The organism is Variovorax sp. J22R115 (assembly GCF_030317005.1).
Lineage (GTDB): Bacteria > Pseudomonadota > Gammaproteobacteria > Burkholderiales > Burkholderiaceae_C > Variovorax.
In genome coordinates this window covers 111,302-167,642 of sequence record NZ_JASZYM010000015.1, presented here as the reverse complement: position 1 = coordinate 167,642, position 56,341 = coordinate 111,302, and the positions used below count along the sequence as shown (strand labels likewise).

Annotated in this window: 56 protein-coding genes, 1 tRNA gene and 1 pseudogene (2 of these 58 cut by a window edge); 32 read left to right on the top strand and 26 right to left on the bottom strand. The window is 66.0% G+C overall.

The genetic code is table 11. The annotated features are described in order from the left end of the window. From fliP to fliF, 11 genes are all read right to left on the bottom strand, one after another. Positions 1–532, bottom strand: the 5' portion of a protein-coding gene (fliP, locus tag QTI04_RS25670) for a flagellar type III secretion system pore protein FliP (protein WP_336621904.1). 161 nt of this gene lie to the left of the window's left edge; the window shows 532 of its 693 coding nt (coding positions 1–532); the start codon lies at positions 530–532; its stop codon lies off the left edge, out of view. A gap of 62 nt (positions 533–594) precedes the next feature. After that, complete coding sequence (gene fliO, locus QTI04_RS25665; RefSeq protein ID WP_286618009.1) at positions 595–1,035, bottom strand: flagellar biosynthetic protein FliO; 441 nt, start codon at positions 1,033–1,035, stop codon at positions 595–597. Positions 1,036–1,160: 125 nt separating this feature from the next. Further along, positions 1,161–1,595: a flagellar motor switch protein FliN gene (gene fliN / locus QTI04_RS25660; RefSeq protein WP_286618008.1), complete on the bottom strand. Its 435-nt coding sequence runs from the start codon at positions 1,593–1,595 to the stop codon at positions 1,161–1,163. Next, entirely contained in the window at positions 1,588–2,589 is a 1,002-nt protein-coding gene (gene fliM, locus QTI04_RS25655) for a flagellar motor switch protein FliM (RefSeq protein ID WP_286604370.1), read from the bottom strand. The genes fliN and fliM overlap by 8 nt, the downstream gene beginning before the upstream one ends. 21 nt (positions 2,590–2,610) lie before the next feature. After that, on the bottom strand, positions 2,611–3,123 hold the full coding sequence (locus QTI04_RS25650) for a flagellar basal body-associated FliL family protein (protein WP_286618007.1): 513 nt from the start codon (positions 3,121–3,123) through the stop codon (positions 2,611–2,613). Between the two features lie 139 nt (positions 3,124–3,262). Further along, positions 3,263–4,579 carry a flagellar hook-length control protein FliK gene (locus tag QTI04_RS25645; protein ID WP_286618006.1) on the bottom strand — a complete coding sequence of 439 codons (1,317 nt, stop codon included), beginning with the start codon at positions 4,577–4,579 and terminating at the stop codon, positions 3,263–3,265. 16 nt (positions 4,580–4,595) lie between these two features. Then, positions 4,596–5,051 carry a flagellar export protein FliJ gene (gene fliJ / locus QTI04_RS25640; RefSeq protein ID WP_286618005.1) on the bottom strand — a complete coding sequence of 152 codons (456 nt, stop codon included), beginning with the start codon at positions 5,049–5,051 and terminating at the stop codon, positions 4,596–4,598. Positions 5,052–5,056: 5 nt separating this feature from the next. Then, positions 5,057–6,478, bottom strand: a complete 1,422-nt coding sequence (gene fliI / locus QTI04_RS25635) for a flagellar protein export ATPase FliI (RefSeq protein ID WP_286604374.1) — start codon at positions 6,476–6,478, stop codon at positions 5,057–5,059. 4 nt (positions 6,479–6,482) lie between these two features. Then, positions 6,483–7,271 (bottom strand): flagellar assembly protein FliH, encoded by a 789-nt coding sequence (gene fliH / locus QTI04_RS25630; protein WP_286618004.1) that lies wholly within the window; start codon positions 7,269–7,271, stop codon positions 6,483–6,485. Then, the gene (gene fliG, locus QTI04_RS25625; RefSeq protein WP_286618003.1) at positions 7,258–8,256 is read right to left on the bottom strand and encodes a flagellar motor switch protein FliG; all 999 of its coding nucleotides are present in this window, start codon (positions 8,254–8,256) and stop codon (positions 7,258–7,260) included. Before fliG ends, fliH begins: the two co-directional genes overlap by 14 nt. Next, the gene (gene fliF, locus QTI04_RS25620; RefSeq protein ID WP_286618002.1) at positions 8,246–10,006 is read right to left on the bottom strand and encodes a flagellar basal-body MS-ring/collar protein FliF; all 1,761 of its coding nucleotides are present in this window, start codon (positions 10,004–10,006) and stop codon (positions 8,246–8,248) included. Before fliF ends, fliG begins: the two co-directional genes overlap by 11 nt. Before the next feature lie 287 nt (positions 10,007–10,293). Here fliF and fliE point away from each other — a divergent pair, with 287 nt between their 5' ends. From fliE to QTI04_RS25500, 25 genes and pseudogenes are all read left to right on the top strand, one after another. Further along, on the top strand, positions 10,294–10,608 hold the full coding sequence (gene fliE / locus QTI04_RS25615; RefSeq protein ID WP_286618001.1) for a flagellar hook-basal body complex protein FliE: 315 nt from the start codon (positions 10,294–10,296) through the stop codon (positions 10,606–10,608). A 244-nt stretch (positions 10,609–10,852) separates the two neighbouring features. Continuing rightward, positions 10,853–12,085, top strand: coding sequence for a FliC/FljB family flagellin (locus tag QTI04_RS25610; protein WP_286618000.1), 1,233 nt, complete (start codon positions 10,853–10,855; stop codon positions 12,083–12,085). Positions 12,086–12,278: 193 nt separating this feature from the next. Beyond that, complete coding sequence (gene fliD, locus QTI04_RS25605) at positions 12,279–13,727, top strand: flagellar filament capping protein FliD (RefSeq protein WP_286617999.1); 1,449 nt, start codon at positions 12,279–12,281, stop codon at positions 13,725–13,727. Positions 13,728–13,750: 23 nt separating this feature from the next. Beyond that, positions 13,751–14,173, top strand: a complete 423-nt coding sequence (fliS, locus tag QTI04_RS25600; RefSeq protein WP_286617998.1) for a flagellar export chaperone FliS — start codon at positions 13,751–13,753, stop codon at positions 14,171–14,173. A gap of 37 nt (positions 14,174–14,210) precedes the next feature. After that, complete coding sequence (locus QTI04_RS25595; RefSeq protein WP_286617997.1) at positions 14,211–14,543, top strand: flagellar protein FliT; 333 nt, start codon at positions 14,211–14,213, stop codon at positions 14,541–14,543. Between the two features lie 16 nt (positions 14,544–14,559). Next, positions 14,560–15,765, top strand: a complete 1,206-nt coding sequence (locus QTI04_RS25590) for a flagellar hook-length control protein FliK (protein ID WP_286617996.1) — start codon at positions 14,560–14,562, stop codon at positions 15,763–15,765. Next, complete coding sequence (locus QTI04_RS25585; RefSeq protein WP_286604389.1) at positions 15,762–16,049, top strand: EscU/YscU/HrcU family type III secretion system export apparatus switch protein; 288 nt, start codon at positions 15,762–15,764, stop codon at positions 16,047–16,049. Before QTI04_RS25590 ends, QTI04_RS25585 begins: the two co-directional genes overlap by 4 nt. A 537-nt stretch (positions 16,050–16,586) precedes the next feature. Beyond that, entirely contained in the window at positions 16,587–16,937 is a 351-nt protein-coding gene (gene flhD / locus QTI04_RS25580; RefSeq protein ID WP_286604391.1) for a flagellar transcriptional regulator FlhD, read from the top strand. After that, a complete protein-coding gene (gene flhC, locus QTI04_RS25575; protein ID WP_286617995.1) occupies positions 16,934–17,542 on the top strand; it encodes a flagellar transcriptional regulator FlhC in 609 nt (202 codons plus the stop codon). Before flhD ends, flhC begins: the two co-directional genes overlap by 4 nt. 65 nt (positions 17,543–17,607) lie before the next feature. Then, positions 17,608–18,468 (top strand): flagellar motor stator protein MotA, encoded by an 861-nt coding sequence (gene motA, locus QTI04_RS25570; protein WP_286617994.1) that lies wholly within the window; start codon positions 17,608–17,610, stop codon positions 18,466–18,468. Between the two features lie 16 nt (positions 18,469–18,484). Then, positions 18,485–19,417: a flagellar motor protein MotB gene (motB, locus tag QTI04_RS25565; RefSeq protein WP_286617993.1), complete on the top strand. Its 933-nt coding sequence runs from the start codon at positions 18,485–18,487 to the stop codon at positions 19,415–19,417. Positions 19,418–19,435: 18 nt separating this feature from the next. Then, entirely contained in the window at positions 19,436–21,481 is a 2,046-nt protein-coding gene (gene cheA, locus QTI04_RS25560) for a chemotaxis protein CheA (RefSeq protein WP_286617992.1), read from the top strand. Positions 21,482–21,559: 78 nt separating this feature from the next. Then, the gene (locus tag QTI04_RS25555) at positions 21,560–22,906 is read left to right on the top strand and encodes an EAL and HDOD domain-containing protein (protein WP_286617991.1); all 1,347 of its coding nucleotides are present in this window, start codon (positions 21,560–21,562) and stop codon (positions 22,904–22,906) included. Between the two features lie 96 nt (positions 22,907–23,002). After that, positions 23,003–23,836, top strand: a complete 834-nt coding sequence (locus tag QTI04_RS25550; protein ID WP_286617990.1) for a CheR family methyltransferase — start codon at positions 23,003–23,005, stop codon at positions 23,834–23,836. Beyond that, positions 23,833–24,495: a chemoreceptor glutamine deamidase CheD gene (gene cheD / locus QTI04_RS25545; RefSeq protein ID WP_286604399.1), complete on the top strand. Its 663-nt coding sequence runs from the start codon at positions 23,833–23,835 to the stop codon at positions 24,493–24,495. The genes QTI04_RS25550 and cheD overlap by 4 nt, the downstream gene beginning before the upstream one ends. Then, complete coding sequence (locus QTI04_RS25540; protein ID WP_286604401.1) at positions 24,492–25,577, top strand: chemotaxis response regulator protein-glutamate methylesterase; 1,086 nt, start codon at positions 24,492–24,494, stop codon at positions 25,575–25,577. The genes cheD and QTI04_RS25540 overlap by 4 nt, the downstream gene beginning before the upstream one ends. A gap of 29 nt (positions 25,578–25,606) precedes the next feature. Further along, complete coding sequence (gene cheY / locus QTI04_RS25535) at positions 25,607–25,993, top strand: chemotaxis response regulator CheY (protein WP_286604489.1); 387 nt, start codon at positions 25,607–25,609, stop codon at positions 25,991–25,993. Between the two features lie 10 nt (positions 25,994–26,003). Next, the gene (gene cheZ / locus QTI04_RS25530; RefSeq protein WP_286617989.1) at positions 26,004–26,645 is read left to right on the top strand and encodes a protein phosphatase CheZ; all 642 of its coding nucleotides are present in this window, start codon (positions 26,004–26,006) and stop codon (positions 26,643–26,645) included. 129 nt (positions 26,646–26,774) lie between these two features. After that, positions 26,775–27,917: a flagellar biosynthesis protein FlhB gene (gene flhB / locus QTI04_RS25525; RefSeq protein ID WP_286617988.1), complete on the top strand. Its 1,143-nt coding sequence runs from the start codon at positions 26,775–26,777 to the stop codon at positions 27,915–27,917. Further along, complete coding sequence (gene flhA, locus QTI04_RS25520; RefSeq protein ID WP_286617987.1) at positions 27,914–30,010, top strand: flagellar biosynthesis protein FlhA; 2,097 nt, start codon at positions 27,914–27,916, stop codon at positions 30,008–30,010. The genes flhB and flhA overlap by 4 nt, the downstream gene beginning before the upstream one ends. Further along, complete coding sequence (gene flhF, locus QTI04_RS25515; protein WP_286617986.1) at positions 30,007–32,424, top strand: flagellar biosynthesis protein FlhF; 2,418 nt, start codon at positions 30,007–30,009, stop codon at positions 32,422–32,424. Before flhA ends, flhF begins: the two co-directional genes overlap by 4 nt. 10 nt (positions 32,425–32,434) lie before the next feature. Then, positions 32,435–33,310 (top strand): flagellar biosynthesis protein FlhG, encoded by an 876-nt coding sequence (locus QTI04_RS25510; protein ID WP_286617985.1) that lies wholly within the window; start codon positions 32,435–32,437, stop codon positions 33,308–33,310. Positions 33,311–33,344: 34 nt separating this feature from the next. Continuing rightward, a complete protein-coding gene (locus QTI04_RS25505; protein WP_286604411.1) occupies positions 33,345–34,079 on the top strand; it encodes an RNA polymerase sigma factor FliA in 735 nt (244 codons plus the stop codon). Positions 34,080–34,189: 110 nt separating this feature from the next. After that, positions 34,190–34,372: pseudogene (locus tag QTI04_RS34340) on the top strand (DnaJ domain-containing protein); the annotation flags it as partial. A 93-nt stretch (positions 34,373–34,465) separates the two neighbouring features. Further along, positions 34,466–34,921 carry a hypothetical protein gene (locus QTI04_RS25500; protein WP_286604412.1) on the top strand — a complete coding sequence of 152 codons (456 nt, stop codon included), beginning with the start codon at positions 34,466–34,468 and terminating at the stop codon, positions 34,919–34,921. A gap of 67 nt (positions 34,922–34,988) precedes the next feature. On the opposite strand, the gene QTI04_RS25495 is transcribed toward QTI04_RS25500, so the two are convergent. Together QTI04_RS25495 and QTI04_RS25490 are read right to left on the bottom strand one after the other, a co-directional pair. Beyond that, on the bottom strand, positions 34,989–36,176 hold the full coding sequence (locus QTI04_RS25495) for a M20 aminoacylase family protein (RefSeq protein WP_286604413.1): 1,188 nt from the start codon (positions 36,174–36,176) through the stop codon (positions 34,989–34,991). 8 nt (positions 36,177–36,184) lie between these two features. Continuing rightward, positions 36,185–37,165 carry a tripartite tricarboxylate transporter substrate binding protein gene (locus QTI04_RS25490; RefSeq protein WP_286617984.1) on the bottom strand — a complete coding sequence of 327 codons (981 nt, stop codon included), beginning with the start codon at positions 37,163–37,165 and terminating at the stop codon, positions 36,185–36,187. A gap of 167 nt (positions 37,166–37,332) precedes the next feature. On the opposite strand from QTI04_RS25490, the gene QTI04_RS25485 reads away from it, so the two are divergent. Further along, complete coding sequence (locus QTI04_RS25485) at positions 37,333–38,217, top strand: LysR family transcriptional regulator (RefSeq protein WP_286618035.1); 885 nt, start codon at positions 37,333–37,335, stop codon at positions 38,215–38,217. Between the two features lie 104 nt (positions 38,218–38,321). Continuing rightward, on the top strand, positions 38,322–39,743 hold the full coding sequence (gene aspA / locus QTI04_RS25480; protein WP_286617983.1) for an aspartate ammonia-lyase: 1,422 nt from the start codon (positions 38,322–38,324) through the stop codon (positions 39,741–39,743). Positions 39,744–39,776: 33 nt separating this feature from the next. Here aspA and QTI04_RS25475 read toward each other — a convergent pair whose 3' ends face one another. The 11 genes from QTI04_RS25475 to QTI04_RS25425 all read right to left on the bottom strand — a co-directional run bounded on the left by QTI04_RS25475 (position 39,777) and on the right by QTI04_RS25425 (position 51,973). After that, positions 39,777–40,727, bottom strand: a complete 951-nt coding sequence (locus tag QTI04_RS25475) for a tripartite tricarboxylate transporter substrate binding protein (protein ID WP_286618034.1) — start codon at positions 40,725–40,727, stop codon at positions 39,777–39,779. Positions 40,728–40,782: 55 nt separating this feature from the next. Further along, the gene (tcuB, locus tag QTI04_RS25470) at positions 40,783–41,967 is read right to left on the bottom strand and encodes a tricarballylate utilization 4Fe-4S protein TcuB (RefSeq protein WP_286617982.1); all 1,185 of its coding nucleotides are present in this window, start codon (positions 41,965–41,967) and stop codon (positions 40,783–40,785) included. Further along, complete coding sequence (gene tcuA / locus QTI04_RS25465; protein ID WP_286617981.1) at positions 41,954–43,375, bottom strand: FAD-dependent tricarballylate dehydrogenase TcuA; 1,422 nt, start codon at positions 43,373–43,375, stop codon at positions 41,954–41,956. The genes tcuB and tcuA overlap by 14 nt, the downstream gene beginning before the upstream one ends. 77 nt (positions 43,376–43,452) lie before the next feature. Beyond that, positions 43,453–44,379, bottom strand: a complete 927-nt coding sequence (locus QTI04_RS25460) for a LysR family transcriptional regulator (protein WP_286604422.1) — start codon at positions 44,377–44,379, stop codon at positions 43,453–43,455. A gap of 75 nt (positions 44,380–44,454) precedes the next feature. Then, the gene (locus QTI04_RS25455; RefSeq protein WP_286617980.1) at positions 44,455–45,165 is read right to left on the bottom strand and encodes an SGNH/GDSL hydrolase family protein; all 711 of its coding nucleotides are present in this window, start codon (positions 45,163–45,165) and stop codon (positions 44,455–44,457) included. A 206-nt stretch (positions 45,166–45,371) separates the two neighbouring features. After that, positions 45,372–45,447, bottom strand: a tRNA-Thr gene (locus QTI04_RS25450). 11 nt (positions 45,448–45,458) lie between these two features. Then, the gene (locus QTI04_RS25445; protein WP_286604425.1) at positions 45,459–46,469 is read right to left on the bottom strand and encodes a class 1 fructose-bisphosphatase; all 1,011 of its coding nucleotides are present in this window, start codon (positions 46,467–46,469) and stop codon (positions 45,459–45,461) included. 23 nt (positions 46,470–46,492) lie between these two features. Further along, positions 46,493–49,186 (bottom strand): aminopeptidase N, encoded by a 2,694-nt coding sequence (pepN, locus tag QTI04_RS25440; RefSeq protein WP_286617979.1) that lies wholly within the window; start codon positions 49,184–49,186, stop codon positions 46,493–46,495. Next, positions 49,173–49,859, bottom strand: a complete 687-nt coding sequence (locus QTI04_RS25435; RefSeq protein ID WP_286617978.1) for an HAD family phosphatase — start codon at positions 49,857–49,859, stop codon at positions 49,173–49,175. The genes pepN and QTI04_RS25435 overlap by 14 nt, the downstream gene beginning before the upstream one ends. After that, positions 49,859–50,963 (bottom strand): peptide chain release factor 2 gene (gene prfB / locus QTI04_RS25430; RefSeq protein ID WP_286617977.1). Its coding sequence is split into 2 segments (ribosomal slippage): positions 49,859–50,881 and positions 50,883–50,963, totalling 1,104 coding nucleotides; the frame shifts between segments, so codons are not numbered across the junction. Before prfB ends, QTI04_RS25435 begins: the two co-directional genes overlap by 1 nt. Positions 50,964–51,055: 92 nt before the next feature. After that, the gene (locus QTI04_RS25425) at positions 51,056–51,973 is read right to left on the bottom strand and encodes an alpha/beta fold hydrolase (protein ID WP_286617976.1); all 918 of its coding nucleotides are present in this window, start codon (positions 51,971–51,973) and stop codon (positions 51,056–51,058) included. Between the two features lie 90 nt (positions 51,974–52,063). On the opposite strand from QTI04_RS25425, the gene QTI04_RS25420 reads away from it, so the two are divergent. Genes QTI04_RS25420 through QTI04_RS25405 form a run of 4 tightly spaced genes read left to right on the top strand, consistent with a single transcriptional unit; the run spans position 52,064 to position 54,671 of the window. Further along, positions 52,064–53,125 (top strand): aldo/keto reductase, encoded by a 1,062-nt coding sequence (locus QTI04_RS25420; RefSeq protein WP_286617975.1) that lies wholly within the window; start codon positions 52,064–52,066, stop codon positions 53,123–53,125. Positions 53,126–53,135: 10 nt separating this feature from the next. Further along, on the top strand, positions 53,136–53,627 hold the full coding sequence (locus tag QTI04_RS25415; protein WP_286617974.1) for an aminoacyl-tRNA deacylase: 492 nt from the start codon (positions 53,136–53,138) through the stop codon (positions 53,625–53,627). Between the two features lie 51 nt (positions 53,628–53,678). Further along, positions 53,679–54,308: a glycerol-3-phosphate 1-O-acyltransferase PlsY gene (plsY, locus tag QTI04_RS25410; RefSeq protein WP_286604435.1), complete on the top strand. Its 630-nt coding sequence runs from the start codon at positions 53,679–53,681 to the stop codon at positions 54,306–54,308. Between the two features lie 9 nt (positions 54,309–54,317). Next, complete coding sequence (locus tag QTI04_RS25405; protein WP_286604436.1) at positions 54,318–54,671, top strand: RidA family protein; 354 nt, start codon at positions 54,318–54,320, stop codon at positions 54,669–54,671. Between the two features lie 4 nt (positions 54,672–54,675). Here QTI04_RS25405 and QTI04_RS25400 read toward each other — a convergent pair whose 3' ends face one another. Then, positions 54,676–55,314: a TIGR02281 family clan AA aspartic protease gene (locus tag QTI04_RS25400; RefSeq protein WP_286617973.1), complete on the bottom strand. Its 639-nt coding sequence runs from the start codon at positions 55,312–55,314 to the stop codon at positions 54,676–54,678. A 10-nt stretch (positions 55,315–55,324) separates the two neighbouring features. Beyond that, entirely contained in the window at positions 55,325–55,810 is a 486-nt protein-coding gene (locus QTI04_RS25395; protein ID WP_286617972.1) for a YajQ family cyclic di-GMP-binding protein, read from the bottom strand. A gap of 74 nt (positions 55,811–55,884) precedes the next feature. On the opposite strand from QTI04_RS25395, the gene murB reads away from it, so the two are divergent. Then, positions 55,885–56,341 carry the start of a UDP-N-acetylmuramate dehydrogenase gene (murB, locus tag QTI04_RS25390; RefSeq protein ID WP_286604441.1) on the top strand. It continues 596 nt past the right edge of the window, so the window shows 457 of its 1,053 coding nt (coding positions 1–457); its start codon is at positions 55,885–55,887; its stop codon lies beyond the right edge, outside the window.

Here is a 56,341-nt window from a genome sequence, read left to right as displayed (position 1 = left end):
ACGGAATGAAGACGGTGAAGCCGATCTGGAAGGCCGTCTTCAGTTCGCTGATCACGAAGGAGGGCAGCAGGATGCGCAGCGGCACGTCTTCCGGGCCTTGCATGTCGGGCACCTTCGCGAGTTTGGCGAACAAGGCCAGGTCGTTCTCGCGGGTCTGCCGCAGCATGAAGGTCTTGAAGGGCTCGATGCCGCGTTCGAGTGCGCGGTCGGTGCTGATCTTGTTCTCGGAGAAGGGCTTGTAGGCTTCGTTGTAGACCTTGTCGAACACCGGCGACATGACGAAGAAGGTCAGGAAGAGCGACAGGCCCACCAGGATCTGATTGGGTGGCGAGGACTGCGTGCCGATGGCGGTGCGCAGCAGGCCCAGCACGATCAGGATGCGGGTGAAGCTCGTCATGCACAGCAGCAGCGCCGGCAGGAAGGACATCGAGGTCAGCAGCACCAGCGTCTGCACGCTGAGCGACCAGGTCTGGCTGCCGCCAGGGCCGGGGGTGTTGATCAGGCCGGGCAGGCCCTGGGTCCATGCCGCCATCGGCAGCGTGGCCGCGAGCAGCACCATGCCGCCCTGAAGGCTTCGACAAAAAGCGCTGCGCATCATCGGGCCGGGCTTGACTTGCCGGTGAGCGATTCGCGCAGCTTCTGCGCGAACAGGTCGATGGGCTTGAACGCCTGAACATCCGCGGTGACGGACGCGCCGCCGGGCACAGCCTGCGCCGGCAGCGTGTGCAAGGTGTTGATCTGGGTGGGGGTGACGCCCAGCACGAGCCACGTGGCGCCGACTTCAACCACCACGACGCGCTCGCGCTGGCCGACGCTGGAACTCGACACCACCTTGACGACGTGACCGCCACCGAAGCGCTGCAGCCCGAAGCGGCGTGCCAGCCAGGCACAAAGGAAGATCAGGCCGAGGACCACCACCATGCCGAGCCCGGCCTGCAACAGTCCCGACGCGCCGACCACCGGCGCGGCTGCCTCGGCAGCAGGCGAAGGCACCGTCGGCAACACAGCATGCACCGGCAGCACCGCAAACGCCATCGCCGCCGCCAGCAGCCGGGCGCCAAAGCCCAGAAATCCCGCGGAACCGGCTCCGCCGGGCCGCAGGGATTGCCCCCTGCAAGGGGGTGTCCGAGCCACACGAAGTGGGCGAGGCTGGGGGTGCTTCATCTACTTTTGAGCTTCTGCATCCGCTCGGAGGGCGTGACGATGTCGGTCAGGCGAATGCCGTACTTGTCGTTGACCACCACCACTTCGCCCTGCGCGATCAGGTAGCCGTTGATCAGCACATCCAGCGGCTGGCCGGCCAGTCCGTCGAGCTCCACCACCGAGCCTTGCGAGAGCTGCAGCAGGTTCTTGATGGTGATGCGCGTGCGGCCGATCTCGGCCGTGAGCTGCACCGGCACGTCCATCACCCGCGCGATGTCGACGGGCGATACGTTGGCGGCGCTGGATGCCGTCTCCTGGATCTGCTGGAAGACCTGGGCCGTCGCCGGTGCCGGCTCGGGCGCCGGCGCGGGCGCGGGCGAGGCGGCGGTCTGTTCGGCCAGGGCGCTGGCCCAGTCGTCCGCGTCGCTGGCGGAAGAAGTGTTGTCAGTCATGGTCGTTCTTCGAATCGCTGTCTTGGTGAGTGATCATGTTTTGCACGCGCAGGGCGTAGCGGTCGTTCGACGTGCCGAAGCCGCACTCCATCACCGGCACGCCGTCGACCTTGGCAACGACCGTGGACGGCAGTTCGATGGGCAGCACGTCGCCGACCTGGAGTTGGAGGACCTCGCCGATGGTCGAGGACATCGTGACGAAGTCCGCGGTGAGCTCGACGTCCGCGGCCTGCATCTGCCGCGACATTTGCTTGACCCAGCGCTTGTCGACCTCGACTTCGTCCTGGATCGGGTTGGACAGCAGGTCGCGGATCGGCTCGATCATCGAGTACGGAATGCACACGTGCAGGAAGCCGCCGATGGGGCCGAACTCGATCTGCAGGGTGGTGTTGATCACCACCTCGTTGGGCGCGACGATGTTGGCCAGCTTGCCGTGCATTTCGGCGCGCACGTAGTCGAAATCCAACGGGTACACCGGCTGCCACGCATCGCCATAGCACTGGAGCGAAATGTCCAGCAGGCGCTTGATGATGCGCTGCTCGGTGCGTGTGAAATCGCGGCCTTCGACGCGCACGTGATAGCGGCCGTCGCTGCCGAAGAGGTTGTCCACCACGAGGAACACCAGCTTCGGATCGAACACGAAAAGGGCGGTGCCGCGCAGCGGCTTCATGTGCATCATGTTGATGTTCGCCGGCACGGGAAGGTGCCGCACGAACTCGCCGTACTGCTGGATCTGCACCGGTCCCACCGAGATATCGGGGCTGCGGCGCATGAAGTTCAGTAGCGCGCCGCGCAGGCCGCGCGCAAAGCGGTCGTTGATGACCTCCAGCGTGTGCATGCGGCTGCGCACCACGCGGTCGGGCGCGCCGAGGTCGTAGGCGGGAAGGCCGTCGGAGGGCGCCGCAGGCGTCGAGGTTTGATCGACACTGCCGCCGGTAACGCCCTGCAGCAGCGCATCCACCTCGTCCTGCGAGAGGACCTGTTCATAGGCCATGGGTTGCTTGCCTCGACGCGGTCACTGCACCACGAAGGTGTTGAAGGAGACACTGGCGATGCCCTGCGGAGGCAGGTTGTCGGCCAGGGGGCGGTTCAGTTCGGTGCGGATCTCCTCGGCCAGCTTGCTCTTGTCCTCGGTGGACATCAGTGACTCGGGCAGGCGGTTCGACAGCAACAGCAACGCCCGGCTGCGCAGCTCGGGCATGAATTCGACGATCTGCGCCTTGGCGGGCTCGTCGCGCACTTTCAGCGACATGCCGATGTGCAGGAACTTGCCGCGGCCCTCGCTCTGGAGGTTGACGGTCAGCGGCTCCAGCGTGACGAAGATCGGCTTCTCCGGCGCCGCCGGCTTGGCGATCTCCGTGGCGGCCGTGGCCTTGGGACCGATGACGAAGAAGTAGCCCACCGCGACTGAAGCGATGAGACTGATGCCGACCATCAGCCCGATGAGCAGCTTCGATGAGCGGGGGGCGGGAGCGTTGGCGCCGTTGGCGACGTTGGCGACGTTGGCGACGGGAGGTGAGGAAGCCATGGTGTAGCTGGTTTTCTTGTTCGGTCTATTCTTTGCGACCTGCCCGGCCAACGAACGGCTGATCAAGCGGGGAAAAGCGCTTCAGATCGGCCATTGCCGCATGGCCGAATGAGTAGCGGGCGGGCGTGGCCGGCTCGGCTCAGGCGAAGGTGTCGAGGCCCGTTCCTGCCCGGCGCAGGGGTGCCGACGGGACGGAGACGCCCGTTGCCGCCCCAGCGCTTGCGGCGCGGCCGGCACCCGGGTATTCAGGCTGATTCGGCGACCGCGAGGGGTTCTGCTGCGCGAAGGCGGCGTCCTGACCGAAGGGCTGCCGCGTCTCGGCGCCGACCGAGGTCTGGCCGAGGTTGATGCCCTGTTCGGCGAGGGTGGTGCGCAGCTGCGGCAACGCCGCCTCGACGGCCTTGCGCACGCCTTCGTGGGCCGACACGAACATGGCCTGCGCCTGGCTGTCGCCCATGGTCAGCGTCACCTTGAGCGGGCCGAGGCCAGCCGGGTTGAGATTCAACTCGGCCACCTGGTGGCCGCTGGCGTTCATGCGGATCATGTGCTGGCCGATCGCAGGGCCCCATTCGTCGCTGCCCACGGGCGGGGCGACGGAAAGCACGGGCGTGCTGCCCGATGTCGGGCTGGAGCGTTCGACCGTCTGCCCCGCGAGGGATTGAAGCTGCGGCAACGGCTGCGGGCTGGATTCGGAGGCAGTGTCGAGCGAGTTGCCTGCCGCCTCCGAGGCTGCGGCCACCTTGATGTCGGCCGCTTCGAATGGCGGCGTTGGCTGTGCCTTGTCCGCCGCTGCCGAAACCTTGGCCTTGTCGGCGGAGCCCGTTGCCACGATCGCCGGGTCGGCAGGCGCTGCCGGCGGTGTGGACTTGCCGGCCGCAGGGCGTTCGGTTGCCGCGCTCGCTGTCGCCGCGGTGTCACTGGCGGCCTCTGCCGACGCAGAATGCGCGAGTGCATCCTTGAAGGGCAGATCCGCGGTTGCTTCCTCCTTCGCCGCCGGCTTCGAGTCCTTGGCCTCTTCAGACGCGGCGACCGCTCCGGTCGCGGGCTCCGCGCCGGTTGCAAGGGCTGCGGCGTCCTCGGACAACGCGGCGAGCATGCCTTCCGGCTTGACGCCATCTCCGGCTGCGCGGACCCCGTTCGCGCTGCCGGCCTTGGCATCCACGCCAACCGGTGCGATGTGCGCCGGCAGCAGCGGCGCCAGCAGCGCCATCACGTCGGCGGCCGTCAGCTCGCTCTTCTTCTCGCCGGTGCGCGGCTGCTTGCGGCCGGCGGCGGAGGCGGGCGGATCGTTGTCTGCGGCGGCCTCCTGCGTGCCGGCATCGCTGGCGGCACGCGAGCGGTCGAGCACCGCGCCGAAGCTGCGGCCCTCGGCCTGCTCGGCGCCGCGGCCGCGCGAGCCTGCGGACGACACCGAGGTGCCGGGAACGTTGACGGAAGTCGGGATCAGGGTGGGCATGGGCAAATCCTGTGCTTCAAAGGAGCGGGTTCGCGGCGCGGTCGAAGAACTTCCGGGTCGATCGTTCGTCGCTGTCGCGCTGCTCGCGCTTGGCCTGCGCCAGCATTTCCTGGCGGCGCACCCGTTCGGCGAGCGTGTCGAAGGAGTTGAGGCGGCGCTTGTGGTGCTGCCAGTCGGCGCGCCCGTGGTCCAGCCGCGAGGCGGCCTGGGCGACGATGGCGCGCTGCTGCTCGATGGCGCCATCGAGCGTGCCGAGGAAGGCCTGGTAGTTGCGCCACTTGGCCGTCGGGAGGCCGGTGTTCATCAGTGCGTGCAACTGGTCGTGGTAGTCCTGGCGGTACTGCAGCAGCATGTCCAGCTTCTGGCTCGAACTGAGTTGCGCGCTCTGCAGCGCGCCCAGCCGCCGCGCGGCATCGTCGGTCTGTGTGCGCGCGAGATCGGTCAGCGTGTCGAGGGGGAGTTTCCGGGTCATGGTGGTCAGTGAGGTTCGAAGAGCTTGCTCATGCGGGAGATCGATGCGGCGTAGTCGGTGCGCTCTTCCATCGACTGCTGCAGGAAGGCCTCGATCCGCGGATACATCGCGATCGCCTGGTCCAGCTGCAGGTCGTGGCCGGGCGCGTAGGCGCCGACACTGATCAGGTCGCGGTTGCGCTGGTAGCGCGACAGCATCTGCTTGAACTTGCGCACGGTGTCGAACTGCGCGGGCGTGATCAGCGCGGTCATCGCGCGGCTGATGGATGCCTCGATGTCGATCGCCGGGTAGTGCCCCGCTTCCGCCAGGGTTCGCGAGAGCACGACGTGGCCGTCCAGGATGGCGCGCGCCGAATCGGCGATCGGGTCCTGCTGGTCGTCGCCTTCGGAGAGCACCGTGTAGAAGGCAGTGATGGAGCCGCCCCGGCCCTGTGCATCGCGCGCGCCGTTGCCGGCCCGCTCCACGAGCGCGGGTAGCTTCGCGAATACCGACGGCGGATAGCCCTTGGTGGCCGGCGGCTCGCCCACGGCCAGCGCGATCTCGCGCTGGGCCATGGCATAGCGCGTCAGCGAATCCATGATGAGCAGGACGTTCTTGCCCTGGTCGCGGAAGTATTCGGCCAGGCAGGTCGCATAGGCCGCACCCTGCAAGCGCAGCAGCGGCGAGTTGTCCGCCGGCGCGGCGACGACGACCGAGCGGGCCAGGCCTTCCTCGCCCAGCGTGTTCTCGATGAAGTCCTTCACTTCGCGACCGCGCTCGCCGATCAGGCCGACCACGATCACCTCGGCGCTGGTGTAGCGCGCCATCATTCCCAGCAGCACGCTCTTGCCCACGCCGGAGCCTGCGAAAAGACCCATGCGCTGGCCGCGCCCCACCGTGAGCATCGCGTTGATGGCGCGAACGCCCACGTCGAGCACCGAATCGATCGGCGCACGCGACAGCGGATTCATCGGCGGCGCCGACAGCGGCACCTTGCGGCTGATGTCGAGCGGGCCGAGCCCGTCGAGCGGCCGTCCGGCGGCGTCGACCACGCGGCCGAGCATCCCTTCGCCCACCGGCAGCCGCTTGGTATGGCCATCGCCGGTCAGGCTCGAACCCGTGGTGCCCGGCCGCGGAATGACGCGCGCGCCGGGCAGCAGGCCAGCGACTTCGCTTTGCGGCATCAGGAACAGACGATCACCGGCGAAGCCGACCACCTCGGCCTCGGCATGGCGTTGCGGGTGGCCCGCAGGCAGCTCGATCAGGCAGTCGCTGCCGACCGGCATCTGCAGCCCCACCGCTTCGAGCACGAGGCCGACGGCACGCGTGAGGCGGCCTGATTGCGTGGTCATGACGCTGCGGCTCACGTCACTGCGCGCCTGCTCCAGGGTGCGCAACCACGACTGCAGGTGGGGGTTGGCCGCGGCGGGCTCGGTATCGACTGGCATCGGTTCAGATCCCTTGGGCGTCGGCATCGCGGTGCAGTGCTGCGCCCACGCTCTTCCAGCGTGTCTCCAGACTGGCATCCATCTCGCCATTCGCGGACTGCACGCGGCATCCGCCACGGGTGATCGTGTCGTCGGCGCGCACCTGCCATCCGGCGATCTGCAACTCGTTGCCGAGGCTGTTCTTGACCAGCGCCACGTCGTCCGGATGCAGCAACAGGCGAGGTTCGCCTTGCAGCGCGGGCTCGGTATGTAGCAGCCCCTGCACCAACGGAAGGATCCACTCGGGCTCGGCGCGCAAGGTGCGGTGAACGACCTGGCGCGCAACGTCGAGCGACAGCGTCAGGATGGCGTCGGCCAACTCGCTTTCCGCGCGGCGCAGGGCGTCGGGCAGGCTGGCGGACAGCGCCTTGAGCTGTTCGGCATGCGCGCTGGCGGCTGCAAGGCCTGCGGCCAGCCCTTCGGCGCGGCCTTCCGCAAATCCTTCGGCGTGACCCTTGGCATGGCCTTCGCGGCGCCCCTCGACGTCGCCGGCGGTGCGCGCTTCGCGACGCAGGCGTGCGAGCTCCGCGGCATGGACGAGGGCGGTAGACGGCGGCACCTCGACCGGCGTCGCCTGGCGGTGGTGTGCCGGCGCTTCGGGCTCGTTCAGCGTGTCCATTTCCCAGCGCTGCCACGCGGACAGCACCGGCTTTGCCGGCCGCGCGGACACGGCCGGCGTCGCGGCGGCCGCATAGGCCGAAGCCAGGCGCGAGAGCGTGCCGCCGGGGGAGGGGAGATGCTTAGACAAAGTCATCGGTGCCCGGCGCTGCAATCACGATTTCGCCGGCCTCGGCCAGTCGGCGTGCGACCTGCAGGATGGCCTTCTGTTCGGCCTCGACCTGCGATACGCGCACCGGACCGCTGAGCTCCATGTCCTCGCGCAGCGTTTCGGCGGCGCGTTGCGACATGTTGTTGAGGAACTTGTCGCGCAGCTCCTGCGGCGAGCCCTTGAGCGCGATGATGAGCGAGTCCGACTCGATGTCCTTGAGCAGGCGCTGGATGCTGCGGTCCTCCAGGCTCAGGAGGTTTTCGAACACGAACATCTCGTCGACGATGCGCTGCGCCAGGGCCTCGTCGACCGACCGGACATGGGCGATCGCTTCCTCTTCCTGCGTACTGCTCATCAGGTTGACGATCTCCGCCGCCGTCCGCACGCCGCCGAGGCGGCTGCGCTTCAGGCCCTGGCCGGAGAGCATTTCGGTGAGCACGTCGGTCAACTCGTTCAGGGCCGACGGCTGCACGCCGCCGAAGGTGGCCACGCGCATGATCACGTCGTGGCGCAGGCGCGCCGGCAGCTTCTCGAGCACTTCCGATGCCTTCATGCGGTCCAGGTGGATGAGCACCGTGGCGAGGATCTGCGGATGCTCGTCGCGGATGAGTTCCGCCACTTCGCCGGCTTCGAGCTGGTTGAGGCGCTCGATGCCGCTGTGCGGCTCGTCGGCCTGCAGGATGTCCTCGAGCAGATTGCTGGCGCGGTCGTCGCCGAGCGCCTTCCTCAGCACCGCACGGATGTAGCTGCTGGAGCCCAGGTGCAGCGCGGAGAGCTGTTCGGTCTCCTCGCGGAACTCGGCCAGCACCGTGGCGAGTTCATCCTTGGAGACCGAGCTCAGCTTCGCCATCGCGAGGCCGAGCGTCTGCACTTCGGCGGTCGGCAGGAGGTGCAGCGCGGCCGCTGCACGGTCCTCGCCCAGTGCCATCAACAAGATGGCGCTCTTGCGGGTTCCGAGTTCACTGATCATTGGCGTTCATCCAGTGTTGAATCAGCATGGCGACCAGCTTGGGATCCTGGGCTGCGAGCTGATGGGCGTATTCCATGTCGGCCTTGTGGCGGAGTGCTTCGCGCTGGCGCAGGGCTTCTTCCGGCGAAAGCCGGGGCTCCTCATCCAGCGCGGGTTCGCTCGCGGCGGCTTCCTGCGGCGGGGTCTCCGCGACGGGCGCGGGTGGCGGTGCGAGGTGCTTGCGAAGCAGGGGCCGCAGCACCGCGAACCAGGCGAAGAGCGCGAGGAAGGCGAGCAGCAGGTACTGGCCGATCGTCTTGCCGAGCTCGATGTTCTCGCGGTCGCGCCAGAACGGAACTTCGGCTGCCGGCGCTTCGCGGTCTTCGGCGAAGGCGCTGTTGACGACGTTGAGCGAATCGCCCCGGTCCTGGCTGAAGCCCATGGCTTCCTTGGACAGATTCCGGATCTGGTCGATCTCGACCGGCGTCAGGGCGCGCGTGGTGGTCTTGCCGGAGCCGTCGGCGGCATCCTTGTAGTTCACGACCACGGCAACCGACAGGCGCTTGATCGCACCCGCGCCTTGCTGCACGTGACGGATCGACCGGTCGAGTTCGTAGTTGGTTGTCACGTCCTTGCGCGAGCTGCCGGGGCCGGTCGGGGCGGAGGTGCTGGAGGAGGTGCCGGTTGTATTGGCGTTCGTGGCGGCATTGGCGGGGGCATTGGCGGCCGCGCCCGGGGTGCCCGACGCCGGCGGGGCGGGGGGCTTGGGCGCGGTGATCGGCGCGGTCGGATTGACCGGCGGCTGGTTCGTCAGCGCACCCGGAACGCCGCCCGGCGGCATGCCGCCGTGCTGGTTCGATTCGCTCGACTGCAGGCTGCGGACTGCGGCCTGGCCGGGCCCCTGGTTGGGGCTGTACTTTTCGTCGGTGCGCTCGATCACCGAGAAGTCGATGTCCGCCGCCACCTGGGCCCGCACATTGTTCGCGCCCACGATGGGCTGCAGGATGGTCTCGATGCGGCGGATGTAGCCCTGCTCGATCTCCTGGACATATTTGAGCTGGCTCACGTCCAGCCCGCGCGCGCCGCTGTTGGCTGCCGAGAGCAGGTTGCCGCGCTGGTCGACCACCGTCACGCTTTTGGGGTCGAGCTCCGGCACGCTGCTGGAGATCATGTGGACGATCGCGCTGACCGCGCCTTCGTCGATGCTGCGGCCCCGCGCCAGCGTCAGCACCACCGAGGCGGAAGGCTTCTTCTGTTCACGCACGAACAGCGACGGCTTCGGCAGGGCCAGGTGGACCCGTGCCGATTCGACCGTGCCGATGGATTCGATCGAGCGCGCGAGCTCGCCTTCAAGAGCGCGCTGGTAGTTGACCTGTTCGGCGAACTGGCTGGTGCCGAACTTCTGGTTGTCCATCAGCTCGAAGCCCACCCCGCCCGCCTTGGGCAGGCCCTGAGCTGCGAGCTTGAGGCGCACTTCGGGCACCTTGTCGCCGGCGACAAGGATCGCGCCGCCGCCATCGGCGAACTTGTAGGGCACGTTCATCTGCTGGAGCGACGCGATGATCGCGCCGCCGTCGCGGTCCGACACGTTGGTGTAGAGCACCTTGTAGTCCGGGCCGCGGTTCCAAAGCGTGAAGGCCGCCGCGGCCGCCACGAGCGTGGCGGCTCCGATGATCAGCGGCAGCTTCGGCTGCGCACGCAGGCGTTCGAGGAGCGGGGAGGGCGAAGGCGCCGTCGGCGTGGCGCTCGGGGGCGCAGCGGCAGAACTCATGCGCAAGCCCTCGCCATGGCCGGTACGCGGGAGCGGCCCGTTGTCATGTGGAAGGAGGGAATTCGTTGATCAGGGGTCATGCCGGAGGCCGTTGAAGTCGTCAGCGGACTTGTCGTTTCGCGGTTGATTGTCAGCAGCCACCCCGGATTCGATGGGCCGAACAGCGGGGGGTTTTGCCGTCTGTTGACGGCTTGAATCGGGGTCTTCCCTTGGTACGCTGAAAGGACGACGGAGCGCCTGCGCGCTTCCTTAGCAACCCCTAAGTTCACAAGAGAAGAGAGTCCCTCATGTCGATTGCCGCCATCGAGTCCGTCCTGCAGCAGATGCGGGTTACCGCGCTCCAGACCGGATTCGCTCCCACGCAGGCCGCCGCCGAGACGGGCGGCTTCGCGGTCGAGCTCAAGCGTTCGCTGGACAACATCAGCACTGCGCAGACCAGGTCCTATGCGCAGGCCGAAGACTTCGAACTCGGCAAGCCGGGGATCGCGCTCAACGACGTGATGGTGGATTTGCAGAAGGCCAATGTGGCTTTCCAGACCGGGTTGCAAGTCCGCAATCGCCTGGTGTCTGCATATCAAGAGGTCATGAACCTGCCGGCCTGACATGGGACTCGCCCCCAGGCTTCGCGCACTTCGTGTCGCTTCGCCTACCCCCGACCGGGGGCAACACCTTCGGCCCGGCAAAGCCGGTTCCGTGGTGTTCCGGGTTTTTTGTTCCCCGCCCTAAAGGTTTGAAAAGCGTTGCCGATAACTAGTCCAACGATGGCTTGAGTCTCACGGAGAGTCCGGGTCCAGCGTTACGGCCAGAGGCCGGAAGTCCACAACCTTTGTCAAACAGGAGTCGAGCATGGCGCAAGTCATCAACACCAACAGTCTCTCGCTGCTCACGCAGAACAACCTCAACAAGTCGCAATCGTCGCTGAACACCGCGATTCAACGGCTGTCTTCCGGCCTGCGCATCAACAGCGCCAAGGACGACGCCGCTGGTCAGGCCATTGCCAACCGCTTCACGGCCAACATCAAGGGCCTGACGCAAGCCCAGCGCAATGCCAACGACGGCATCTCGCTCGCTCAAACGACGGAAGGCGCGTTGAGCGAAGTCAACAACAACCTGCAGCGCATTCGCGAACTGTCGGTGCAAGCCGCGAACGGCTCCAACTCGGCCTCCGACCTGACGTCGATCCAGGACGAAATCAAGCAGCGTCTCTCCGAAATCGACCGTACGTCGGCCCAAACCGACTTCAACGGCGTGAAGGTTCTGTCTTCGGCTGCCAAGACCCTGACCGTGCAAGTCGGCGCGAACGACGGCGAGACCATCGACATTGCCCTGAAGGAAATCAGCTCGAAGACCCTCGGCATGGACGGCTTCAACGTCGCTGGCCCGACGGCAGTCGGCGCCTTCACATTCGATGGCTCTGCCGACCAATCGGCTTCCGTGGCGGTGGCTGCCGACTACGAGAAGGCCTACGGCGCCACGACCGGCATCACCGCCGACTCCGTGGCCGAAGCTGTCCCCGACGACCTGTCCAAAAAGTTGGGCCTGGCTGACGGCGAGGTGGTTCTTTCGGGCAACGTGGTCGTGGACGGCAAGGGTGGCATGTACGCCCAGGTCGAGATCAGCGTGGCTGATGCAGCTGCCGAATCCGCGCTGCAAAACCAGGGCTTCAAGGACGCCGTCAGCGGCGGCACGATTTACCGCTACGTCGCCCTCGACCCGCAATCGGCCGACACCAGCACGGGCACGTCCGCTGACTTCACGGTCGACACGTCGAAGATCACCGCCGCCAGCCTGCAGACCGGCACGACCTCCAGCCCCCTGGCTGCCATCGACGCCGCCCTGAAGAAGGTCGACGACCTGCGCAGCTCGCTCGGTGCGGTGCAAAACCGTTTCGACTCGGTGATCACCAACCTCGGCACGTCCATCACCAACCTGTCGTCGTCGCGTTCGCGCATCGAAGACGCCGACTACGCAACGGAAGTGTCGAACATGACCCGCGCGCAGATCCTGCAACAAGCTGGTACCTCGGTGCTGGCCCAAGCCAACCAGACCACGCAAGGCGTGCTCTCCCTCCTGCGTTAAACCAGGAACGGGTCCGAGGCCACTCCCGCGGCGGAGGGTCTCGAGCCCGCGCAGGCCATCGGGTGAAAGCCCGTGGGCGCCTGCGCTGTCCTCTGCGGCCAGGTATCCAGGCCGCAGAGGACAGCGAACACAACCAGGAGTCGGAACCTGTCGATCCACCGCACTCCATGACCCGTTTTCCAGGAAAGAACAAATGGCATCGATCAGCAGCCTAGGCGTTGGCTCCAATCTTGACCTCAGCACCCTGCTGACCCAACTGCAGACGGCTGAAAGCCAGCCACTCGTGAACCTGCAGAGCCAGCAGGTGAGCTTCACGACCAAGCTCTCCGCCTACGGCACGCTCAAGAACTCGCTCACGTCGCTGCAGGCGGCGGCGACCAAGTTGTCCAACCCGGCGCTCTTCCAGGGAGTGAAGGGAAACGTCAGCGCGACGGACGTCCTGTCGGTGGTCGCGACCGGCACGGCGGTCGCAGGCGACTACGCCATCGACGTGACCCGGCTTGCGCAGTCGCAGTCGCTGGTCTCCGCGGGCCAGGCCAGCGCCAAGACGGCGATCGGAACGGGCACCGTGAAGATCGAATTCGGCACCATCACTGGCGGGACGCTGGATCCCGCAACGGGCACCTACAACCCCGGCGCCGGCTTCACGGCGGACGCCACGCGCACGGCCTTGCCGATCACGATCGATGCGTCCAACAACACGCTCGAAGGCATCCGCGACGCGATCAACTCGTCCAAGGCCGGCGTGAGCGCGAGCATCGTCAACGACGGCAGCGCGACGCCCAACCGCCTCGTGCTGACCTCCACGCAGACCGGCGAGACGTCGAGCATGAGCATCTCCGTGACGGGCGACGCGGCCCTGCAGAGCCTGCTTGGAAACGATCCCACCGGCACGCAGAACCTGCGGCAGAGCGTCGCGGCGCAGAACGCCAAGCTGACGGTCAACGGCATCGACATCAGCAGCACGTCCAACGTCGTCAAGGAAGCCATTCAAGGCACCACCTTGAACCTTCTCAAGATCGGGACGAGCAAGCTGTCCATGCAGAAGGACACGGCCTCCGTGCTGTCGGCCATCGGCGATTTCGTGAAGGCCTACAACAGCCTGCAGAACACGGCGAAGTCGCTCACCGCCTACGACGCGGACAAGAAGCAGGGTGCCGCGCTGCTCGGCGATGCGACCTTGCGCAATTTGCAGACCCGCATTCGCCAAGCCCTCAACACGCCGCAATCCGGTGGCCCGGACGATATGAAGGTTCTGTCGGAAATCGGCGTCTCGCTCCAGAAGGACGGAACCTTGTCGATGGACTCGGACAAGCTTTCCGCCGCACTGAACAACAAGCTGGACGGTGTTTCGAAGCTGTTCGCGAGCGGTGAAGGCAGCACAGCGGGCTATGGCAAGCAACTGAGCGCACTGGTAGATGACCTCACCTCCACGCATGGCGCGCTGCAGGCCGCGACCGACGGCGTGAACGCCACGCTGAAGCAGCTCGATGAGCAGTACACCAAGATGCAGGACCACGTGACGGCGACGGTCGATCGCTACCGCGCCCAGTTCACGCAGCTCGACCTGCTGGTGAGCAGCATGAACAACACCATGAAGTACCTGACGCAGCAGTTCGATGCGATGAGCAGCAGCGACTGATTCATCACCGCCCGGAGCCATCGATGTACACACCTCACACCTTCAGAACCGGCGCCGGCGCCTATGCGCGCGTGGGCGTGGAAACGAGCGCGATGAGCGCTTCGCCGCACCAACTCATCTGCATGTTGTTCGATGGTGCCAAGACCTCGATCGGCATGGCGCGCCATCACATGGCGGCCGGGGAGATCGTGCCCAAGGGCAATGCGATCTCCAAGACCATCGGCATCGTCGACAGCGGCCTGAAGGCCAGCCTCGATGCGAAGGCGGCCGGACCCGCCGGCGAAGAGCTGGTGAGCAACCTGACCGCCCTCTACGACTACATCATCCAAAGGCTTCTGTTCGCCAACCTGCGCAACGACGCGCAGGCGCTGGACGAAGCCGATGGCCTTCTCGACAACATCGCTTCAGCCTGGCGCGAGATCGACGCCAGCGCACCGCGCGCCTGAGACACGCGTGATGAACACGACAACCAGAAGAGACAACATGGCAACCACGAGCGAAGTCGTTCACTGCTACGACCAGTTGGCCGCGCGCGTCGCGCTCATGGCCGAACTGGCGCGCGCAAAGGACTGGGCGCGGCTTCCTGAACTGGAAGCCCAATGCTCGGCATTGGTCGAGCGTCTGAAAGTGATTCAGCCGCTCGAAGCGCTGGACCCGGCGCAGTTCGAGGGGACACGTCGCCTGATCGAGCGCATCCGCGCCCACCAGGACGAGGTGTGCGGACTGGTCAAGCCGCAGATCGAGCAATTGATTGCGCGCATGTCGCTTCTGAGCCAGCAGCGCAGCCTCGACCGCGCCTACGGGCCCCCGCACTGAAGCGCACGAGTTCGCCGTGATCGGACTGTCCGGATTGATCGACAACCTGCTGGCCGCGAAGGTTTCGCCGCGGCTGGACGTGCTCGCCATCAAGGGCGAGACCGAAGTCGATGCGCCCGGACCGGTGTTGCAGGTGCAGAAGGTCGAGAACGATGTTCGCCTGCTCTCCCATGCCGCACTCGACCGGCTGATTCCCGTCGGACCTTCGGACGCTCCGCTTGCCTCGGGCGCGCGTCCATCCGCCGAGGCCGAGTTGTCGGTGGCGGCACGCGTCATCAGCGCGGTGCTGTCGGATCTTCATGGCGATGCGGGCCCGGTGCGGGGCGTTGCGCCTGCGTGGCCGTCGCCCCAGCCCGCGTCGGCTGCGGTGCTGGCGGGCGCGCTGGCGCAGACGGTGTCCGACAGCGGACTCTTCTATGAGTCGCACCTGGCCGAGTTCGCGAGTGGCACGCGCACGCTGGCGCAACTGGCGCATGAGCCTCAGGCGCGCTGGGCGACGCCGCCTGCACGGCAGGCGATGGCCCTGGCTGCCGCGTCGGCTGAAGCCGCGCAGCCGATCGCAACGAAGCCCGTGTTGCCGGTGACGGCCGCGCAGGCTGGCCCGAACCCGAATGACCCGGTGTCGTCACGAGCCGCCGTACCCCCTGCCACTGATCCGGATCTGCCGCCCGATGCCGCGCGTGTGCAGGCCGCCTACCGGTGGGGCGAGGCGCCGACGCCGGCTGCCCTGCACCCGTCAACGCAGCAAGTAGATGAAGCGATCGCAGTCCGGCACGGCGCCGCCGCGGTCGCTTCGAGTTCAGCGACACACGCGCAACCTGCCGAAGTGATACATCCGCATGCGGTGGCGATCGTGCACCAGCAACTCGACCTGCTGGCGACGGCGGTCTTTCGCTGGAGTGGCGAGGCCTGGCCCGGCGTTGCGATGAACTGGACGGTCGAGAAGGAAGCCGCCGGCCCGTCGGACGAAGCGTCCGGCGACGACAACCCGCGGCGCTGGTCAACCACCGTCTCGATGAGCCTGCCCCGGCTGGGCGACGTGGATCTGCGCCTCAGCCTCGCGGGCCCCGGCCTGCACGCCAGGCTGGCCGCCAGCGAGCCTGGAACGGTGACGGCATTGCGCGCCGATGGCGACGCACTGATCAAGCGGCTGGAGGCCGCCGGCTTCCGGATGCAGGACTTGCAGGTGGCGCCGAAGGCCTTGGCGGAGCGGGGATCGTGAGCACGCCCATGGACGAGCGGCAAAGCGCTGTGGCGCTTTCGCATGCGGACAAGGACCGGGCGCCGGTGGTCGTGGCCAAGGGCTACGGCGTCGTGGCCGAGTCGATCATGCGCGAGGCGAGGGAGAACGGGCTCTACGTCCATGCGTCCGCCGACCTCGTCAAGTTGCTCATGCAGGTCAACCTCGACCAGCAGATCCCGCCGCAGCTTTACCGCGCCGTGGCCGAGGTCATGGCCTGGATCCACGGGCTCGAAAGCCGCGCCCACTTGGAAGCGCGTCCATGAAAAATTTCACGCCGCGGCAATGGAATGAACTATTTCGTTTCATTGTCAATGAATATTCATTTAGTTTTTCCACGCGATGAATGCTTTCTGATTCAGTCGCTGGATTAGTACTTTTTAAATCATCACAATTAAACGGTGTCGCCTTTTTCCCCTGTAACTATTTTGGTTGCTTTTTAGACTGTTTTCCAGGAGATGTCAGATAAGTCTCACTTTTCGGAACGTCGCCGTGTGAGTCTAAACAAGTTGTTAAAAATTGTGTATAGACTTCAACCCTGATTGAATGGAGTACCGGGCCCGATTGCCGCGCACCATCATGTGGACCTCACGATGTCCGGATGAATTGGAGTTCAAGCAATAAATTGCCCTGTGTTCGGTGGAATTGTTATTGAATCTGTATTTCCGGATGGAGCGATTTCTAATTAAACACCGAATTAATTTCTCCGCTGATCGATAAATCCGGGTTTGTGAGAAATGTGAATCGCATTTTTCAGTGTTTCATTTGTGCGTGAACTGCACATTTTTAGATTGGGGTTCAGAGTGGAAATCGAAAACAATGGCGATGCGGGCGGTGGTGGTGACGTCTCGAAGGAGATCGGTGACATCAACCTGGCCTACATGCTGCTCGCGCAGAAGCTAGCGAAGCAGGACCGCGCCGCCGCGATGTATCGCCTCGGCGTGGGCCGCGAGCTCGCCGATCTGCTCGCCAACATGTCCCTGACGCAGATCGTCAAGCTGGCGACGTCCAACTTCTTGCTGTGCAGCTTTCGCCTGGAAGACCACCCGATGTTCGCGGTGTTCGGCGAAGGCAAGGACACCGCGCTGCAGCAGGCACACATGTCGATCCTGATGGCGGCACGCCAGACCCGTGATGCGGAAGCCGTGGCATGACTGTCAAAAGTGTGCTCGGGGAGGTCCGGCAGGTTCAACTCGCGGTCGAATTGATCGAGCTCGGCGCCCGGTTGCAATTCCTGGAAGCCGAAGTCGGATTGAGCCGGGAGCGGCTGATCCGCCTTTACAAGGAATTGAAAGGCGTTTCACCACCCAAGGGACTGTTGCCGTTTTCGACCGACTGGTACATGACGTGGCTGGCCAACATCCATTCGTCGATGTTCTACAACATGTACCGGTTCATGCTGCGCGAGGCCAATGAGCCCGAATTGCAGGCGCTGATCAAGGCCTACCGCCTCTATTCCGAACAGATCTCGGCCCACGGCGGCGAAATCGTGCTCGATTTCACACGCGCCTACACGATGGTCCGGTTTTTCGACAGCGACATGCTGCAGCTGAGTACCTGCAGCCGTTGCGGAGGCCATTTTGTCGCTCACGCGCACGACCATCAGCACGGTTATGTGTGCGTGCTGTGCCGGCCGCCCTCCCGCGCGGGCAAGGCGCGCGCGCCGAAGGTGAGCGACGAAGCGGTCAAGGCCCCGCGGGTCGCCCGGGATCCGGGCTTGTCCGCGCATTCAGCGCTGGGCGCGAGCGGAATTCATTGACCACGGCAGATTGTCTCGATTCGCTAATTTCTTGATGTGACGCCTGAGGGCAAAGGGGGACGCGCGTGCTAGTGCTGGTTGGATATCTTGTGGTGGTGGGTGCCGTGTTCGGGGGCTATGGCCTCATGGGTGGTCATTTCGGCGTCCTGTTCCAGCCGGTGGAGTTGCTGATGATCGGAGGCTCCGCGCTGGGCGCCTTCATCGCGGGGAACAACGGCAAGACGATCAAGGCGACTATCAAGGAACTGCCGCTCCTGCTGCGCTCGTCCAAGCACAACCGGCAGCTCTACATGGACCTGCTGGCGCTTCTGTACGAACTCCTGGCCAAGGCGCGCAAGGAGGGAATGATGAGGCTGGAGTCCGACGTCGAGAACCCGGCCGAAAGCGAAATATTCAGCCGCTATCCAACCATCATGGCCGACGCCGGCGTGATGGAGTTTCTCTGCGACTACCTGCGCCTGGTCGTCAGCGGCAACACCGACGCCTTCGAGATCGAGGCGCTGATGGACCACGAGATCGAGACCATCCGCCACGAGGCCGAGATCCCGTCGCACAGCCTCGCACGCGTGGCCGATGCACTGCCCGCGCTGGGCATCGTGGCGGCGGTGATGGGCGTGGTCCACGCGCTGGGCTCGGCCAATCTGCCACCCTCGGAAATGGGCGCACTGATCGCGCACGCGATGGTGGGCACTTTCCTGGGCGTGCTGCTGGCCTACGGTTTCGTGACGCCGTTGTCGACCGTCGTCGAGCAGAAGGTGGAAGAGGGCATGAAGGTCTATCAGTGCGCCAAGGTCACGTTGCTCGCAAGCCTCAACGGCTATGCGCCCCAACTGGCCGTGGAGTTCGGCCGAAAGGTGCTCTTCTCGACCGAGCGTCCCAGCTTCACCGAACTGGATGACCACGTTCGGGAAGTCAAGGCGCGCTGAGCGCGGGGGACGAAGCATGAGCGCTGAGAAGCATCGCGTCATCGTCAAGCGCGTCGCCGGGGATGGCAGCGGGCACCACGGTGGCGGCTGGAAGATTGCCTATGCCGACTTCATGACGGCCATGATGGCGTTCTTCCTCGTGATGTGGCTCCTGTCCATCTCGACGCCCAAGCAGCGTGAAGGCATCGCCGAGCATTTCCGGATGCCGTTGAAGGTTGCGCTGCACGGCGGCGAAAAGAGCAGCCTGAGTTCGAGCGTGATCCCCGGTGGCGGGCCCGACCCCATGCAGGTCGAAGGCGAAGAGAAGCTGTCCGAGGCGGAGCGCGAAGAAATGGCGGATGCCGCGCGCCTCGCCGACATGAAGAAGCGCCTGGACGAACTCATCGAGAACAGCCCGGTCTTCAAGCAATTCCGCTCGCAGATCCTGATCGACATCACCACCGAAGGCCTGCGCCTCCAGATCGTCGACAGCGACAAGCGTCCGATGTTCGACCTCGCCAGCGCGAAGGTCGTTCCGCACATGCGCGCCATCCTGCGCGAACTCGCGCCCACGCTCAACGATCTGCCGAACCGGATCACCCTGTCGGGCCACACCGACGCACACGTCTACACCAATGGCGACAAGGCGTACGGCAACTGGGAACTCTCCGCCGACCGTGCGAACGCTTCGCGCCGCGAACTGGTGATGGGCGGCATGATCGAGGCCAAGGTGCTGCGCGTCGTCGGCCTGGCCGACAGCATGCACCTGGACAACGCCGATCCGCGCAACCCGATCAATCGCCGCATCAGCATCATCCTGCTCAACCGCCAGACTCAGGAGCGCATCGAGAGAGAGAACAGCGGCGCGGCTGCCGCGCCCAGCACCCGGGTCGGCGCATCGCTCCCCGCAACCGCAAGCGGCAGCAACGTGAAGTTGACCTCATTCAAATCATCGGCGCCGACGCAGTAACAGCGAGACCACAAGAAGATGGACCTCAGTCAGTTTTCCCAAGCATTCTTCGTCGAAGCCATCGAGCTTCTGGCGCAGATGGAGCAACTGCTCCTCGAACTCGATGTCGAGTCGCCGGACAGCGAGCAGCTCAACGCCATCTTTCGCGCGGCCCATTCGATCAAGGGCGGGGCGGCCACTTTCGGCTTCACCGCATTGACGGAAACGACCCACCTGCTGGAGACCCTTTTGGATCGGGCGCGTCATGGCCAGTTGCGCCTGAGCGGTCCGATGATCGATGCCTTTCTGGAAACGAAGGACGCCTTGCAAGAACAACTCACTGCCTATCAGGCTGGCAAAGAACCCGAGCCTGAACGAGTCGCGCACATCTGTGCGGTGCTTCAACAACTCGCGCTCGAGAACGGCGACGGTGCGTCCGTACCCGCATCGGCGCCAGCGCCAGCCCCCGTGATGGTGGCGGCGCCAGCGCCAGTGGCTGCAGCAGCAAGCGGGCAGGGTGCGTTGCGGATTCGCTTCTCGCGCCTGTCGGACAGCGAGTGCAACCTGCTCGCCGACGAACTCGGCAACCTCGGCAAGATCCTCTTGCGCACGCGCAGCAACGATCTGTTGACCGTGGTGCTTGAAACGACCTGCGACCCGGACGCCATCATCGCGGTGTGCTGCTTCGTCATCGACGAGTCGCAGATCGACATCACACGCGAATCCGCAGAAGCGGCGCCCGCCGAAGCTGCCGCCGCGCCGGCCGCGCCGGTACCGGCACCTGCGGTGGGCGCTCCCGTCGAGGCGGCCGGCAAGCCGCAAGTCTCGGCCGCATCCCCCGCCGCCGCAGCGCCGGGCGCGAAGGAATCGAGCTCGATCCGCGTGGACGTCGAGAAGGTCGACCAGCTCATCAACCTGGTGGGCGAACTGGTCATCACCCAATCCATGCTCACTCAGGCGGCGACCATGCTCGACCCGGTGGCCTACGAGCGTTTCCTCAGCGGCCTGGGCCATCTGGAGCGCAACGCACGCGACCTGCAGGAATCGGTCATGTCGATCCGCATGATGCCGATGGACTATGTGTTCAGCCGCTTCCCGCGCGTGATCCGCGACGTCAGCGCCAAGTTGGGAAAGCAGGTGCGTCTCGACACCTTCGGCAAGGAAACCGAACTCGACAAGGGATTGATAGAGCGCATCGTCGACCCGCTGACCCACCTGGTGCGCAACAGCCTCGACCATGGCATCGAGACGCCGGAGATCCGCCTCGCGAAGGGCAAGGAGGCGACCGGCCAGCTCCTGTTGTCCGCGCAGCACCACGGCGGCAACATCGTGATCGAGGTGAGCGACGACGGCGCGGGCCTGAACCGCGAGAAGATCCTCGCCAAGGCCATGCAGCAGGGCCTCAACGTGAGCGAGTCGATGCCGGACGACGAGGTGTGGCAGCTCATCTTCGCGCCGGGCTTCTCGACCGCGGAGCAGGTCACCGACATCTCCGGGCGCGGCGTCGGCATGGACGTGGTCAAGCGCAACATCCAGGAGATGGGCGGCCACGTGGAGATCCAGTCGCGCGGCGGCCATGGCACCACGACCCGCATCGTGCTGCCGTTGACGCTGGCGATCCTCAACGGCATGTCCGTCAAGGTCGGCAGCGAGGCCTACATCCTGCCGCTGAGCTACGTGATCGAGTCGCTGCAGCCGCTGCCGGAGCATCTGCATTCGATCACCAGCGACGGCCATGTCATCAAGGTGCGCGGCGAATACCTGCCGCTGATCGAGCTGCACCGCGTCTTCGACGTGTCGGGCGCGCAGGTCAATCCCACGCAGGGCATCCTCGTGATCGTCCAGGCCGACGACACGCGCTTCGCGCTGTTGGTCGACGAACTGCTCGGCCAGCACCAGGTCGTCGTGAAGAACCTGGAGACCAACTACCGCAAGGTGCCCGGCATCTCGGCGGCCACGATCCTCGGCGATGGCAGCGTAGCTTTCATCATCGACGTCGGCGCCATGCCCCGCATTCAGCGCGCGCAGGCCGCGAGCAGCGCGGCCCTGGCCGGCGCATCGCGCAGGGACCCGATCGCGGCCTGAAAGGCTCTCACCAGGCAATGCCCCGTACATCCTGCAGCGACGGGGTGATGGTTACCAATTCAGACGGAGACATTTGCAATGCGGTTTGACTTTTTCAGGCGCCAGGGAACGACCAGCGAACCCGTGGCGGCAGAGCGCGGCGAGCGTACCGAGCCCATGATCGAGACGCGGGTGCCGGCATACCAGCCTCCGGAGCCCCGCGGCGCGAACGGCTTCGTGACCTACGCCTTGCAACTGGACGCGCAGAAGCGTGTCAGGGGCTACAGGTTGGCCTGGCGTGCAGCGGGCGGCGGCCATGAGGCGCCGGATGCTTCGGCGCAGTCCAGGGCGCTGCTCTCCTGCGTATCCAGGCATCTCAATTCCGGCAAGGGATCCCGGCTCGGGCGGCTCGTGCTGTTCCTCGACGTCACGGTCGACACGCTGTTCCAGAGCGAGCTTCAGGCGCTGCCGCCGGAGAGCGTCGTGCTGTGCATGGGCCTGGACGACCTGATGGACGCGGACACGCGTTCGATGCTGCTGTTCCTTCGCGAGCAAGGCTTCGGCTTCATGCTGTGCAATGCAGAGGCGCTGCCGCACGACCCGGCCCTGCTGGAGGTCATCACGCACTTCGACGTGGGCAGCGGCGACAGCGACCTCGTGGCCAGCGTGCGCAATGATCGGCTGCCAGAACAGCCGCGCGTGCAGCTGATCGCGACCCGCATGAACGGCTGGGACAACTTCGACGCCTGCGCCGCGCGCCACGTGGATGTGTTCGTCGACGGCGACCACCCGCCACCGCCGGTGGAGAAGGGCGCCGCCATGCTGCAACCCGAGTCCATGCTGATCGTGCGGCTCATGCAGATGATCCAGCGCAACGAGGACGTGCGCTCCATCGAATCGGCACTCAAGCGCGACGCTGCGCTGACCTATCGCCTGCTTCGGCACATCAACTCGCCGGCGATCGGCGCTGGCGTCGAGATCACTTCGCTGCGTCATGCGGTGGCCATGCTGGGCTATTCGCCGCTGTACCGCTGGTTGTCGCTGCTGCTGGCCACGAGCAACAAGACCAGCTCCCCCTTCATGATGAAGAAGGCCATCATGCGCGGCCGCTTCGTCGAGCTGATGGGCCACGGCATGCTGCCCTCCAGCGAGGCCGACAACCTCTTCGTGGTGGGCATGTTCTCGCTCGTCGACCAACTGCTCGGCATCTCCATGCAGGAAGTGTTTGCCAAGGTGCAGCTCGCCGAGTCCGTGCAGCAGGCGATCCTGCATCGCGAGGGTGTCTACGCACCCTTCCTTGCGCTGGTGGAAGCCTGCGAGACGGGCACCGACCAGGCGGGGCGTTTCGCGGAGGCGCTGTTCGTCAGCGCCGAACAAGTGAACGCGGCGCATCTCTCGGCCATGGTCTGGTCGCATGAAGTCAGCGCGGTCGAGATCGGCGACTGAGCACGCTGCGCGATATGCGAGCCTTTTGTCCCGTTGATCGAAGCATTGGCAAAGAGTCTCCCTATGTACATTGAAAGCCATGCTTCGATCTTGGCCGTGAATACCGAATTCCTCTTCACCGACAGCGATTTCTCGAGAATCCGGACGCTCATTCACCGCCGTGCCGGCATCGCGCTGGGCGAGCAGAAGCGGCAGATGGTGTACAGCCGGCTCTCGCGACGTCTGCGCGAACTGCGGCTGCCGGAATTCTCGACCTATCTCGAACTGCTGGAGTCGCGCCATGACGGCGACGAGTGGCAGTCGTTCATCAACTCGCTGACGACCAACCTGACCTCGTTCTTCCGCGAGGCCCACCACTTTCCGGTGCTGGCCGAGCACGTGCGCAAGGCGCAGCAACCGGTCACCGTCTGGTGCGCAGCCGCATCGACGGGCGAGGAGCCCTATTCGATCGCCATGACGCTGATCGAGGCGCTCGGCGATCGCGCCGGTTCCGCCAGGATCATCGCGACCGACATCGACACGGCGGTGCTCGCGAAAGCCTCGGCAGGCGTTTTCACCGCGGAGCAAGTTGGCCGCCTATCCGCCCATCGGCTGCGCCGCTTCTTCAACAAGGGTACGGGCTCGAACGCCGGCAAGGTGCGCATCCGGCCCGAGGTCGGGGCCATGGTGAAGTTCTCGCGGCTCAACCTGCTGGACCCTTCGTGGTCGGTCAAGGAGCCGGTGGACGCGATCTTCTGCCGCAACGTGATGATCTATTTCGACAAGCCGACGCAGATGAAGGTGCTGGACCGCTTCGCGCCGCTGCTCAAGACCAACGGGCTGCTGTTCGCCGGCCACTCCGAGAACGCGTCGCTCGTGAACCAGACCTTCAAGCCGTTGGGTCATACGGTGTACGAGCTGTCGCGAAGCCCGGGCAAGGGGTTGGCATGAACGCCGCGGTGCCGGGATCGGTCGCGAAGCATCACTACTTCGACCGCGACGTGGGCAGCATGGCGGTCAAGCTGCTGCCGTCGGAGTACTACGTCACGACGACCGACACGGTGCTGACCACGGTGCTGGGCTCGTGCGTCGCCGCCTGCATCGTCGACATCGACAACGGCGTCGCGGGCATGAACCATTTCATGCTGCCCGAGGATGGCGAGGCCGCCCCGCGCGATCAGACCGAGTCGATGCGCTACGGCGCCTACGCAATGGACGTTCTCATCAGCGAAATGATCCGCTCTGGCGCGCGCCGCGAGCGGCTGCAGGCCAAGGTCTTCGGCGGCGCCGCGGTGCTGGCCAACATGACCACGCTCAACATCGGCGACCGCAATGCCGACTTCGTCCTGCGCTACCTGAGCGCCGAGCGCATCAGCGTCGCGGCTCAGGACTTGCGCGGCCAGCATGCGCGCCGCGTGTGCTTCATTCCGGCGAGCGGCAAGGCCGTGGTGCGCAAGCTGAGCGGCCAGGCCGATGTGCAAGTGATTCAGCGCGAGGAGGGCGAGCTGCTGCGCAAGCTCACCACCCGGCGCTCGACCCCCGGGCCCCAGGCGGGCTGCAGCGCCGCCGGCGACGCCATGCCCGCGGCCAGAACCAAAGGAAGCCGGTGAGCGCGAACAAGATCAAGGTGCTGTGCGTCGACGATTCGGCGCTGATACGCAGCGTGATGACCGAAATCATCAACAGCCAGCCCGATATGACGGTGGTCGGCACCGCCGCCGACCCGCTGGTGGCGCGCGACCTCATCAAGGTCACGAATCCCGACGTGCTGACGCTCGACGTCGAGATGCCGCGCATGGACGGCCTCGAGTTCCTCGAGAAGCTCATGCGCCTGCGGCCCATGCCCGTGGTGATGGTGTCCTCGCTGACCGAACGCGGCTCCGAGATCGCATTGCGCGCGCTGGAGCTGGGCGCGATCGACTTCGTGACGAAGCCCCGGCTGGGCGTGCGCGACGGCCTGCTCAACTACACGGAGCTGATCGCCGGCAAGATCCGCACGGCGTTCGGTGCCCGGCTGCTGCCCTCGCGCAGCAATGCCGCAGCAAAGTCATCGGCGAACGCGCCGCCGGAAGCGCTGCTGCGCAGCCCGCTGCTCAGCACCGAGAAGCTCATCATCATTGGCGCGTCCACGGGCGGCACCGAAGCCATCCGCGAGGTTCTGCACCCCTTGCCGCCGGACTGCCCGGCGGTCCTCATCGCGCAGCACATGCCCGCAGGCTTCACGAAGTCCTTCGCGCAGCGGCTCGACGGCCTCTGCCGCATCACGGTGAAGGAAGCGGAGCACGGCGAGCGCGTGCTGCCGGGCTATGCGTACATCGCGCCCGGCGCATTCCATCTGTCGCTCGCCCGCAGCGGGGCCAACTATGTCGCGCACCTGGACCAGGAGCCGCCGGTCAACCGGCATCGTCCGTCGATCGACGTGCTGTTCGATTCGGCCGCCAGGCATGCCGGCAAGAACGCCATCGGAATGATCCTCACGGGCATGGGCAAGGATGGCGCCGAAGGCTTGCTGCGGATGAAGAAAGCCGGCGCCTTCACGCTCGCGCAGGACGAGGCGAGCTGCGTGGTCTTCGGCATGCCGAAGGAAGCGATTGCATTGGGCGCTGCCGACGAGGTGGCGCCGCTGGGAGAGATGAGCCGGCGCGTGCTGGCCCATCTGCGCACTTTCGGTGCGCGGACGAATCGGGTTTGAACGAACTGTTTGGAGTGAGAGATATCGTGATCGACAAGAGCATCAAGATTTTGGTTGTGGACGACTTCCCGACCATGCGCCGTATCGTGCGCAACCTTCTGAAGGAACTCGAGTTCCTGAACGTCGACGAGGCCGAGGACGGCGCGGCCGGCATCGAGAAGCTGCGCGGCGGCAACTTCGGCTTCGTGGTCTCGGACTGGAACATGCCCAACATGGACGGCCTGAAGATGCTGCAGACCATCCGCGCCGACCCCGAGTTGAGCAAGCTGCCGGTACTGATGGTGACGGCCGAGGCCAAGAAGGAGAACATCGTGGCGGCGGCACAAGCGGGCGCGAACGGCTATGTGGTCAAGCCCTTCACCGCGGCCACGCTCGAAGAGAAGATCACGAAGATCTTCGAGAAACTCAACAAGTAGGGGGCATGCGATGAGCCAACAACCCGCCGAGGCCGAACAGGGGAACACCGCCGAGCAGTTGCTGGGCCGCATCGGGCAGCTGACGCGCCAGTTGCGCGAAGGCATGCGCGAACTGGGCCTGGACAAGCAGGTCGAGAAGGCCGCCCAGGCGATCCCGGGTGCGCGCGACCGGCTGAACTACGTTGCCGAGACCACCGAGCGCGCGGCGCATCGCGCGCTCAACGCCATCGATGTGGCGCAGCCGCTGCAGGAAGGCCTCGCGAGCGATGCCAAGGGCCTGAGCCGGCGCTGGGATGAATGGTTCGCGAACCCGATCGAGCTGGACCATGCGCGCGAACTGGTGATGGACACGCGCGGCTACCTGAAGGACGTGCCCGAGAAGGCCGGTGCCATCAACACGCAGCTGATGGAGATCCTCATGGCGCAGGATTTCCAGGACCTGACCGGCCAGGTCATCAAGAAGATGATGGAAGTGGTCAACGAGGTCGAGACGCAGCTGCTGCAGGTGCTGATCGACAACTCGCCGGCCGAGAGGCGGCAGGAAATCAACAGCAGCAACCTGATGAATGGACCGCAGATCGTTCCGGGCAACCCCGAGGCCGTGACGGATCAATCGCAGGTGGACGACCTGCTCGCCAGCCTGGGTTTTTAGGAAGGTCGAGTCGCTCCTATTGGGTGAGAAGGAGGGCGATCTCGCTCTTGATCGGCCGATTGCTCCGGCCCTCCGAATCCAATAATCAGTCATGAGCAGGCGTCCTTCGCCGATGCTCCTGGAGCATGAATGGCTGAGGAAAGCGATCTCGAGAAAACGGAACCCGCCTCTGAGCGACGGCTTGAAAAGGCGCGCGAAGAAGGCAACGTGGCCCGCTCACGTGAGCTGACCACGTTGGTGATGCTGGGCACCGCCCTCGGCGGTCTGTGGTTCACGGCCCAGTCCCTTGGAAGCACCCTGAGTGCCGCACTGCGACGCGGTCTGCACTTCGAGCGCGCTGCCGCGTTCGAGCCGTCCCACATGCTGGCCCAGACCGGCACCATGGCGCTCCAGACGCTCATGGCCATCGCGCCGTTCTTCGCGATGATGTTGGTGGCCGCGGTGGTCGCGCCGCTGATGCTCGGCGGCTGGCTTTTCTCGGGCAAGGCCGTGTCGCCCAACTTCGGCAAGCTCGAACCCTTCGCGGGCGTCGCGCGCATGTTCTCCACGCAGTCGCTGGCCGAGCTGATCAAGGCGCTGGCCAAGTCCGCGCTCATCGGCGGCGTGGCCTACCTCGTCATCTCGAACAATCTCGAAAGCATCATGCAGCTCATGGCGTTGCCCGTGAGCGCCGCGCTGCCGCAGACCATCATGCTCGTCGGCCGCGACTGCGCGTTGATCGCTGCGGCGCTGTTGCTGGTGGCGCTCGTCGACGTGCCCTGGCAACTCTGGACCTACTACAAGAAGCTGCGCATGTCGCGCGAGGATGTGCGCCAGGAGCACAAGGAAAGCGAAGGCGATCCACACATCAAGGCACAGATCCGCCGCCAGCAGCAGGCGATGGCCAAGCGCCGGATGATGGCCGAGGTCCCCAAGGCCGACATCGTGGTGACGAACCCCACTCACTTCGCAGTGGCTCTCAAGTACGTCGACAGCGACATGCGGGCGCCGCGGGTGGTCGCCAAGGGCACAGACCTGGTGGCGCAGCGCATTCGCGAGATCGCCGAGGCCAACAAGGTTGCCATTCTCGAAGCGCCGCCGCTCACGCGTGCGCTCTACAAGCACACCCGGCTCGGCGACGAGATCCCGTCGGGCCTCTACACGGCGGTGGCAGAGGTACTCGCGTGGGTCTACCAGCTCAAGCGCTGGAAGGACGAAGGCGGTGATGAGCCGCGCACGCCGAAGGACCTGCCCATTCCCGAGGCGCTCGAATATTCCCTGAAGTCCGCATGAACTCCCTTGCAAGCCTGATGCGTCTGCCGACGCAAATGTTCTCCGGCAACCAGTTCAAGGGACTGGCGGGTCCGATCCTCATCATCATGATCCTGAGCATGATGGTGCTGCCGCTGCCGCCCTTCCTGCTGGACCTGCTGTTCACCTTCAACATCGCGATGTCGGTGATGGTGCTGCTGGTGAGCATGTACACCATGAAGGCGCTGGACTTCGCCGCCTTCCCCGCGGTGCTGCTGTTCTCGACCTTGCTGCGCCTCTCGCTCAACGTGGCTTCCACGCGCGTGGTGCTCATGCACGGCCACACCGGTCCGGATGCGGCCGGCAAGGTGATCGAGGCCTTCGGGCACTTCCTCGTCGGCGGCAACTTCGCGGTGGGCGTGATGGTGTTCATCATCCTGGTGCTCATCAACTTCATGGTGATCACCAAGGGTGCGGGCCGTATCGCCGAGGTCGGCGCGCGCTTCATGCTCGACGCGATGCCCGGCAAGCAGATGGCGATCGACGCCGACCTCAACGCCGGCCTGATCGGCGAGGACGTCGCACGCAAGCGCCGCACCGAAGTCGCGCAGGAAGCCGACTTCTACGGCTCCATGGACGGTGCCAGCAAGTTCGTGCGCGGCGACGCGGTCGCGGGCCTGCTGATCATGGTCATCAACATCATCGGCGGCCTGGTGGTCGGCGTGGTGCAGCACGGGCTGGATTTCTCGACGGCAGGCAAGACCTACACGCTGCTCGCCATCGGCGACGGCCTGGTCGCTCAGATCCCGGCGCTGGTGATCTCGACGGCGGCCGGTGTGATCGTCTCGCGCGTGACGACAGACGAGGACGTCGGCCGCCAGCTGACGGGCCAGCTCTTCTCCAACCCGCAGGTCCTGTTCCTGACGGCCGGCATCATCGGCCTGATGGGCATGATCCCGGGCATGCCGAACCTGGCCTTCCTGCTGATCGCGGGCGGCCTGGCGTGGCTGGGACGTGGCCTGCTCAAGCGCAAGCCGCAACAGGCCGCAGCGGCCCAGGCAGCCGCGGCGCAAGCCGCGGCGGTGCCCGCTGCCGAGATGGCCGAGGCGACGTGGGACGACATCGCGCTGGTCGATCCGCTCGGCATGGAAGTCGGCTACCGCCTCATCCCGTTGGTGGACCAGTCGCAGCAGGGCGAACTGCTGGGCCGCATCAAGAGCATCCGCAAGAAGATCGCGCAGGACATCGGCTTCCTGGTGCCAGTGGTGCACATCCGCGACAACCTGGAAATCAAGCCGAACACCTACGTCATCAGCCTGAAGGGCGTGGAGATCGGCCGCGGCGAGGCCTTCCCCAACCAGTGGATGGCCATCAACCCCGGCCAAGTCTCCGGCACCTTGCCTGGCACGCCGACGCAGGACCCGGCTTTCGGCCTGCCGGCCGTCTGGATCGACAGCAACATGCGCCAGCAGGCGCAGATCTACGGCTACACGGTGGTCGATGCCTGCACGGTGATGGCGACACACCTGAATCACTTGATCCAGGCGCACGCGGCCGAACTGCTCGGCCGTCAGGAGGTCCAGCAACTGCTCGATCAGATCGCCAAGACCGCGCCGAAGCTGACCGAGGACCTCGTGCCCAAGATCGTGACGCTGAGCACGCTGCACAAGGTGCTGCAGAACCTGCTGGACGAAGAGGTGTCGATCCGCGACATGCGGACCATCCTCGACGTGATGGCCGAGCACGCGCCGACCCTGAAGGACGCCACGGAACTGACCACGCTGACGCGCCTGGCCCTCGGCCGCGCGATCACACAGCAGCTCTTCCCGGGCGATACCGAATTGCAGGTCATCGGCCTCGACGGCTCGCTCGACAGCGTCCTGCAGCAGGCCATGACCAACAGCAGCGGCATCGAGCCAGGGCTGGCCGACAGCCTGTTGCGCCAGACACAGGCCGCCATTGCGCGACAGGAGCAGATGGGGCTCGCGCCCGTGCTGGTCGTCCAGCACGCGCTGCGCGTGCTGTTGTCGCGCTTCCTGCGGCGCAGCCTGCCGCAACTCAAGGTGCTCTCCCACGCGGAGATCCCTGACTCTCGCAACATCAAGATCACCGCCACCATTGGAGGAAGAGTTTGAGCATTTCTACAGACGTGCGGACCACGGCCCGCAGATTCGTCGCGGCCACCAGCCGCGAAGCCCTTCGCCTCGTTCGGGAAGCCCTGGGAGCGGAAGCCATCGTGCTGACCAACCGCGTTCTCGCCGAGGGCGTGGAGATCGTTGCGATGGCCGAAGGCGACGTGACGCAGGCGCTCAAGAGCGCCGAACCTGTCGTACCCCCAGCGCTCGCAGCGCCGGTCGTCCAGGTCGTTCCGGCGAAGCCCCTTGCGACCCCGGCGCAAGAACCGGTAGCCCACACCGACACGGTGCTGAACGAGCTGCATTCGATGCGCGGCATGATCGAGGAGCAACTCGCCAGCGTCGTGTGGAACGACAAGCAACGCCAGGACCCCGTGCGCGGGCGGCTGTTGCGCACGCTGCTCGGCGCCGGCTTCAGCGCGAAGCTGTCCAAGGCCATGCTGGAGAAGCTGCCCACTGGCCAGACTTACGCGCAGGGCATGGCCTTCGCGCGCTCGGAGCTGATCCGCGCGGTGCCGGTGCATGAAGACGAAGACGCGTTGCTCGCGCAGGGCGGCGTGTACGCACTGATGGGTCCGACCGGCGTCGGCAAGACCACCACCACCGCCAAGCTCGCCGCCCGATGCGTGATGCGCTTCGGCGCCGACAAGCTCGCACTGGTGACGACCGACAGCTACCGGATCGGCGCCTATGAGCAACTGCGCATCTATGGGCAGATCCTCAACGTGCCCGTCTACGCCGTGAAGGACGCGGGCGACCTGCACCTGGTGCTGCAGGACCTGCGCGACAAGCACATGGTGCTCATCGACACCGTGGGCATGAGCCAGCGCGACCGCGCCGTCTCCGACCAGATCGCGATGCTGTGCACCAGCCATCGTCCGGTCAAGCGCCTGCTGTTGCTCAATGCGACCAGCCATGGCGACACGCTCAACGAAGTGGTGCACGCCTACCGCCACGGCGGGGGCGGCAACGAACTCGCGGGCTGCATCTTCACCAAGGTCGACGAGGCCACGCATCCGGGTGCGCTGATCGACACGGTGATTCGCCATCGCCTGCCCGTGCACTACATCTCCAGTGGCCAGAAGGTGCCCGAGAACCTCATGCTCGCCGATCGCGCGCAACTGGTGGACAGTGTCTTCCAGCCGCGCCGCCACAACCCGCTGTTCGTCCCCGCGGAAGCGGACATGCGGGACGAGCCCGCAGGCGCCGCGCCGTCGGCGCAGGTCGTCCAGGCGCAGGCCGAGGCCGACCGTCTTCGCGCGCAATACCAGAACCTCATCCGCGCCATGGCGCACGACGCGCAGGAACTGGCGACCGCCGCCGGCGCACTCGCAGGCGCACAGATCGGCTTCGAGAGCGCACGTCGCCTCTGGCGCAGCGCGGGCGACGAGGACATCGGCCACAAGGCGGTGCTGCAGGACCTGATGGTGCATGCCCGCAGCGAGATCGCGGCCGGCTGCGACCACCACGTGCTCGCGCTGTGCGGGCAGGTCGGCCTACGCTCCAACGAAGGCGCAGACGCCTACGAATGCCAGAGCAGCCTGCTGCTGTCCGATCGCAGCGGCTCACCGCTCTGCGCGCCGAACCAGTGGCTTTCCACGGCCGCGACGCGCGGCGGCGGCGAGGCCCGGCGCAAGCCCGGCATGCGGCAAGTGCAGTGGCTGCGCCAACAAGTTTTCGGCAAATCGGTCGTGCACGTGCTGCCGCGGCTGCCCGCCAGCGAGCTCATGGCCGAGTGGCAGGCGCAAGCGCAGAAGTGGCTGGCCCACGCGCCGGGTTCGACCGGCGTCATCGACCCGCACACCGGCGCATCGGGCGCGCTGGCGCGCAGGGACTTCGAGTTCGGCGAGGCGCATCCCGTCCTGTTCCGCGGCAAGCCTGCGGTGCAATGCGAGGCGCATGCCGAGGTGATCCTTCGTGCCGGTGCCGACAACGCCGTGCTGCCCACGCTGCGCTGCGTGGTGACGCGAGTGATGGACGAACGCAACCGGAAGATCCTCGCGCAAGACTATCTGCTGACCAACGTCGGCATGCAGGTCACCGCGCGGCAGCTGGCGCAATGGCAGGGATGGGCCGCCGAGGCGGACCCGTGCTTCCGCCTGATCCGTCAGGGCGTGCAGCTCGTGGGCGGCATGGGCGAGCTGGGCGATCCGAACATGATGAAGCGCCTGCTGATCGCGGGCCAGGTCACCACCACCGTGTGGCGGCTGCTGCAGGCCGACGGTGAGTGGGCCGACCGCACGCGCATGCTGTTGAACCAGCTGACCGGCCGGCCAGCGCGCTCCAGCCGGCCTCTCACCGGCAATGCCTTGTACGTGGGCGTGGGCAAGCTCTTCCTGCTGCTGGAGGCGCTCGGCACCGAATCGACGGCGCCGACGCAGCGGCAGCACACGGTCCTGGAGCAGCACGATTGAGGAGGCGGCCATGAGCAAGCTCGTTGCAGATCAGGCCGACGGATTGCGGCGCCTGCTGTCACGCACGCCAACGCGCATCGTGGCCGTTGCCGGCATCGCCCGCGGTGACGGCGCGACCACCACGGCGATGAACCTGGGCGCGGCCCTGGTGCATCAAGGCAAGGACGTGCTGCTCCTCGACGAGCATGGCCCGGCGGCGGACTCGGTCTGCGCCGTCTGGGGCCTCGATCCGCTGGGCAGCCTGGCAGACGTCGCCGATCGGCGGCTGACCCGCGACAGCGCGGTGGCGCGTTCAGGCTGCGGTGTCGCCGTGCTGCCGGCGCTTCCCGGCGTGCCGCATGCGGACGCCGATCCGCGCCTGCTGTGCCATGGCGGCGTGATCCTGATCGACGCGGCGTTCGACGGCGAAGGCCGACTGTCGTCGTTGGCCCGGCTCGCGGACGAGCTGGTGCTCGTGCTGCAGCCGAACGCTGCCTCGATCACGTCCGCCTATGCGGGCATCAAGCGCCTGCACTACGCGCATGGCTTGAAGCAATTGCGCTTCCTGGTCAACGCGGTGTCCAGCGTGGAAGAGGCACAGAAGGTCACGGCCAATCTCGCCAACACCGGCAGCCGCTATCTCGCGGTGTCCCTGGAGCCGGCCGGATGGGTTCGCGCCGATCCGCACCTGGCGGACGCGCGGCGACTGGGCGAGACCGTGGTCGAGGCCTTTCCAGCCAGCCCGGCCGCCGTGGATTTCAGGCGCATCGCGGGCGACTTGGGCCGCTGGCCCTGGCGGATCGTCGCGCCCGGCCGTACGAAAAGCATCGAGAACTCGGAGCAGGCGCCGCGCGCAGCGACGGTGCCTGCGCGTTCCGCGCACGCATCGGGCGCAGTCGCCGCCTGACCCGCGGAACGAACAACGAAAAAAAGGACTGAACGTGTACACCGCGCAGGGAACCATTGAAAAGTCCCATCTACTGGAGCAGCACCAGCCGATGGTGCGCCGTATCGCGCTCCAGATGATCGCCAAGCTGCCCGCCAGCGTGGAACTCGACGACTTGATCCAGGCCGGGATGATCGGCCTGCTCGATGCGTCGAGCCGCTACCAGGACAACAAGGGCGCGCAGTTCGAGACCTTCGTCAGCCAGCGCATTCGTGGCGCGATGCTCGACGAGCTGCGTGCCAGCGACTGGGGCTCGCGCGGCCTGCGCCAGTCGGCACGCGGCGTCGAGAAGGCCATCCAGGCGCTCGAGCACCGGTTCGGCCGACCGCCCACCGAGGGGGAGATCGCCAGGGAGCTGAAGATGGACCTGGAGGCCTACCAGTCGCTGCTGCAGGAGATCCAGGGCTGCCAGCTCCTCTATGTCGAGGACTTCGCGAAGGGCGAGGCCGACAACCCCTTCATCGACATCCATGCGCAGGAAGCGCGCAAGGGCCAGCGCGTGAGCGACGACCCGCTGCAGCAATTGCTGGAGAGCGGCTTTCGCCAGCAACTGGTGGACGCCATCTCGGCGCTGCCCGAGCGCGATCAGCTGCTGTTGAACCTGTACTACGAAGAAGAACTGAACCTGCGCGAGATTGGCGCGATCCTCGAAGTGAGCCAGAGCCGTGTGTGCCAGTTGCACAGCCAAGCCATCAGCCGGTTGCGGGTGAGGTTGAAGGAACTGCTGTAGTCGCTGAAACGGTCGGACTTGCCAAGTAAGTGTAGTTATTTCGTGTAACAATAATTGACATTGTTGGAGCCGGCGGCTGGCGTCGGGACCTGTCAGTCGAAGAGGACGCGATGATTTCTGCATACGTGGTCTTGGGAATCCCCGGCAACGCGACGCCTGAGGACATCGAAGCTGCTTTTCAGCGGGCACGTTCGGCCTATACGCGGGAGCGGATGGCCCAGGACTCGCGCGTTGCGGAACAGTTGACCGAAGTCATCGACGCCTACAACGTATTGCGCGATCCGGATTCGCGTGCGGCGCACGACAGGAAACTGGCGCGTCCGGTCGCTGCGCGGCCGGTGCAACGGCGATTCGAAGTTCATCCCGCAGTCGAGCGGGAGTCCGGCATGCCCAAGGCGTTGATGCTCCTCGGCGTGCTCGTGGTCGCGCTTTTCGCGGTGGGTCTCTTCGTTCAGCACCGCCGACAGGTTGTCCAGCAGGAATTAGCGGCGCAAGCGCTTGAGACGGCTCGACAGCAAGCGGCCGCCGAGGCCGAAAGCCGAAAGGCGAGCGAACTGGAGGCCAGAGAGCGCGCTCGCGCAGACGAGGCTGCACAGGCAAAGGACCGTGCATTCCGCCGCGAGGCCGATGCGGCTCTCGTGCGTGCGCAAAGTGCGGATGCACGCCAGCGCTCGCTCGATTCGCAAAAATGGGCGGCCGAACAGCGAGAACAACAGCGCAAGGAGTCGGAACGCAATGCGGATGAGAGACGCCGGATCAGCGAAGGGCAGCGCAGGGTCGCCACCGACAAGCAGAGAATTCGTGAGCTCTGCTACATCAACTACCGTCGCTACGACTGCTGATCGGGACTTCCGGGCTGGGGCTGCGCCGCGAGTTGCCGTAGTATGAGCGACCCCGCCGAGGTCCGTTTCAGGCGGCCAGGAAGCGCTCCGCCAGCAGCACCCAGTAGGCCGACCCGATCGCGACGTTGTCGTCGTTGAAGTCATAGCCCGGGTTGTGCACCATGCACGCGCCGTGGCCGTCTCCCTCTCCAGCACCGTTGCCGATCAGCAGGTAGCTGCCCGGCACTTTTTCGAGCATGAAGGCGAAGTCTTCGCTGCCGGAGAGCGCCGGGCCTTGCAGCGTGACGCGATTGGCGCCGACCAGTTCGACCGCCACCTCGCGGGCGAAGGCGGTCTCATCGGGCGTGTTGACCAGCACGGCATAGCCCGGCCGCCAGTCGATCCTGGCAGTGACGCCGAAGCTTTCGGCCTGCGCGGTAATCACCGACTTGATGCGCTGCTCCAGCACCGCGCGGACTTCGCGGTCGAGCGCGCGAACACTGAGTTCCATCGTCGCGCTCTGCGGAATCACGTTGTTGGCCTTGCCGGCGTGCAGCGCGCCCACCGTGACGACCGCCATCTGTAGCGGGTCGACGTTGCGCGACACGATGGTCTGCAGTGCCATCACGATGCTCGCCGCCGCCACGACCGGATCGGCTGTACGGTGCGGCAATGCGCCGTGGCCACCGATGCCGGTGAGCGTAACCGTGACGTAGTCGGACGAGGCCATCGCCGCCCCTTCGCGCAGCACCAACTCGCCTTGCGGCACGCCGGGCATGTTGTGCATCGCGAAGATCGCATCGCACGGGTACTTGTCGAAGAGGCCGTCCTGCATCATCCGCAGCGCGCCGCCGCCGCCTTCCTCGGCGGGCTGGAAGATCAGGTTCAGCGTGCCGGTGAAGCGGCCGCGAAGGGCCAGATGGTGCGCCGCCGCGAGCAGCATGGCCGTGTGGCCGTCGTGGCCGCAGGCGTGCATCACGCCCTGGTGGCTGCTGGCGTAGGCCAGTCCGGTGGTCTCGTCGATCGGTAGGGCGTCCATGTCGGCGCGCAGGCCGAGCTGCCGCGCGCCGTTGCCGCGCCGCAGCCGTCCCACGACGCCGGTGCCGCCGAGGCCGCGCTCGACTTCGTAGCCCCATTCCTTGAGTTTCGAGGCCACCAGTTCGGAGGTGCGGTGCTCGTCGAAGGCCAGTTCGGGGTGATGGTGGATGTCGCGTCGCAGGCCGATGAATTCATCCGCCTGCTGGTGCAGCGCGTCTAGCAGGGTCGCAGTCGTCATGGTGTTCCTTACTGGGGCTGCAGGTTGATGGACTTGGCAATGGCGCGGTAGCGCGCAATCTCGGCATCGTAGAACTTCGCTGATTCGGCCAGCGTCATCGGCGGCGAGGCCAACTGCGTCTGGGCCGCCAGTTGCGATCGTACGCCGGGCTCCTGCAGCGTGGCACCGATGGCCTTGTGCAGGCGCTGCACGACATCCTCCGGCGTGTTCTTCGGCACCATGAAGCCGCTCCAGATCTTGTACGAGAAGTCCTTCAGCTCCTTGCCTTCGCTGACCGCCGGCACGTTCTTGAGCAGTTCCGAACGCTGCGCGCCGAGTTGCCCGATCACCTTGAGCCGGCCTTGATCGGCCAGGGCGCCCATGCCGGCGCTGTAGACCAGCACGGCGAAGTCCACCTGCCCGCCGCCGATGTCCTGCAGAAGAGGTGCGTTGCCCTTGTACGGCGCGTGGATCATCTGGGTGCCCGTGCGGTGCTGCACGTCCTCGAGGATCAGGTGATAGAGCGAGCCGATGCCCACGCTGCCGTACGTCAGCGGCTTGTCCTTGGATTTGCGGGCGAGCGCGATGAGTTCGTCGACGTTGCTGGCGGGCAGGTCCTTGCGAGCGACGAAGACCATCACCGCATCCGTCACCGGATGGACGAGCCGGAAGTCCTCCGCCTTGAGCTTGACGGCTGCATTGGCGAGCGGCGACAGGATCACCTCGTTGGGCGAGCCCTGAAAGAGGTAGTAGCCGTCTGCGGGCGCCGCGAGCACCTTCTGGGCCGCCAGCGCGCCGGCGACGCCGCCGAGGTTCTCGACGACCACCTGCTGGCCGAGTTCCTTGCCGAGCGGCACGGTGAAGATGCGCGCCGCCGCGTCGGACGGCCCGCCGGCGGGGTAAGGGACCATCAGGCTGACGGGCTTGGTCGGGTAGCCCTGGGCGAGGGCTGCGCCCGCGGCCAACAGCAACAGGCCGGTGACGATCGAACGCTGGAGGAACGGCTTCATAGGACTCCTGGGTGGCGCTGCGTGGGCGCCTGTGGGATGACTGGCTCGGCGGTGGCGTCCTGATGTGCAGACGCTAAACGCATCGTAGGAGCGCTGCAAAAGAACATCCAATGCATTGTTGTTGGATTTAGCATTACTTCAATGCATACCAGGTGAAAATCGACGCCATGACGCTCGTTCAACTCCGCCACCTGATCGCGCTCGCGGAGAGCGGGTCATTCAGCAAGTCCGCGCAGGCGCTGTACATCACCCAGCCGGCACTCAGCCGTAGCATCCGCGCGCTGGAGGACGAACTGGGCACGCCCCTGTTCGACCGCGTCGGGCGGCGCAGCGAGCTCACGTCCTTCGGCCACGAGGTGGTGTCTCGCGCCCGCCAACTGGTGTTCGAGGCCGGAGAGTTGCACGACAGCGGCCGGCGGATGCGCGAAGGGCAGGGCGGCGTGCTTCGCATCGGCATGGGCTCGGGCCCCGGCGCGATGCTGATGACGCCGTTGCTGATGCGCATGGCGACGCGGCATCCCAAGGTGCGGGTGGTCGTGGCGCGCGGCGGCACCGACCTGCTGGCACAGGCCCTGCGCGCGCGAACGCTCGATGCGCTGGTGGTCGATGCCCGTTCGCTGGATCCCGCCGCCGACCTGGAGGTGAGCGAATTGCGCGAGATGCTAGGCGTCTTCATGTGCCGTCGCGGCCACCCGCTCACGCGCCTGCGCAAGGGCGTGACCTTCGAGGCCGTGCAGCGCTACCCCGTCGCCTCCACGCCGCTGAGCGAGGAGGTGGCGCGCAGCCTGATCGAGACCTACGGCCCCGACGCACACCCCGAGCATTGCGTGACCCTGCAGTGCGAGGAGGTCGCGAGCCTGATCGACGTGGCGCGGCGGAGCGATGCGGTGCTGCTGGCCATTCGCGCGGCCGCCCCCGATCTGGTCGAGCTGAAGATGACGCCGCCGATCGAAAGAGTCGCGCGCTTCGGGCTCGTGACGCTGCGCCGGCGCACCGAGGCGCCGGGGTTGTCGATCGTGCGGGAGTTGATCCAGGAGCTGATGCACGACTGAGGCCGTCGGGCACCGGACGCCGGCGCATTTGACCGCGGCGCGGCATTCATGGATAACTCGCCTCGGAGACATCGCTCGAACGCCGGCCACAACGAAAGAATGCCATGAGCCAATTCCGCATCGAACACGATCTGCTTGGCGACCGCGAGGTGCCTGCCGAGGTGTATTACGGCGTGCACACGCTGCGCGCCCAGGAGAACTTCCAGATCTCGGGCACGGTGATCTCCGCCTATCCCGAACTCGTGACCGCGCTGGCGTCGGTGAAGCAGGCCGCCGCCGAGGCCAACGCCGAATTGGGTCTGCTGCCCGAAGCGAAGCTCACCGCCATCGTCGCGGCCTGCGAGGAGATCCGCAAAGGCGCGCTGCGCGACCAGTTCGTCGTCGACATGATCCAGGGTGGCGCCGGCACCTCGACCAACATGAACGCCAACGAGGTGATCTGCAACCGGGCGCTGGAGATCCTCGGGCACCAGCGCGGCGAGTACCAGCACCTGCACCCGAACGAAGACGTCAACATGGCGCAGAGCACCAACGATGTCTATCCGACTTCGCTGCGCATCGCGACCTGCTTTGCCATCGACCGCCTGCTCGTGGCGATGGACCGGCTGCGCGGCGATTTCGCCGAGAAGGCGGTCGAGTTCGCGCCGCTGCTGAAGATCGGCCGCACCCAGTTGCAGGACGCCGTGCCAATGACGCTGGGCCAGGAGTTCTCGACCTATGCCGTGATGCTGGAAGAGGACATGGCCCGCTTGCGCGAAGCCTCCTTGCTGATCCGCGAGATCAACCTCGGCGCGACGGCGATCGGCACCGGCATCACCGCGCACCCCGAGTACGCGGCCAAGGCGCTGAAATCATTGGTGCGCATCACGGGCATCGAACTCAGCACCGCGCCGAACCTGATCGAGGCGACGCAGGATTGCGGTGCCTTCGTGCAGTTGTCGGGCGTGCTCAAGCGCATTGCAGTGAAGCTGTCGAAGACCTGCAACGACTTGCGGCTGCTGTCGAGCGGCCCACGCTCGGGGCTGGGCGAGATCAATCTGCCGGCGATGCAGGCGGGTTCTTCAATCATGCCGGGCAAGGTCAATCCGGTGATCCCGGAGGTCGTCAACCAGGTGGCGTTCGAAGTGTTCGGAAACGACCTCACGGTGACTTTCGCCGCTGAGGCCGGGCAACTGCAGCTGAATGCCTTCGAGCCGATCATCGCAACGGCATTGTTCCGCAGCTTCAAGCACCTGACGAATGCCTGCAACACCTTGGGCGAGCGCTGCGTTCGAGGCATCACCGCCAACCCCGATCGACTGAAGGAGAGCATCGAGCGCTCCATCGCGCTCGTCACCGCGCTCAACCCCATCATCGGCTACAAGGAAGCGACCGAGGTCGCGGCCGAGGCCTACGCCAACGGAACCAATGTGCGCGAGGTCGTGTTGCGACGCAAGCTGATGACCGAGGACGAACTGGAGCAGGCGCTGCGCCACGAGGTGCTGACTCAGCCGCGCGTCTACGAGCAGACCCAGCGCAAGCACTGAACGTGCGAGGGAGCGTTCGCGTGCGGTGCAGCCTCAGTTGGCCGTGATCTTCCGCTCGCGGACGATGGCGCTCCACTTGGCGTCCTCGCTCCTCATGAACGCGGTGAGTTCGGCGCGCGAGGTCGGCTGCGGCGTCAGGCCGTGCTTGTTCAACGCGTCCTTGACGCCGGGATCGTTGAGCACCTTGACGATCTCCACGTTCCAGCGGTCGAGGATCGGCGCCGGCGTCTTGCCGGGCGCGACGAAGGCATACCAGTTCAATGCCTCGAAGCCGGGGTAGCCCGATTCGGCCACCGTGGGGATGTTGGGCAGGTAGGCCGGGCGCTTCAACCCCGTCGTCGCGAGCGGGATCAGCTTGCCGGCCTCCACGTAGGGCATCGCGGTCGGCGGGGCCGAGAAATACGAGGCGATCCGCTGGCCCAGCAAGTCGGTGAGAGCGGGGGCGCCGCCCTTGTACGGCACGTGCACCATGTCGACGCCGGCGCGCTGGTTGAACAACTCGCCCGCCAGGTGCGAGGCAGAGCCGGCGCCGGTGGAGGCGAAGTCCACGCCGCCCTGCTTTTTCTTGGCGAGGGCCACGAACTCGGAGAGGTTCTTCACGCCCACGCCCTGGTGCACCACGAGCACGTTCGGAAAGTTCACGCCGCCGGACACCGGCGCGAGATCCTTGAACGGGTCGTAGCTGACCTTCATCACGTGCGGCGCGATGGTCAGCGGGCCGATCGATCCGAACAGCAGAACCGAGCCATCGGCGGGACCGCTGGCCACTTGCTGGTGAGCGATGTTGCCGCCCGCGCCGGCCTTGTTGTCGACCACCACGCTCTGGCCGATGTTCTCGGCCAGCTTCTTGGCGATCAGGCGCGCTGCCGCATCGGCCGCACCGCCGGGAGCGAAACCGACGACCAGCGTGACGGGTTTCGAAGGAGGGAAGTCCTGGGCATGGCCGACGCCTGCCAGAGGCAAGGCGGCGATGGCCAGCGTCATGGCGCTCAGCAGTTGGCGTTTGTTCATCGTGATCTCCGGATGGGTTGTCTTGTTGTCAGTCGGCGCCCAGCCCGATCGGGTTGGGTTGGCGTTTCTCGATCGCGTGACGCAGCAGCGAGGCGGTGCGGAAGATGCCGTGCCCGAATTTGCCATAGGGGAGCGTGGCGAACAGGGCCATCACCGCGCCGAGGTGCAGACACAACAGCACCGCCAGTGCAGGTGTGCCGCGGCCCAGCCACAACGCCAGGCCGGTGGCGCTCGTCAGAAAGAGCAGGGCGATGAATCCGAGGTCCATCGGCTTCTGTGCCACGTCGCCGTGCAGCGGATGGCGGCGGCGGTTCAGGCGCCACAGGCCTGCGGTGCCCACCATCAGGCTCAGGCCGCCCGCCACGCCCAGCAGCTTGGGAAGGCTGGGCAGGTCGTACGGTGCGATCCAGCCGAACACGTAGTGATAGACCGTTGCCAGCGCGGTGGCGGCAAAGCACAGCATGAAGCCGTAGAAGGTGAAGTGGTGGAAGCGCCGGCGCGAGAGCGTGTACGCGTCGTCCTCGTTGTTGCAGCCCTGGCCGTGCCCGCCGTCGAGATACTTCAGCCGCAAGACCGCATCGGTGGCCTCGGCAGCGGCGGGAGCACTCAGCGGCGCACCGCTGGTCGCCGGTGTCACGTCGCGCCAGAAGCGGCGAACGCCCATCGCCAGGGCCACTGCCGCGAACAGGAAAACCGGCGCGAACAGGCTGACCAGCAGGTTGTGCGGGAACAGCTTGTAGAAGTTGCCTTGGAGGTTGCCGCCCCACAACGTGCCGTTCATCGCAACGGCCATGATCAGGAACAACGCCAGCCCCGCCGCCACTGCGAGCGACAGGGTGAGCCCGTTGCGCTGATACAGCTTGCCCAGCGCGGGCGGCCACGCATAGTCGACATAGGTCTGCCCGCGCACTTCGGCCATCGCTTTCGGCACGTTGACGGCGAACTCGTGCGGCGGCGCGTACTGGCAGGCGTGCAGGCAGGCGCCGCAGTTGTGGCAGAGGTTGGCGAGAAAGTGAATGTCGGCCTTGCCGAACTCGAGCCGGCGCGTCATGGCGGGGAACACCGCGCAGAAGCCTTCGCAGTAGCGGCAGGCATTGCAGATCTGCATTTGCCGTGCGACTTCGGTTTCGTTCGCTGTGAGGATCGGGATCACGGTGCGCCCGCCAGTGGCGAGCGACGCGGCTTCGCGCGTGAGGGCTTCAAGCTGTTGCATGGTGGTCCGTTCTGGTCGACTTGGCATTGATGGCTGCCTCGGCCGCGCGGGTGCCGGCGATGCGCCCGAACGCGGTGCCGATGGCCATGCCGACGCCAGCCGTGTAGCCCTTGCCGAGCACGTTGCCGGCCATCATTTCGCCGGCGACGAAGAGGTTGTCGCTCGGCACGCCGTCGAAGTGCACCGCTGAGTCCTCGTTGACCCTCAGACCCAGGTAGGTGAAGGTGATGCCGGGCCGCAGCGCATAGCCGTAGAACGGCGCGGTGTCGATGGGGCGCGCCCAATGCGTCTTGGCGGGCGAGAGTCCTTCGGTGTGGCAGTCGTCCAGTTGCGTGTGATCGAAGGTGCCAGCGCGGCAGGCGGCGTTGTAGGCCTCGACCGTGGCCGTGAAGCGGGCTTCATCGAGTCCGAGTTGGCGCGCGAGTTCGGGCAGCGAGTCGGCCCGCGTGCCCGGGAACACCGGCGGCATGAAGCGGCCGACGGCCTTCGCGTCGATGATCGACCACGCGATCTGGTCGGGCTGCTGGGCGACGAGCCGGCCCCAGATGGCGTAGCGCTTGGGCCAGAAATCCTCACCCTCGTCGTAGAAGCGGTCTGCGTTGCGGTTGACCACCACGCCCAGCGATACGCAGTCGATGCGCGTGCAGATGCCGCCGTCGTACAGCGGGGCGCGCGCATCGATCGCCACCATGTGCGCCTGTGTCGGATCGCCGATCGCGTCGGCGCCTGCATCGATCATGTGCTTGAGCAGCACGCCCGTGTTGAAGCGGGTGCCGCGGATCAGGAAGTTGTCGGCCGGCCATTCGCCGCGCTCGTTCTGGCCCCAGGCCTCGCGCAGCCATTCGATGTTCGACTCGAAGCCGCCCGCGGCCAGCACGCAGGCGCGGGCCGCGATGCGTTCGCCGGTGCCGGTGCGGACTGCGATGAAGCGGCCGTCCTGCATTTCCACCGACACCACTGGCGTGTCGTAGCGGACTTCGACGCCCAGCGCCTCCGCGCTGCGGAAGTAGGCATTGACCAGCGCCTTGCCGCCGCCCATGAAGAAGGCATTGGTGCGCGCCACGTGCAGCGCCCCCGACAGCGGTGGCTGGAAATGCACGCCATGGCTTCGCATCCAGTCGCGGCAGTTCGAGGACGCGCGGATCGCCATGCGCGCGAGGTGCTCGTCGGTCTGGCCGCCCGTGACCTTCAGCAGATCCTGCCAGTACTCTTCTTCGGGGTAGGCCTCTACCAGCACGTCCTGCGGCGCGTCGTGCATGCAGCGCAGGTTGCGCGTGTGCTGCGAATTGCCGCCTCGCCATTCGCGCGGCGAGGCTTCGAGCAGCAGGACGCTGGCGCCGGCCTCGCGTGCCATGAGCGCAGCGCACAGCGCAGCGTTGCCGCCGCCGACGACCAGTACATCGATCACGTTGACTCTCCTTGTGGGGTCAGGAGACTGTAGGGAGTCGGCCCTTCACGCGAAAGGGCGGTTCGGGCAACGGGTGTTCAGTTTTCGAGAAGACTCGCGCCGGCCCAGCGCCCTTCGCGCACCAGCGTGCGCGCCGTGTCGGCCATCACCACGCGGGTGGCCAGTGCGGCGGGAGAGAGTTCGTCGTCCGACAGGCTTACCAGCAGGTTGCGGCGACCGACATGCGCGTCGGTGATCTGGCTGCGGTGTAGGTCTTCCGCGGGATGACGTGCCGTCGCGGCACCGGGCTGGATGGTTGCGCCCTGGCCGGCAAGCACTGCATCCATGAGCAGGGCGAGGCCGTCGATTTCCGCGACGACGGTCGGCTCGACGCGCGCTCGCGCAAAGGCCGCCGCCAGCGTCGCGCGCAGTCCGTGGCCGGCACTGGGCAGGATGAGCGGCACGCCGGCCAGTTGAGACAGGCGAACCTTGGCGCCGGCCGGTCGCTTCGCCAGCGTGGGCGAAGCGATCACGTACAGCTTTTCGTCGAGCAGCGGGGAGACGCTCCAGCGGCGCGGCGTCTCGGTCTGGAACAGCACGGCGAGATCGAGTTGCCGCGACTCGAGCATGGTCGCGAGATGGCCGGAGAGCGATTCCACCAGATGCAGACGCACGTCCGGATAGCGTTCGCGCATCGCTTGCATCAGCGGCACGCCGAGCACCGAAGCCGTGGTCGGTGCGAGGCCCACGCTCACGTGGCCCGAGAGGCGCGCCTGCTGCGCGGCGCGAATCGCATCGTCGGCGTGACGCAGTGTGAGTTGAGCCTGGTGGAGAAAGGCCACGCCCGCGTCGGTCGGCGTCACGCCCGTCGATGCGCGTTGCAGCAGGCGGGTGCTGAGTTCGCTTTCGAGGCGGCTGATCTGCTGGCTCAGGGCCGAGGTGACCACACCCAGTTCGACCGCCGCCCGGCCCATGCTGCGCAGCTCGCAGACCTTGACGAAATAACGTAGCTGTCGCAACTCCATGAGGGGCAGTGTAGGGTCAGCGCGTCGGCGCGCGCTGGATCGGGTGCGGCCCGCATGCTCGAGGCGCTGGCGGGATCAGAGGTGGCTGCACTCGGGCGCCACGCGGTCCAGCGCCTCGATCAGCTTGGCCGTCAGGCGCAGGCTGTAGTCCTCGGTCGGGTGGACTTCGTCGATGAGCTCGACCGGGCCTGCCGACCCGAAATCGGCGAACTCGACGTCCATGTCGCGCGCCAGCCTCTTCGCTTCGTCGTCGATGCGGTCGCGGCCCGCGAGCTTGTCCGGTGTCATGAAGTCGTTCGGCGTCTGGCGCGAGTAGCCGGTCAGCACCGGAATCTTGCCCTCGAAGCGGACGGCTTCGATCATCCACGGCAGGTGGGTTAGCACGGTGCCGCCGGACCATCCTTCGGCAATGCCGCTCTCGATCACGACCACGCGGGCGTCCCGAGGATCGTTGTGAAACCCCTTGGCCACTTTCGCCAGGGACTGGCCCGGTACCGTACGGTCGTCGATGCGCCAGGCAGGCCGCTGCGCCTTGAGTTCGGCCGCTGGATGGCGCGCGTGGCGCATCGACAACTCTTCCTTGACGTAGGAGCCGTTGAGGATCGAGTCGCCGTACAGGACCACGGAACAGTCGGGGGAGGCCTTGTCAGGCATCGGCTGGGCGGCTGCGATCACGGCGGGCGCCACCGGGACCGGGCCGGCCGCATCCGTTTTGCCTGCGCTCTTGCCGCCGCAGGCGCTGAGTGCCATCGAGACGGCGAGGAGGGTGGCAGAAGCGGATTTCATGCTGGTACTGAGGCGGGTGCTCGTGCGGCCTCTGCGCGGGAGCGGATATCTTGTGCAAAACAAGCGAAAAGAATGCGAACGGAATGACACGTGACGCGTAGGACCTGGCGCCATGCCAAGCGACGAGTTCGGACCACGAATGTGGCTGGACGAGACCAACGAAAAAGTCCTGCTACCGGGGAGGTAGCAGGACTTCTTGCTTCGATTGGTGCCGGAGAGATGAATCGAACACCCGACCTTCTCATTACGAATGAGCTGCTCTACCGACTGAGCTACACCGGCTAAGCCTTCGATTATAGCGGGTCGTGATAGCGAGTCAGTCGCTCGACCTCATTTTTTGATCCCAACACAACGGCCACGCGTTCGTGGAGCTTCGACGGCTCCAGGTCGAGGATGCGCTTCTTGCCGTTGGTGGAGGCGCCGCCCGCCTGTTCGACGATCCAGCTCATGGGGTTGGCCTCGTACATCAGGCGAAGCTTGCCGGCCTTTTCCGGCTCGCGCTTGTCCCAGGGGTACATGAAGACGCCGCCGCGCATCAGGATCCGGTGCACGTCGGCCACCATGCTGGCGATCCAGCGCATGTTGAAGTCCTTGCCGCGAGGGCCTTCCTTGCCGGCCAGGCATTCGTCGATGTAGCGCTTCACCGGGGCGTCCCAGTGGCGCATGTTGCTCATGTTGATCGCGAATTCTCTGGTGTCGGCAGGGATCTGGATGTCTTCCTGCGTCAGCGTGAAGGAGCCCTGTTCGCGGTCGAGCGTGAACATCGCGACCCCGTTGCCGACGGTCAGCACCAGGGTGGTCTGAGGTCCGTAGATGCAGTAGCCGGCGGCCACTTGCTTGCTGCCGGCCTGCAGGAAATCGGCTTCCTGCACGCCGGGCGTGTCGTCGGGCTTCTTGAGCACGCTGAAGATGGTGCCGATGCTGACGTTCACGTCGATGTTGCTCGAGCCGTCGAGGGGATCGAACAGCAGCAGGTATTCGCCTTGAGGATAGCGGTTGGGAACGACGTAGATGCTGTCCATCTCCTCGCTCGCCATCGCGGCGAGGTGGCCGCCCCATTCGTTGGCTTCGATCAGCACCTCGTTGGCGATGATGTCGAGCTTCTTCTGGATTTCGCCCTGCACGTTCTCGCTCTCGGCGGTGCCGAGCACGCCGCCGAGCGCTCCCTTGTTGACGGCCTGGCTGATGCTCTTGCAGGCGCGAGCCACCACTTCGAGCAGCAGCCGCAGCTGGCCGGGGATGAGGCCGTCGGCGCGTTGCTGTTCGACGAGGTAGCGGGTGAGTGAAATCTTCTGTTGAGCCATGTGGTTGGAATTCCTTGATGGGGTCAGGCCGTCAGCGCGCGGGTGACGACCTCGTGCGTGTCCTTGCTGAGGTCGGGTCGGGCGGCGACGCGGGCGATGGCCTCGCGGGCGGCGCTGCGATAGGGTTCCGCCAGCTTGCTCCAGCGGTCGAGCGCACGGGCGAGGCGGGCCGCAACCTGCGGATTGATCGCGTCGAGCTCGATCACGCGATCGCTCCAGAACACGTAGCCGGCCGCATCGGGGCGGTGCAGTGCGCCGGGGTTGGCGCTGCAGTAACTGAAGATCACGCTGCGTGCGCGGTTCGGGTTCTTGATGGAGAAATCCGGGTGCTTCATCAACTGCTTTACCAGCGGCAGGATGTCGCCGCCGCGGTCGGGTGCGCCGGCCTGCAGCGAGAACCACTTGTCGATCACGAGTGCTTCGTTCTTGAAGATCTCGTGGAAGCGCGCGAGCGCCTGCGCCGCCAATGCGTGGCCGGAGGAGACCAGTGCGTTGAGGGCGTTGAAGCGATCGGTCATGTTGCCCGCGTCCTTGAAGCGCTGCAGCGTCCTGCCCGGCCAGACCGCGTCGCCCGTGGCGCGCGCGCCAAGGCACAGGTGGGTCAGCGCAATGGCGGCCAGCGCGCGACGGCCCGAAGACACGGGGTCAGGCGCGTACGCGCCGGTGTCGCGGTTCTGCTCGTACACGTGCTCCCAGTCGGCGAAGAGGGCGGTGGCGAGTTGCGCGCGCATGGCTTCGCGTACGGCGTGCACGCGCTGCGGATCGACCACTTCCAGTTGCTCGGCGATGTACGTTTCAGAAGGGAGCGTGAGTACGAGTTCCTTGAACGCGGCATCGAGCGTCGGATGGCGCAGCACGCCGCGCATCGCATCGACGAAGGCCTCGTTCAGCGGCAGCTCGTGGGTGCCGGCCGGTGGCGTCGCGATGGCGCGCACCGCGGCGCGCAGCGCGAGGCGTTGGCTTGCTTCCCAGCGATTGAACGGATCGGGGTCGCTGGCCAGCAGCGTGAGCAACTGGGCGTCGGTGTACTCGTAGTCGAGGATCACCGGCGCGCTGAAGCCGCGCAGGATCGACGGCACGGGCTCGGCGTCGATGTTGACGAACGTGACCTGTTCGCCTGCGCGCGTCAGCACGAGGGTCCGGGTGCCTTCGACGGCGTTCGGTTCGCCTTCGAGTTGCAACGGCAGTTCGCGTCCGTCAGCGCCCAGCAGGCCGATGTTGACCGGGATCACGAACGGATCCTTCGACTGCTGGCCCGGTGTGGGCTGGCAGCTTTGCACGAAGCTCAGTGTGTAGCTGCGCGCGGAGGCGTCGTACACGCCGTGCGCGGCGAGACGCGGAGTGCCCGCCTGGCTGTACCAGCGCTTGAACTGGGGCAGCAGGCGCGCGAGGTCCGATTCGGGATTGGCGTCGGCAATCGCCTGCGCAAAGTCGTCGCAGGTCACGGCCTGCCCGTCGTGGCGCTCGAAGTACAGCGTGATGCCGCGCTCGAAGCCCTTGCGGCCGACCAGCGTCTGCATCATGCGAACGACCTCCGCACCCTTCTCGTAGATGGTGACGGTGTAGAAGTTGCTGATCTCGATGTAGCTGTCGGGCCGCACCGGATGGGCCATGGGGCCCGCGTCTTCGGGGAACTGCGCGGTGCGCAGCACGCGCACGTCCTCGATGCGCTTGACGGCGCGTGCCGAGGCGTCGGCGCACAGGTCCTGGCTGAACTCCTGGTCGCGGAAGACGGTGAGACCTTCCTTGAGCGAGAGCTGGAACCAGTCGCGGCAGGTCACGCGGTCGCCGCTCCAGTTGTGGAAGTACTCGTGGCCGACCACGCTTTCGATGTTGCTGTAGTCGGCGTCGGTAGCGGTGGCCTGGTTGGCAAGAACGTACTTCGTGTTGAAGATGTTCAGGCCCTTGTTTTCCATCGCGCCCATGTTGAAGTCGCTGGTCGCGACGATCATGAAGCGGTCGAGGTCCAGCGGCAGGCCGAAGCGGGCTTCATCCCACATCACCGAGTTGATCAGCGAGTTCATCGCATGCTCGGTCTTGTCGAGGTCGCCGGCGCGCACGTAGACCTGCAGCAGGTGCTCCTTGCCATTGCGCGCCTTGATGCGTTGCTCGCGCGCGACCAGCTTGCCGGCGACGAGCGCGAAGAGGTAGCTCGGCTTGCGGAAGGGGTCGACCCACTTCGCGAAGTGGCGGCCTTCGGGCAGGTCGCCCTGCTCGACGAGGTTGCCGTTGGAGAGCAGCACCGGGTACGCGGCCTTGGCCGCGCGCAGCGTGACGGTGTAGCTCGCCATCACGTCCGGACGGTCGAGGAAATAGGTGATGCGGCGGAAGCCTTCGGCCTCGCACTGCGTGAAGAAGGTGTCCTCGCTCACGAACAGGCCCATGAGCTTGGTGTTCTTCACCGGGCAGCAGGTGGTGAAGATCTCCAGCTCGAAGGCATCGGGAAGGTTGTCGATCACGAGCTGGTCGACATCCATGCGGAAGGACGCGCCCTGGCCGTCGACCAGCACGCGTGCCAGGTTCAGCTCGTCGCCGTCGAGGCGCAGGGGCTCGGGCGCCACGTCGGTATTGCGACGCAGGCGCATGCGATTGAGCACGCGGGTCTTGGCGGGGTCGAGGTCGAAGGTGAGGTCGACGGTGTCGATCCAGTAGGCAGGCGCGCTGTAGTCCTCGCGACGGATCGCGATCGGTTGGCCTTGGGCATCACGCAACAGCATCGAGTGTCTCCAGAAAGTTTGAGTTGGCTAGTTCGTTGTAGTCACGCACGGCCGCAATCACGTGCGGCCCTGCGAGTTCGGAGGCGCTGTGGGTGGTGCATACCGCGACCGCGAGCATGCCGCCGCGGCGCGCGGCCTCGATGCCGAAGGGCGCGTCTTCGAAGACGACGCAGCGCGAAGGCGCCGCGCCGATGCGGCGGGCGGCTTCGAGAAAGATGGCGGGTTGCGGCTTGCCTGGAAGGCCTTCGTCGCCGCCGACGATGGCGAGCGGGGCAGGCGTCATGCGCAGGTTCGACATCGTGAACGCGATGTTGTGCTTGTCGCCCGCCGTGCCGACCGCGATCTTGAGGCCGCGCGCGACGGCGCTGCTGGCAAAGGCGCGAAATCCTGCGACCTCGCGGAACTCGGCGCCGAAGAGCTCGCGGTAGATGGATTCCTTCTGGTGCGTGATCTCGGCGCTCTCGGCGTGCGTGACCTCGCGGCCCATCAGCTCGCGCGCGCATTCGAATGCCGTGCGCCCGGTAGTGCGGCGCATGAAATGCGGCACGTCGATGTCGAGGCCATTGCGGCGCCCGTACTCGACCCATGCCTTGGCATGCCAGGGCATGGAGTCGACCATGGTGCCGTCCATGTCGAAGATCAGTGCTTCCACCTTGTGCGTCGCGCCTTGCATCAGACCCCTTGTTTCAAAGAGGCTTCGATGAAGGCGTCCAGATCGCCGTCGAGCACCTTTTGCGTGGCCGAGATTTCGACGTTGGTCCGCAGGTCCTTGATGCGGCTGTTGTCCAGCACGTAACTTCGGATCTGGTGGCCCCAGCCCACGTCGGTCTTGCTGTCCTCGAGCTTCTGCTGCTCTTCCTGGCGCTTGCGCATCTCGTGGTCGTAGAGGCGCGAGCGCAGGCGCTTCCAGGCGACGTCGCGGTTGCTGTGCTGGCTGCGGCCGTCCTGGCACTGCACCACGATGCCGGTCGGTATGTGCGTGAGCCGCACGGCCGAATCGGTCTTGTTGATGTGCTGGCCGCCGGCGCCGCTGGCGCGGAAGGTGTCGGTGCGCACATCGGAAGGGTTGATCTCGATCTCGATCGAGTCGTCGATTTCCGGGTAGACGAAGATGCTCGCGAAGCTGGTGTGGCGTCCGCCCGAGGAGTCGAAGGGCGACTTGCGCACGAGCCGGTGCACGCCGGTCTCGGTGCGCAGCAGGCCGAAGGCGTAGTCGCCCTCGACCTTGATGGTCGCGCCCTTGATGCCGGCGGTGTCGCCCGGCGTCTCGTCCTCGATCTGCGTCTTGAAGCCCTTGCGCTCGGCGTACTTCAGGTACTGGCGCAGCAGCATGCTGGCCCAGTCGCAGGCTTCGGTGCCGCCGGCGCCGGCCTGGATGTCTACGAAGGCGTTCAGCGGATCGGCCGGGTTGTTGAACATCCGGCGGAATTCGAGCTGCTTGATGTCGGCTTCGAGCTTGGCGGCGTCATCGGCGATGGACTGCAGGCCGTCCATGTCGCCTTCTTCCTTCGACATCTCGAACAGTTCGGTGTTGTCCGAAAGCCCGCTGGTGAGCCGGTCGAGCGTGACGACCACGTCGTCGAGCGACTTCTTTTCGCGGCCCAGTTCCTGGGCCTTCTTCGGGTCGTTCCAGACGTTGGGATCTTCGAGCGATGCGTTGACCGTCCTCAGACGTTCGGCTTTGGCATCGTAGTCAAAGATACCTCCGTAAATCGGCGGTCCGGGCGCTCAGGTCTGCGAGGGTTGCGCCGATTTGGTTGATTTGCTCTGCATCCATGGGGTGTCCTGACGGTGTTCGGGGAAAACCGTGCATTTTCTCATGCCGGGCAACGCCGGGTCCGGCGGGCGCGGAGCCGACGGAAGGGCCTTTCAGCCCGCGAAGAAACCTTCGATCAGCGACGCCACGCGTGCGGGCTGGTCGTGGTGCAGCATGTGGCCAGCATCCTCGACACGGGCGATGCGGGCGTCGGGCACCTTCTTGAGGCGCTCGTGGTACTCGGCCAGGGTGTAGCGGCCTTTCCACCATTGGCCGAGGCTGTCGTCCGATGCTTCCACCGCCAGAACTGGCGCAGCGATGGCGGCGTACAGCGCCAGCATCTCGTCGCAGCGGAAGATGTGAGCGTTGATGATCTTGTGCGCCGGATCTCCCAGGATTTCCCACCGGTCGCCGCCGTCCGCGTGCGGCCGCGGGGCGGACCAGTGGGCGGCGAGCCAGTCGGCCTTGTCCTGGGAGAGGCGCGGATTCGTCTTCATGAGACGCCGCGCGACGCCGTCGACCGCGGAATAGCTCGCCAGCGCCTTCTCGCCCCGATGCAGGCACTTCTGTTCGTCGATCCATTTGGCGTAGCGCGCGGGCGCCTGGTCGGGCTCGAAGGTGGGCATTCCGAAGCCTTCGAGGTTGACCAGCCGGCGAATTCGCTGCGGGCGGACGCCTGAATATTGCATGGCGACATTGCCCCCCATGCTGTGGCCGACGAGGTCGACGGGGGTGTCGCCCGCATAGTGGTCCAGCAGCCAGTCGAGGTCGGCCAGGTAATCCGGCATCCAGTAGTTGTCGACGTTGCCGCCGGCCGTGAGGCCGAAGCCGCGCCAGTCGGGCGCCAGGACCCAACGCGATTCGGCCAGCGCGTCGACCACGAACTGCCAGGAGGCAGCAACGTCCATCCAGCCATGCAGCAGGACCAGCGGCGGCCGAGCGGGCGCGGGCTCGCCCCACGTGCGCACGTGGTAGCTCAAATTGCGGACGGGAACGAATTCGCTGCGCGAAATGCGGAGGGCTTGGTACATCGGTGTCGATGATAGGGATGCGGCCGCGGCCGCGCAGTCAGGTGCATGACACGGCAACGCGTCTGCGCGCCAGCAGGTAGCATTTCGCCCATGCAAAAAATCCAACTCGGTCAGAGCGACCTCCACGTGACGCCGATCTGCCTCGGCACCATGACCTTCGGTGAGCAGGTCAACGAACCCACCGCCCACGCCATCCTCGATCGCGCGCTCGAACGCGGCGTCGACTTCATCGACACGGCCGAGATGTACGCGGTGCCGGCCCGCAAGGAAACTTTCGGCGCCACCGAAGCCATCATCGGAAACTGGTTCGCCAAGAACCCGGGCATGCGCCAGAAGATCGTGCTGGCGACCAAGGTGGCCGGTCCGTCGCGCGGCATGCCGTGGGTGCGCGAAGGCGGCGGCATGACGGCTGCCGACATCGCCGCCTCGTGCGAGGCCAGCCTGAAGCGCCTCAAGACGGACGTGATCGACCTCTACCAGATCCATTGGCCGGAACGCAATGTGCCCGCCTTCGGCGCGATCTATTACGACCCGACCAAGGAACGGTCCGAGACATCCATCCATGAACAGCTCGAAGCGCTCGGCAAGTTGGTCAAGGCCGGCAAGGTCCGCGCGATCGGCCTGTCCAACGAGACGCCGTATGGCGTGCATGAATTCGTGCGTCTCGCCGAGCAGCATGGCCTGCCGCGCTTGGCGACCGTGCAGAACGTCTACTGCCTGATCAGCCGGGCCCTCGAAAACGGCCTGGACGAAACGATGCATCGTCTGGGCGTCTCGCTGCTGGCCTACTCGCCGTTGGCTTTCGGCCTGCTGACCGGCAAGTACGACCAGAGCGGCGTCGAAGGCCCCGAAGCGCCCAAGGGCGCGCGCATTTCCAGCTACGAGTCGGTGCGCAAGCAGCGCTGGGGCCGGCCCGACGCGCTCGCCGCCGCGCGTCGCTACAACGCCCTGGCGAAAGACCATGGCCTCACGCCGGCCAAGCTGGCGCTGGCGTTCTGCTACACCAAGTGGCAGGTGGCGAGCACCATCATCGGCGTGACCTCCGTGGCGCAGCTCGACGAAGACCTGGACGCCTGGGGCACCCGGCTGTCGGCTGAACTTCTGGCGGAGATCGACAAGATCCGCTGGGAACTGCGCGACCCGGCCGCTTGACCGTTGCGCCGTGAGCAAGAAGACGCACGTCTCCGAAACGCCCGCAACGCAGTTGTTGCGGGCGAACGGGGTCGCGTTCACCGAGCATCCGTACGAGTACCTCGAGCACGGCGGTGCGCAACACAGCGCCGAAGTGCTCGGCCTCGACCCGTTCACGGTGGTCAAGACGCTGGTGATGCAGGACCAGGATGCCAAGCCGCTGATCGTCCTGATGCACGGCAACCGCACGGTCTCGACCAAGAACCTGGCGCGTCAGATCGGCGCCAAGTCGGTCGAGCCCTGCAAGCCCGAAATCGCCAACCGGCACAGCGGCTATCTCGTCGGCGGTACGTCGCCTTTCGGGACGCGGCGCGAGATGCCGGTGTACATCGAGTCGTCCATCCTCGAATTGCCGAAGATCGCGATCAACGGCGGGCGACGCGGCTATCTCGTTGGCATCGACCCGCAGGTCTGCGTCAAGCTGCTCGGCGCCAAGACCGTGCAGTGCGCGCTGGCAGAATAGCCGGCTGCCTCGGCCGAGGCGTGCCGCCGGGTTTGCCGGCCCGGAGACACTGTGAGTTCCTATCTTCCCTCGCTGATCGCGATCGTCCTGTCCTACCTCTTGGGTTCGCTGTCCTTTGCGGTGATCGTCAGCAAAGTCCTCGGCATGGCCGACCCCCGCAGCTATGGCAGCAAGAACCCGGGCGCCACCAATGTGCTGCGATCGGGCAACAAGGGCGCTGCGCTGGCGACGCTGCTGCTCGACGCACTCAAGGGCTGGGTGCCGGTGTTCGCGATCCAGCATTTTGGCCAAGGCTTCGGCATGGGACACGGCACCGCGGCGGTGGCCGGTCTCGCGGCGTTTCTCGGGCACCTCTACCCGGTGTTCTTCGGCTTCCAGGGAGGCAAGGGTGTCGCGACCGCGGCCGGTGCGCTGTTCGGCATCGACTGGCTGCTGGGCCTGGCGACCGGCAGCACCTGGCTGATCATCGCCGTCTTCTTCCGGTATTCGTCGCTGGCCTCCATCGTGGCGGCCTTCTTTGCGCCAGCCTACTATCTCATCGGCGGCGAGATCGCCTGGCCGCTGGATCTCACGGTGCTGCTGGCGCTGGTGTCGATCAGCCTGCTGCTGATCTGGCGGCATCGCGAAAACATCCGCCGGCTCGGTGCCGGCACCGAGTCGAAGCTCGGCTCGAAAAAATAGGAACACCTCATGGCATCCATCCAACGCTTCCACGTCGGCCCGCGCCTCAGCGAGACGGCAGTGCACAACGGCACGATCTACCTTGCCGGACAGGTGCCCGACGACACCTCGCAGGACATCCGCGGCCAGACTGCGCAGGTGCTCGCGATGATCGATCGCCTTCTCGCGGAGGTGGGCAGCAACAAGTCTCGCATCCTGATGACGCAGATCTTCCTCGCCGACATCTCCGAGATCGTCGCGATGAACGAGGTGTGGGATGCGTGGATTCCCGCCGGCAACACGCCGCCGCGCGCGACGGTGCAGGCTGCCATGGCCAACCCGGCCTACAAGATTGAAATCGTGGTGACCGCTGCGGCGGCCTGAGTCGTTAGAAGCGCTTTTCCAGGACCATCTGGTCCGCATCGCGCCGCATCGAGAAGCGGCTGATGAAGCTGTTGCCCAGCAGGACGAAGGGCATCGGCTCCTGGGACACGATGGCTTCCACGTCGTAGACCTCCACGTCGCCGACGCGCACCGAATTCAGGCGCACCCGATAGGCCTGCGTGACGCCGTTGGCGGTATTCATTCGAACCGGCTGCCCCTTGGAGAAGTCGAGGCCGATGCGCTGTGCGTCTGCCGCCGACATCGCCACGGTGGTGGCGCCGGTATCGAGCATGAAGCTGACCGACCGTCCATTGATCGCGCCCTGGGCCATGAAATGCCCGCCGCTCGAAACCGGCAGCACGATGCGGCTGCCCCCGCCGCCGGCTGGTCCACTGCCACCGATGCTCACCGGCGTGTCCATGCGCAAGGCCGCGCGCTTGCCGCCGGCCTCGACGGTGGCCTGTTCGCCCTGAAGCGACACGAGCTTCACCCCCTGAAAAGTCTCGCCGACCGCCACGGTCTTCGGCGCGGCGCCGTCGACGATCAGGATCGCGCGACTGCCGATCGTGCCGGTGAGCGTCACCGATTGGGCGTGCGCGAACGTGCAGGCTGCGGCCAGCAGCAGGGGAATGAGCGCCTTCATCTGGCGCCGCTCAGTCTCTGAAATTGTTGAAGGAAAGCGGCATGTCCGGCACGTCCTTCTTGATCAGCGCCATCGCTGCCTGCAGGTCGTCGCGCTTTGCGCCGGTGACGCGCACCGCATCGCCCTGGATCGCCGCCTGCACCTTGAGCTTGCTGTCCTTGATCAGGCGCTGGATCTTCTTGGCGGTCTCGGATTCGATGCCGTTCTTGACCTTGATCACCTGCTTGACCTTGTCGCCGCCAATCTTCTGGACGTCGCCCTTGTCGAGAAAGCGCACGTCGACGCTGCGCTTGGTCAGTTTGGCGCGCAGGATCTCCTCGACCTGCACGAGCTGGAACTCGGCGTCGCCGATCAGGGTGATTTCCTTGTCCTTGAGTTCGACGGCGGCCGCGGTGCCTTTGAAGTCGAAACGCGTGGCGATTTCCTTGGCGGTGTTCTCCACTGCGTTCTTGACCTCGGGCAAGTTGGGTTCACAAACAGTGTCGAAAGACGGCATGAAGGCTCCGGCAGCAACGGAATTGAATGGGCCACGCGCAGTGGCGCGTGGCGTGCGAATGCGACAATTCTCCCATGATCGTGGAGCACAACGTACCGCTGCAGCAGCACAACAGCTTTGGCATCGTCGCGCGCGCCCAGCACCTGGCGCGCATCACCGGCGAGGCCGACGTTGCCGCGTTGCTGGCCGACGCGCAGTGGCACGCTGCACCTAAGTTCGTGCTGGGTGGCGGCAGCAATATCGTGCTGACAGGCGACGTCAAGCCGCTGGTGCTGAAAGTCGAAATCAAGGGGCTGAAGCTCGTCGAAGAGACCTCGCGCGCATGGATCGTGGAGGCCGGCGCTGGCGAGGCCTGGCACGACACGGTGCTGTGGGCGCTCGAGCAGGGCTATCCGGGCCTTGAAAACCTGGCGCTGATCCCCGGCACGGTGGGAGGCTCGCCGGTGCAGAACATCGGCGCCTATGGCGTCGAACTGCAGGACCGCTTCGATTCGCTCGATGCGATAGACCTCGAGACCGGCCGCACCTTCA

Excerpts from the sequence above, each read along its gene's own strand:
- flhA (WP_286617987.1), top strand. The coding sequence starts at position 27,914 with ATGAACTCCCTTGCAAGCCTGATGCGTCTGCCGACGCAAATGTTCTCC.
- QTI04_RS25555 (WP_286617991.1), top strand. The coding sequence starts at position 21,560 with ATGCGGTTTGACTTTTTCAGGCGCCAGGGAACGACCAGCGAACCCGTG.
- QTI04_RS25645 (WP_286618006.1), bottom strand. The coding sequence starts at position 4,579 with ATGCCCACCCTGATCCCGACTTCCGTCAACGTTCCCGGCACCTCGGTG.
- QTI04_RS25500 (WP_286604412.1), top strand. The coding sequence starts at position 34,466 with ATGCCCAAGGCGTTGATGCTCCTCGGCGTGCTCGTGGTCGCGCTTTTC.
- fliE (WP_286618001.1), top strand. The coding sequence starts at position 10,294 with ATGTCGATTGCCGCCATCGAGTCCGTCCTGCAGCAGATGCGGGTTACC.
- QTI04_RS25485 (WP_286618035.1), top strand. The coding sequence starts at position 37,333 with ATGACGCTCGTTCAACTCCGCCACCTGATCGCGCTCGCGGAGAGCGGG.
- flhB (WP_286617988.1), top strand. The coding sequence starts at position 26,775 with ATGGCTGAGGAAAGCGATCTCGAGAAAACGGAACCCGCCTCTGAGCGA.
- aspA (WP_286617983.1), top strand. The coding sequence starts at position 38,322 with ATGAGCCAATTCCGCATCGAACACGATCTGCTTGGCGACCGCGAGGTG.
- fliH (WP_286618004.1), bottom strand. The coding sequence starts at position 7,271 with ATGACTTTGTCTAAGCATCTCCCCTCCCCCGGCGGCACGCTCTCGCGC.
- cheD (WP_286604399.1), top strand. The coding sequence starts at position 23,833 with ATGAACGCCGCGGTGCCGGGATCGGTCGCGAAGCATCACTACTTCGAC.
- QTI04_RS25475 (WP_286618034.1), bottom strand. The coding sequence starts at position 40,727 with ATGACGCTGGCCATCGCCGCCTTGCCTCTGGCAGGCGTCGGCCATGCC.
- pepN (WP_286617979.1), bottom strand. The coding sequence starts at position 49,186 with ATGCTGTTGCGTGATGCCCAAGGCCAACCGATCGCGATCCGTCGCGAG.
- cheA (WP_286617992.1), top strand. The coding sequence starts at position 19,436 with ATGGACCTCAGTCAGTTTTCCCAAGCATTCTTCGTCGAAGCCATCGAG.
- fliD (WP_286617999.1), top strand. The coding sequence starts at position 12,279 with ATGGCATCGATCAGCAGCCTAGGCGTTGGCTCCAATCTTGACCTCAGC.
- fliF (WP_286618002.1), bottom strand. The coding sequence starts at position 10,006 with ATGAGTTCTGCCGCTGCGCCCCCGAGCGCCACGCCGACGGCGCCTTCG.
- QTI04_RS25460 (WP_286604422.1), bottom strand. The coding sequence starts at position 44,379 with ATGGAGTTGCGACAGCTACGTTATTTCGTCAAGGTCTGCGAGCTGCGC.
- QTI04_RS25395 (WP_286617972.1), bottom strand. The coding sequence starts at position 55,810 with ATGCCGTCTTTCGACACTGTTTGTGAACCCAACTTGCCCGAGGTCAAG.
- fliO (WP_286618009.1), bottom strand. The coding sequence starts at position 1,035 with ATGGCGTTTGCGGTGCTGCCGGTGCATGCTGTGTTGCCGACGGTGCCT.
- QTI04_RS25425 (WP_286617976.1), bottom strand. The coding sequence starts at position 51,973 with ATGTACCAAGCCCTCCGCATTTCGCGCAGCGAATTCGTTCCCGTCCGC.
- QTI04_RS25405 (WP_286604436.1), top strand. The coding sequence starts at position 54,318 with ATGGCATCCATCCAACGCTTCCACGTCGGCCCGCGCCTCAGCGAGACG.
- motB (WP_286617993.1), top strand. The coding sequence starts at position 18,485 with ATGAGCGCTGAGAAGCATCGCGTCATCGTCAAGCGCGTCGCCGGGGAT.
- cheZ (WP_286617989.1), top strand. The coding sequence starts at position 26,004 with ATGAGCCAACAACCCGCCGAGGCCGAACAGGGGAACACCGCCGAGCAG.
- QTI04_RS25490 (WP_286617984.1), bottom strand. The coding sequence starts at position 37,165 with ATGAAGCCGTTCCTCCAGCGTTCGATCGTCACCGGCCTGTTGCTGTTG.
- QTI04_RS25455 (WP_286617980.1), bottom strand. The coding sequence starts at position 45,165 with ATGAAATCCGCTTCTGCCACCCTCCTCGCCGTCTCGATGGCACTCAGC.
- QTI04_RS25510 (WP_286617985.1), top strand. The coding sequence starts at position 32,435 with ATGAGCAAGCTCGTTGCAGATCAGGCCGACGGATTGCGGCGCCTGCTG.
- fliJ (WP_286618005.1), bottom strand. The coding sequence starts at position 5,051 with ATGACCCGGAAACTCCCCCTCGACACGCTGACCGATCTCGCGCGCACA.
- fliI (WP_286604374.1), bottom strand. The coding sequence starts at position 6,478 with ATGCCAGTCGATACCGAGCCCGCCGCGGCCAACCCCCACCTGCAGTCG.
- QTI04_RS25435 (WP_286617978.1), bottom strand. The coding sequence starts at position 49,859 with ATGCAAGGCGCGACGCACAAGGTGGAAGCACTGATCTTCGACATGGAC.
- QTI04_RS25650 (WP_286618007.1), bottom strand. The coding sequence starts at position 3,123 with ATGGCTTCCTCACCTCCCGTCGCCAACGTCGCCAACGTCGCCAACGGC.
- flhC (WP_286617995.1), top strand. The coding sequence starts at position 16,934 with ATGACTGTCAAAAGTGTGCTCGGGGAGGTCCGGCAGGTTCAACTCGCG.
- QTI04_RS25420 (WP_286617975.1), top strand. The coding sequence starts at position 52,064 with ATGCAAAAAATCCAACTCGGTCAGAGCGACCTCCACGTGACGCCGATC.
- QTI04_RS25445 (WP_286604425.1), bottom strand. The coding sequence starts at position 46,469 with ATGGCTCAACAGAAGATTTCACTCACCCGCTACCTCGTCGAACAGCAA.
- fliN (WP_286618008.1), bottom strand. The coding sequence starts at position 1,595 with ATGACTGACAACACTTCTTCCGCCAGCGACGCGGACGACTGGGCCAGC.
- fliS (WP_286617998.1), top strand. The coding sequence starts at position 13,751 with ATGTACACACCTCACACCTTCAGAACCGGCGCCGGCGCCTATGCGCGC.
- tcuB (WP_286617982.1), bottom strand. The coding sequence starts at position 41,967 with ATGCAACAGCTTGAAGCCCTCACGCGCGAAGCCGCGTCGCTCGCCACT.
- QTI04_RS25595 (WP_286617997.1), top strand. The coding sequence starts at position 14,211 with ATGGCAACCACGAGCGAAGTCGTTCACTGCTACGACCAGTTGGCCGCG.
- fliG (WP_286618003.1), bottom strand. The coding sequence starts at position 8,256 with ATGATCAGTGAACTCGGAACCCGCAAGAGCGCCATCTTGTTGATGGCA.
- fliM (WP_286604370.1), bottom strand. The coding sequence starts at position 2,589 with ATGGCCTATGAACAGGTCCTCTCGCAGGACGAGGTGGATGCGCTGCTG.
- QTI04_RS25400 (WP_286617973.1), bottom strand. The coding sequence starts at position 55,314 with ATGAAGGCGCTCATTCCCCTGCTGCTGGCCGCAGCCTGCACGTTCGCG.
- QTI04_RS25495 (WP_286604413.1), bottom strand. The coding sequence starts at position 36,176 with ATGACGACTGCGACCCTGCTAGACGCGCTGCACCAGCAGGCGGATGAA.
- QTI04_RS25610 (WP_286618000.1), top strand. The coding sequence starts at position 10,853 with ATGGCGCAAGTCATCAACACCAACAGTCTCTCGCTGCTCACGCAGAAC.